At 41.3% G+C, this 57,671-nt stretch carries 56 protein-coding genes (2 of these 56 running past the window's edge); 34 read left to right on the plus strand and 22 right to left on the minus strand.

Features of this window, described 5'->3' with window-relative positions:
* The gene (locus tag LXF01_RS03690; protein WP_085940648.1) for an IS4-like element ISAba1 family transposase occupies nucleotides 1-317 on the minus strand; it reaches 774 nt to the left of the window's first position. Within the gene, nucleotides 1-317 belong to an annotated coding region that runs on past the window's edge; the region does not span the whole gene.
* A 100-nt stretch (nucleotides 318-417) separates the two neighbouring features.
* Between LXF01_RS03690 and LXF01_RS03695 the strand changes: the two genes are divergently transcribed.
* From LXF01_RS03695 to LXF01_RS03705, 3 genes are all read left to right on the plus strand, one after another.
* Nucleotides 418-864, plus strand: coding sequence for a YybH family protein (locus LXF01_RS03695; RefSeq protein WP_218948040.1), 447 nt, complete (start codon nucleotides 418-420; stop codon nucleotides 862-864).
* A gap of 138 nt (nucleotides 865-1,002) precedes the next feature.
* A complete protein-coding gene (locus LXF01_RS03700) occupies nucleotides 1,003-3,438 on the plus strand; it encodes an AI-2E family transporter (protein ID WP_233945016.1) in 2,436 nt (811 codons plus the stop codon).
* A gap of 90 nt (nucleotides 3,439-3,528) precedes the next feature.
* Complete coding sequence (locus tag LXF01_RS03705; RefSeq protein ID WP_180173138.1) at nucleotides 3,529-4,581, plus strand: DUF1176 domain-containing protein; 1,053 nt, start codon at nucleotides 3,529-3,531, stop codon at nucleotides 4,579-4,581.
* A gap of 79 nt (nucleotides 4,582-4,660) precedes the next feature.
* Here the strand turns inward: LXF01_RS03705 and LXF01_RS03710 are convergent, their stop codons facing one another.
* Nucleotides 4,661-5,428: a hydroxymethylpyrimidine/phosphomethylpyrimidine kinase gene (locus tag LXF01_RS03710; RefSeq protein WP_078192312.1), complete on the minus strand. Its 768-nt coding sequence runs from the start codon at nucleotides 5,426-5,428 to the stop codon at nucleotides 4,661-4,663.
* A 98-nt stretch (nucleotides 5,429-5,526) separates the two neighbouring features.
* On the opposite strand from LXF01_RS03710, the gene LXF01_RS03715 reads away from it, so the two are divergent.
* Nucleotides 5,527-6,198: an HAD-IA family hydrolase gene (locus tag LXF01_RS03715; RefSeq protein ID WP_180094442.1), complete on the plus strand. Its 672-nt coding sequence runs from the start codon at nucleotides 5,527-5,529 to the stop codon at nucleotides 6,196-6,198.
* A gap of 28 nt (nucleotides 6,199-6,226) precedes the next feature.
* Here the strand turns inward: LXF01_RS03715 and LXF01_RS03720 are convergent, their stop codons facing one another.
* On the minus strand, nucleotides 6,227-6,679 hold the full coding sequence (locus LXF01_RS03720; RefSeq protein ID WP_233945017.1) for a hypothetical protein: 453 nt from the start codon (nucleotides 6,677-6,679) through the stop codon (nucleotides 6,227-6,229).
* Nucleotides 6,680-6,974: 295 nt separating this feature from the next.
* Between LXF01_RS03720 and LXF01_RS03725 the strand changes: the two genes are divergently transcribed.
* The gene (locus LXF01_RS03725) at nucleotides 6,975-8,141 is read left to right on the plus strand and encodes a low temperature requirement protein A (RefSeq protein WP_180173136.1); all 1,167 of its coding nucleotides are present in this window, start codon (nucleotides 6,975-6,977) and stop codon (nucleotides 8,139-8,141) included.
* A 37-nt stretch (nucleotides 8,142-8,178) separates the two neighbouring features.
* Here the strand turns inward: LXF01_RS03725 and LXF01_RS03730 are convergent, their stop codons facing one another.
* The 4 genes from LXF01_RS03730 to LXF01_RS03745 all read right to left on the minus strand — a co-directional run bounded on the left by LXF01_RS03730 (nucleotide 8,179) and on the right by LXF01_RS03745 (nucleotide 14,884).
* Entirely contained in the window at nucleotides 8,179-9,261 is a 1,083-nt protein-coding gene (locus LXF01_RS03730; protein ID WP_180173135.1) for a DUF262 domain-containing protein, read from the minus strand.
* Nucleotides 9,248-9,994, minus strand: a complete 747-nt coding sequence (locus tag LXF01_RS03735) for an FRG domain-containing protein (protein ID WP_180173134.1) — start codon at nucleotides 9,992-9,994, stop codon at nucleotides 9,248-9,250. Before LXF01_RS03735 ends, LXF01_RS03730 begins: the two co-directional genes overlap by 14 nt.
* A 64-nt stretch (nucleotides 9,995-10,058) precedes the next feature.
* Nucleotides 10,059-11,342: a ribonucleotide-diphosphate reductase subunit beta gene (locus LXF01_RS03740; RefSeq protein WP_078191110.1), complete on the minus strand. Its 1,284-nt coding sequence runs from the start codon at nucleotides 11,340-11,342 to the stop codon at nucleotides 10,059-10,061.
* A gap of 710 nt (nucleotides 11,343-12,052) precedes the next feature.
* On the minus strand, nucleotides 12,053-14,884 hold the full coding sequence (locus LXF01_RS03745; protein WP_180173133.1) for a ribonucleoside-diphosphate reductase subunit alpha: 2,832 nt from the start codon (nucleotides 14,882-14,884) through the stop codon (nucleotides 12,053-12,055).
* A gap of 588 nt (nucleotides 14,885-15,472) precedes the next feature.
* On the opposite strand from LXF01_RS03745, the gene bfmR reads away from it, so the two are divergent.
* Nucleotides 15,473-16,189 (plus strand): response regulator transcription factor BfmR, encoded by a 717-nt coding sequence (gene bfmR, locus LXF01_RS03750; RefSeq protein WP_067764711.1) that lies wholly within the window; start codon nucleotides 15,473-15,475, stop codon nucleotides 16,187-16,189.
* 44 nt (nucleotides 16,190-16,233) lie between these two features.
* Nucleotides 16,234-17,895 (plus strand): sensor histidine kinase BfmS, encoded by a 1,662-nt coding sequence (bfmS, locus tag LXF01_RS03755; RefSeq protein ID WP_180173132.1) that lies wholly within the window; start codon nucleotides 16,234-16,236, stop codon nucleotides 17,893-17,895.
* Nucleotides 17,896-17,986: 91 nt separating this feature from the next.
* Here the strand turns inward: bfmS and LXF01_RS03760 are convergent, their stop codons facing one another.
* Nucleotides 17,987-18,343, minus strand: a complete 357-nt coding sequence (locus LXF01_RS03760; protein WP_078192296.1) for a hypothetical protein — start codon at nucleotides 18,341-18,343, stop codon at nucleotides 17,987-17,989.
* A 557-nt stretch (nucleotides 18,344-18,900) separates the two neighbouring features.
* Between LXF01_RS03760 and ndhC the strand changes: the two genes are divergently transcribed.
* The 16 genes from ndhC to LXF01_RS03840 all read left to right on the plus strand — a co-directional run bounded on the left by ndhC (nucleotide 18,901) and on the right by LXF01_RS03840 (nucleotide 36,011).
* Entirely contained in the window at nucleotides 18,901-19,449 is a 549-nt protein-coding gene (gene ndhC, locus LXF01_RS03765; protein WP_078192295.1) for an NADH-quinone oxidoreductase subunit A, read from the plus strand.
* 6 nt (nucleotides 19,450-19,455) lie between these two features.
* Nucleotides 19,456-20,133, plus strand: coding sequence for a NuoB/complex I 20 kDa subunit family protein (locus LXF01_RS03770; protein WP_078191105.1), 678 nt, complete (start codon nucleotides 19,456-19,458; stop codon nucleotides 20,131-20,133).
* Between the two features lie 87 nt (nucleotides 20,134-20,220).
* Nucleotides 20,221-22,008 (plus strand): NADH-quinone oxidoreductase subunit C/D, encoded by a 1,788-nt coding sequence (nuoC, locus tag LXF01_RS03775; protein ID WP_078192294.1) that lies wholly within the window; start codon nucleotides 20,221-20,223, stop codon nucleotides 22,006-22,008.
* 14 nt (nucleotides 22,009-22,022) lie between these two features.
* Nucleotides 22,023-22,532 (plus strand): NADH-quinone oxidoreductase subunit NuoE, encoded by a 510-nt coding sequence (gene nuoE, locus LXF01_RS03780; protein WP_078191103.1) that lies wholly within the window; start codon nucleotides 22,023-22,025, stop codon nucleotides 22,530-22,532.
* Entirely contained in the window at nucleotides 22,529-23,860 is a 1,332-nt protein-coding gene (gene nuoF / locus LXF01_RS03785; protein WP_111884890.1) for an NADH-quinone oxidoreductase subunit NuoF, read from the plus strand. The genes nuoE and nuoF overlap by 4 nt, the downstream gene beginning before the upstream one ends.
* Before the next feature lie 11 nt (nucleotides 23,861-23,871).
* A complete protein-coding gene (gene nuoG / locus LXF01_RS03790; RefSeq protein ID WP_233945018.1) occupies nucleotides 23,872-26,550 on the plus strand; it encodes an NADH-quinone oxidoreductase subunit NuoG in 2,679 nt (892 codons plus the stop codon).
* 3 nt (nucleotides 26,551-26,553) lie between these two features.
* Nucleotides 26,554-27,570: an NADH-quinone oxidoreductase subunit NuoH gene (gene nuoH / locus LXF01_RS03795; RefSeq protein WP_078191100.1), complete on the plus strand. Its 1,017-nt coding sequence runs from the start codon at nucleotides 26,554-26,556 to the stop codon at nucleotides 27,568-27,570.
* Between the two features lie 18 nt (nucleotides 27,571-27,588).
* Nucleotides 27,589-28,131 carry an NADH-quinone oxidoreductase subunit NuoI gene (gene nuoI, locus LXF01_RS03800; protein WP_078191099.1) on the plus strand — a complete coding sequence of 181 codons (543 nt, stop codon included), beginning with the start codon at nucleotides 27,589-27,591 and terminating at the stop codon, nucleotides 28,129-28,131.
* Complete coding sequence (nuoJ, locus tag LXF01_RS03805; RefSeq protein WP_171262661.1) at nucleotides 28,131-28,649, plus strand: NADH-quinone oxidoreductase subunit J; 519 nt, start codon at nucleotides 28,131-28,133, stop codon at nucleotides 28,647-28,649. The genes nuoI and nuoJ overlap by 1 nt, the downstream gene beginning before the upstream one ends.
* A complete protein-coding gene (nuoK, locus tag LXF01_RS03810) occupies nucleotides 28,649-28,957 on the plus strand; it encodes an NADH-quinone oxidoreductase subunit NuoK (protein WP_067665227.1) in 309 nt (102 codons plus the stop codon). Before nuoJ ends, nuoK begins: the two co-directional genes overlap by 1 nt.
* Nucleotides 28,954-30,843 carry an NADH-quinone oxidoreductase subunit L gene (gene nuoL / locus LXF01_RS03815; protein ID WP_180059312.1) on the plus strand — a complete coding sequence of 630 codons (1,890 nt, stop codon included), beginning with the start codon at nucleotides 28,954-28,956 and terminating at the stop codon, nucleotides 30,841-30,843. The genes nuoK and nuoL overlap by 4 nt, the downstream gene beginning before the upstream one ends.
* Before the next feature lies 1 nt (nucleotide 30,844).
* Nucleotides 30,845-32,458: an NADH-quinone oxidoreductase subunit M gene (gene nuoM, locus LXF01_RS03820; protein WP_233945019.1), complete on the plus strand. Its 1,614-nt coding sequence runs from the start codon at nucleotides 30,845-30,847 to the stop codon at nucleotides 32,456-32,458.
* A gap of 3 nt (nucleotides 32,459-32,461) precedes the next feature.
* Nucleotides 32,462-34,006 (plus strand): NADH-quinone oxidoreductase subunit NuoN, encoded by a 1,545-nt coding sequence (nuoN, locus tag LXF01_RS03825; RefSeq protein ID WP_078192290.1) that lies wholly within the window; start codon nucleotides 32,462-32,464, stop codon nucleotides 34,004-34,006.
* 126 nt (nucleotides 34,007-34,132) lie between these two features.
* A complete protein-coding gene (gene upp, locus LXF01_RS03830) occupies nucleotides 34,133-34,768 on the plus strand; it encodes a uracil phosphoribosyltransferase (protein ID WP_078192289.1) in 636 nt (211 codons plus the stop codon).
* An 85-nt stretch (nucleotides 34,769-34,853) separates the two neighbouring features.
* A complete protein-coding gene (locus LXF01_RS03835; RefSeq protein ID WP_078192288.1) occupies nucleotides 34,854-35,147 on the plus strand; it encodes a cold shock domain-containing protein in 294 nt (97 codons plus the stop codon).
* 108 nt (nucleotides 35,148-35,255) lie between these two features.
* A complete protein-coding gene (locus tag LXF01_RS03840; RefSeq protein WP_233945020.1) occupies nucleotides 35,256-36,011 on the plus strand; it encodes a cold shock domain-containing protein in 756 nt (251 codons plus the stop codon).
* A 23-nt stretch (nucleotides 36,012-36,034) separates the two neighbouring features.
* Here LXF01_RS03840 and gigC read toward each other — a convergent pair whose 3' ends face one another.
* Nucleotides 36,035-36,913, minus strand: a complete 879-nt coding sequence (gigC, locus tag LXF01_RS03845; RefSeq protein ID WP_111884894.1) for a LysR family transcriptional regulator GigC — start codon at nucleotides 36,911-36,913, stop codon at nucleotides 36,035-36,037.
* Nucleotides 36,914-36,998: 85 nt separating this feature from the next.
* On the opposite strand from gigC, the gene LXF01_RS03850 reads away from it, so the two are divergent.
* A complete protein-coding gene (locus LXF01_RS03850) occupies nucleotides 36,999-37,760 on the plus strand; it encodes a ferredoxin--NADP reductase (protein WP_180021330.1) in 762 nt (253 codons plus the stop codon).
* Nucleotides 37,761-38,190: 430 nt separating this feature from the next.
* On the opposite strand, the gene LXF01_RS03855 is transcribed toward LXF01_RS03850, so the two are convergent.
* The 5 genes from LXF01_RS03855 to LXF01_RS03875 form a co-directional block, all read right to left on the minus strand.
* Complete coding sequence (locus LXF01_RS03855) at nucleotides 38,191-38,934, minus strand: amino acid ABC transporter ATP-binding protein (protein ID WP_442781349.1); 744 nt, start codon at nucleotides 38,932-38,934, stop codon at nucleotides 38,191-38,193.
* Entirely contained in the window at nucleotides 38,931-39,614 is a 684-nt protein-coding gene (locus LXF01_RS03860) for an ABC transporter permease subunit (RefSeq protein ID WP_180083550.1), read from the minus strand. The genes LXF01_RS03855 and LXF01_RS03860 overlap by 4 nt, the downstream gene beginning before the upstream one ends.
* Nucleotides 39,614-40,357 carry an amino acid ABC transporter permease gene (locus LXF01_RS03865; protein WP_111884897.1) on the minus strand — a complete coding sequence of 248 codons (744 nt, stop codon included), beginning with the start codon at nucleotides 40,355-40,357 and terminating at the stop codon, nucleotides 39,614-39,616. The genes LXF01_RS03860 and LXF01_RS03865 overlap by 1 nt, the downstream gene beginning before the upstream one ends.
* A 70-nt stretch (nucleotides 40,358-40,427) precedes the next feature.
* A complete protein-coding gene (locus LXF01_RS03870) occupies nucleotides 40,428-41,375 on the minus strand; it encodes a transporter substrate-binding domain-containing protein (protein ID WP_233945021.1) in 948 nt (315 codons plus the stop codon).
* Nucleotides 41,376-41,712: 337 nt separating this feature from the next.
* On the minus strand, nucleotides 41,713-42,135 hold the full coding sequence (locus LXF01_RS03875; RefSeq protein WP_078191199.1) for a hypothetical protein: 423 nt from the start codon (nucleotides 42,133-42,135) through the stop codon (nucleotides 41,713-41,715).
* Between the two features lie 360 nt (nucleotides 42,136-42,495).
* Here LXF01_RS03875 and LXF01_RS03880 point away from each other — a divergent pair, with 360 nt between their 5' ends.
* From LXF01_RS03880 to LXF01_RS03895, 4 genes are all read left to right on the plus strand, one after another.
* The gene (locus LXF01_RS03880; protein WP_078192282.1) at nucleotides 42,496-42,774 is read left to right on the plus strand and encodes a hypothetical protein; all 279 of its coding nucleotides are present in this window, start codon (nucleotides 42,496-42,498) and stop codon (nucleotides 42,772-42,774) included.
* Nucleotides 42,775-43,055: 281 nt separating this feature from the next.
* Nucleotides 43,056-44,834: a mechanosensitive ion channel gene (locus tag LXF01_RS03885; RefSeq protein WP_233945022.1), complete on the plus strand. Its 1,779-nt coding sequence runs from the start codon at nucleotides 43,056-43,058 to the stop codon at nucleotides 44,832-44,834.
* 68 nt (nucleotides 44,835-44,902) lie between these two features.
* Nucleotides 44,903-45,085 carry a hypothetical protein gene (locus LXF01_RS03890; RefSeq protein ID WP_233945023.1) on the plus strand — a complete coding sequence of 61 codons (183 nt, stop codon included), beginning with the start codon at nucleotides 44,903-44,905 and terminating at the stop codon, nucleotides 45,083-45,085.
* A 124-nt stretch (nucleotides 45,086-45,209) separates the two neighbouring features.
* Nucleotides 45,210-45,371, plus strand: a complete 162-nt coding sequence (locus LXF01_RS03895) for a hypothetical protein (RefSeq protein ID WP_162689753.1) — start codon at nucleotides 45,210-45,212, stop codon at nucleotides 45,369-45,371.
* Nucleotides 45,372-45,462: 91 nt separating this feature from the next.
* Here LXF01_RS03895 and LXF01_RS03900 read toward each other — a convergent pair whose 3' ends face one another.
* The 5 genes from LXF01_RS03900 to LXF01_RS03920 all read right to left on the minus strand — a co-directional run bounded on the left by LXF01_RS03900 (nucleotide 45,463) and on the right by LXF01_RS03920 (nucleotide 51,102).
* Nucleotides 45,463-46,662, minus strand: coding sequence for an NAD(P)/FAD-dependent oxidoreductase (locus tag LXF01_RS03900; protein WP_233945024.1), 1,200 nt, complete (start codon nucleotides 46,660-46,662; stop codon nucleotides 45,463-45,465).
* 33 nt (nucleotides 46,663-46,695) lie between these two features.
* Nucleotides 46,696-47,586 (minus strand): 1-aminocyclopropane-1-carboxylate deaminase/D-cysteine desulfhydrase, encoded by an 891-nt coding sequence (locus LXF01_RS03905; RefSeq protein ID WP_233945025.1) that lies wholly within the window; start codon nucleotides 47,584-47,586, stop codon nucleotides 46,696-46,698.
* A 130-nt stretch (nucleotides 47,587-47,716) separates the two neighbouring features.
* On the minus strand, nucleotides 47,717-48,835 hold the full coding sequence (locus LXF01_RS03910) for an HlyD family secretion protein (protein ID WP_233945026.1): 1,119 nt from the start codon (nucleotides 48,833-48,835) through the stop codon (nucleotides 47,717-47,719).
* Between the two features lie 134 nt (nucleotides 48,836-48,969).
* Nucleotides 48,970-50,547: an MFS transporter gene (locus tag LXF01_RS03915; protein ID WP_233945027.1), complete on the minus strand. Its 1,578-nt coding sequence runs from the start codon at nucleotides 50,545-50,547 to the stop codon at nucleotides 48,970-48,972.
* Between the two features lie 6 nt (nucleotides 50,548-50,553).
* Entirely contained in the window at nucleotides 50,554-51,102 is a 549-nt protein-coding gene (locus LXF01_RS03920; RefSeq protein WP_233945028.1) for a TetR/AcrR family transcriptional regulator, read from the minus strand.
* Nucleotides 51,103-51,408: 306 nt separating this feature from the next.
* Here LXF01_RS03920 and LXF01_RS03925 point away from each other — a divergent pair, with 306 nt between their 5' ends.
* Nucleotides 51,409-51,612 (plus strand): NF038215 family lipoprotein, encoded by a 204-nt coding sequence (locus LXF01_RS03925; RefSeq protein WP_180107328.1) that lies wholly within the window; start codon nucleotides 51,409-51,411, stop codon nucleotides 51,610-51,612.
* Nucleotides 51,613-51,850: 238 nt separating this feature from the next.
* Here LXF01_RS03925 and LXF01_RS03930 read toward each other — a convergent pair whose 3' ends face one another.
* Nucleotides 51,851-52,309: a DIP1984 family protein gene (locus tag LXF01_RS03930; protein ID WP_233945029.1), complete on the minus strand. Its 459-nt coding sequence runs from the start codon at nucleotides 52,307-52,309 to the stop codon at nucleotides 51,851-51,853.
* A 171-nt stretch (nucleotides 52,310-52,480) separates the two neighbouring features.
* Here LXF01_RS03930 and LXF01_RS03935 point away from each other — a divergent pair, with 171 nt between their 5' ends.
* Nucleotides 52,481-53,104 carry a LysE family translocator gene (locus tag LXF01_RS03935; RefSeq protein ID WP_078192408.1) on the plus strand — a complete coding sequence of 208 codons (624 nt, stop codon included), beginning with the start codon at nucleotides 52,481-52,483 and terminating at the stop codon, nucleotides 53,102-53,104.
* Between the two features lie 47 nt (nucleotides 53,105-53,151).
* Here LXF01_RS03935 and LXF01_RS03940 read toward each other — a convergent pair whose 3' ends face one another.
* Nucleotides 53,152-53,508 (minus strand): hypothetical protein, encoded by a 357-nt coding sequence (locus tag LXF01_RS03940; protein ID WP_067764607.1) that lies wholly within the window; start codon nucleotides 53,506-53,508, stop codon nucleotides 53,152-53,154.
* 334 nt (nucleotides 53,509-53,842) lie between these two features.
* On the opposite strand from LXF01_RS03940, the gene LXF01_RS03945 reads away from it, so the two are divergent.
* From LXF01_RS03945 to LXF01_RS03960, 4 genes are all read left to right on the plus strand, one after another.
* Complete coding sequence (locus LXF01_RS03945) at nucleotides 53,843-54,079, plus strand: restriction endonuclease (protein WP_233945030.1); 237 nt, start codon at nucleotides 53,843-53,845, stop codon at nucleotides 54,077-54,079.
* 71 nt (nucleotides 54,080-54,150) lie between these two features.
* Nucleotides 54,151-54,546 (plus strand): transposase family protein, encoded by a 396-nt coding sequence (locus LXF01_RS03950; protein WP_067764127.1) that lies wholly within the window; start codon nucleotides 54,151-54,153, stop codon nucleotides 54,544-54,546.
* The gene (locus LXF01_RS03955; protein ID WP_233945031.1) at nucleotides 54,494-54,964 is read left to right on the plus strand and encodes a transposase family protein; all 471 of its coding nucleotides are present in this window, start codon (nucleotides 54,494-54,496) and stop codon (nucleotides 54,962-54,964) included. Before LXF01_RS03950 ends, LXF01_RS03955 begins: the two co-directional genes overlap by 53 nt.
* Before the next feature lie 301 nt (nucleotides 54,965-55,265).
* Nucleotides 55,266-55,544 carry a hypothetical protein gene (locus tag LXF01_RS03960; RefSeq protein WP_233945032.1) on the plus strand — a complete coding sequence of 93 codons (279 nt, stop codon included), beginning with the start codon at nucleotides 55,266-55,268 and terminating at the stop codon, nucleotides 55,542-55,544.
* Between the two features lie 118 nt (nucleotides 55,545-55,662).
* Here LXF01_RS03960 and metG read toward each other — a convergent pair whose 3' ends face one another.
* Nucleotides 55,663-57,671, minus strand: the 3' portion of a protein-coding gene (gene metG / locus LXF01_RS03965; protein ID WP_233945033.1) for a methionine--tRNA ligase. Its footprint extends 49 nt past the window's final position; 2,009 of the gene's 2,058 nt are visible here — the last part of the coding sequence; its start codon lies beyond the right edge, outside the window; it ends in the stop codon at nucleotides 55,663-55,665.

The raw sequence follows: 57,671 nt of genomic DNA on the forward strand, positions 1-57,671 counted from the left end.
AGGATATTAATATTTCGTTTTCCCCATTTCCAATTGGTTCTATCTAAAGTCAGTTGCACTTGGTCGAATGAAAACATATTGAAAATCAACTGAGAAATTTGACGATAATCAAAATACTGACCTGCAAAGAAGCGCTGCATACGTCGATAAAATGATTGTGGTAAACACTTGATGGGCAAGGCTTTAGATGCAGAAGAAAGATTACATGTTTGCTTTAAAATAATCACAAGCATGATGAGCGCAAAGCACTTTAAATGTGACTTGTTCCATTTTAGAGATTTGTTTAAGATAAGATATAACTCATTGAGATGTGTCATAGTATTCGTCGTTAGAAAACAATTATTGTGACATTATTTCAATGAGTTATCTATTTTTGTCGTGTACAGAGATAAAAAATAAAAGAAATAGGTGCCAGAGATGCAAGATAAAATCAAAATAGTCGGTGACCAACAGGCCGCTGACGAAATTCTGCAATTTTTAGCCAATTGGGATGAGGTTATCTGCCAATTGAAAATTGAGAATATTGCTGAATCCTGCGCAGCAGATGTGAACTTTTTTGATGCCAGTTGTGAAATGCGCGGCTTAATGGCATATCAAAAAATGTGGGAATTTTATCGGGAGTATTTTCGTGAAGGTTTAAAGGTGTTTAGGCGGGAACTGGTCATCCATGCAGAACCTGATATTGCCTTTCTGCACTGTTATTCCAAAATTGATGATAAGAGTGGGATACCAACGCCAGGGATCTCGTGGTGTCGTAACACCATTGGGATGAAAAAAACGCAGTCTCTATGGAAGATCGTTCATCAACATATTTCTGTTCCAGTGGATATTGTGACTCATCAAAGTAAAGTAATTATCTTTTAATTCATCTCAAAACACAGTATGAAAACAGAGCCATGTCGCTCTGTTTTTTTTCTTTGCAAATCATTACATGAAATGCGTATGCAGTTCTAAAACTTCAGCCTAAATTAAAAAATAATGACCATCGTTCAGGATAAGAAAATGGATCATAAAAATAATAAATTAGCGCAAGATTTTGAATCATCACCATCAGGTCAAAAGCAAGGCTTACAAGACCTGAACGCCTCGAAGCAAATGCCCCCTACAGATTTACATAAAGTGATTCGAATCACGGCAGGATTCATCATCGGCAGTTTGCTGATTGCGGCCTTATATCTTGGTAAAGATATTTTTATTCCATTGGCACTCGCAATCTTATTGGCATTTTTAGTTGACCCTTTGGTGATGAAACTCCGAGGTTGGGGACTACCACAGATGCCATCGATATTTATTGTGGTCGGTTTGGCTTTGGCGATTTTGTCCGGCGCGGCTTCATATTTGGGGTATCAACTGGGGCAATTAAGCCAAGAGTTACCGCAATATCACGGTACGATTCAAAAGAAAATGGATTCAATTCGTCAATTTGCACGCGGCCCGAGTGTTTGGGATGGCGCAAAAACCACCATAGATACTGTTGAAAACTCGATAGATGATGTGGTGCCTGAAGAGAAAAATCCTAAAGTGCAGCAAGTGGAAGTGGTGGGACAACAACAAACCACGGCTGAAGCGGTCATGGCTTGGAGTGAGCGGGTGCTCAATCCCTTGGCAACCGCAGGTATTGTATTTTTATTTGTGATTCTGATTTTGGTCAATCGGAAAGATTTGCATGACCGTTTCCTTAAGCTGCTGGGCGGCAATTTAAATATCGGAACAGACGCACTCGATGAAGCCGCCAATCGTATCGGTAAATATTTACGTATGCAGCTGATGGTCAATGTGACCTACGGTATTCCGATGGCCTTGGGGCTTTGGTTTATTGGGGTGCCGGCAGCAATTATGTGGGGAATGGTGGCGATAGTGATGCGCTTTGTTCCCTATGTCGGCCCAATGATTTCTGCGATTTTCCCCATTGCATTGGCTTTTGCGGTAGATCCCACATGGAATATGGTGCTATGGACAGTGGGTTTAATTTTGCTCTTGGAGTTGGTCAGTAATAATATTATTGAGCCTTGGTTATATGGGGAAAGTACCGGACTTTCAACCTTAGCCATTATTATTGCTGCCATGTTTTGGACGGCTATGTGGGGGCCGATTGGTTTGATTTTATCGACGCCTTTAACCGCGTGTTTATTGGTGCTTTCGAGCTATGTACCATCCTTAGGTTTTATTAAAACCCTGATCGGTAGTACGCCTGCATTGGCACCGCATGAGCGCTTCTATCAAAGATTAGTCGCTGATGATGTGCAAGATGCCATGGATGTTGCACAGACTTTTATTGCTGAAAAGTTACCGAAGGATGCGACGGATGAAATCAAGGCACGTCGGGTTAATGCGTTTTATGCCAAAGTCGCGATTCCAGCCATACGGATTTTTTCGAGAGGCCACAACACCGAGGCCAGTGCTGAACATCGACTACGTTTACATCAGGGATTAAAACTGTTTAATCATAGTTTTCAACGGGCATATCCAGTGGCACAGCAGGATCAGAAAGCAGCGGTGTTATGTATCGGGGCACGTTGGGAAATTGATGTTCAAGTATCGGCTATGTTGGCGCATGGCCTAAGTTTAAGGGGTATTCCGGCTCAGGCATTTAGCGACGTATTGATTCAAAATCAGCATCAAAGTATAGATGATATCCAAGAGGATATTCAGATCGTATGTATTTCGATTTTCCATACAGCACCTGAAGCTCAAATCCGTCTATTAAGCCATTTTTTTAAGGCACAGTTTCCAGATAAAAAACTGATTTTTGCACTGTGGAGCTGTGATGAGATATCCCAATTAGATGCGATCAAAGAAAATTTCACTGTCGATGCTGTAGTCAATAATATGAATGATTTGATATTAACCATTGAAGCTTTTCAATTGACGCATGGTGAGTCTTGGTTGGATGAGCCTGATCCTAGCGTTGAAGCACAACGCTTAAAAGCATTAGAAGAACTGAATGTTTTGGATGATCGGAATTTACCGATTTATGAACAATATATTGACGAAGCCCGACAAGCCTTCGATGTGAAATATGCACAAATTTCTTGGGTCAAGCAAGACTGGGTCTATACACCAGGTAGCCCTTTGGCTAAGGCTACCGAGCAACCGATGCAGGTGCGCCAGTCGAAACAAGACTCAATCTGCAGCCATTTGGTATATCAAAATGAACGCTTGATTATTGAAGACTTACAACGTGACCCACGCTTTGCGCATTTACCTGAATTGATGCATAACCGCATTCGCTTTTATGCAGGTGTTGCACTTAGAGACCGTAATGGGGTGGCATTGGGAAGTTTCTGTGTTTTAGATCGGCAGCCGAATCAAATGACCGATGATGATATGAGTCTTTTAAAAGACCTAGCGGCAGATTTGATGAATACGCTCAGTGATGAAAATGCGAAGCGAAAAAAATGTGAAGAGATACAGCAACTGAATGATTCAACTCTATAAATTTAAATTATGTAGCAGATCCATTTAAACTGGAGTTTCAATGAAAAGCATTCTAAGATGGCTCTAATATAATTATTTTGAGCCAAAGACATGAACAAAAATAATGTCATCTGGCAACTTTTATTGGGCTACGTTGCTGCATTGGCTTGTAGTGTGAGTTTTGCTCAAATTCAAGGAAATTATTTTTCACATAAGGATTGGGAAATCGCTTGTGATAATACGGGGACATGTCGCGTTGCAGGTTATCAAGCGGAGGGCAATCAGCCCGCTATTTCCTTGTTATTACAACGTGCCGCGGGCGCTCAAGCCCAAGTCAGCGCACGAGTGAAACTCGATCCTGAAACCTTCAATGCGGCAAAAAAACCACTTCAACTTTACATTTTAGGTAAAAATCAGGGAACTGTGCAGCTTGATGCCAAAACTGCGGAAGGTCAGTTAAGTGCAGCTCAAACTCAAAAACTGATTCAAGCCTTACAAGCCAACCAACCAATTGTGTGGAAAGGCAACAACAAAACATGGTTATTGTCTGTGCAGGGCGCTAGTGCGGTTTTGCTCCGTATGGATGATTTTCAAAAGCGCATAGGGACAAATTCGGCATTATTGCGTAAAGCCAATAGCAGTTCGGCCAATGTACTCAAACCGAAAAGTATTCCGAAAGTGTATATTCAAAATTATAGTAAGGGCTTACAAACACGGTATGCCGTCAATGCGCCCACAGCCAAACAATTATTTGGATTGATAAAGAAAAAAACGACAGTAGAAGATTGTCCTCAACTCTTTGATGCAAATTTCTTAGAGGATGATCGAGTCGTGGTGTTTCCAATCAATGGAAAAAATGCCTTGGTCGAAGTGCCATGTTGGCGTGGGGCATATAACAGTGGTAATGGCTATTGGCTGATGGATCGTAACTTAAAGCAAATCAAACAATCCGTGACCTTTTCTGGAAGTGGGTTTAGTGAAGGACAAATTTTCTCCAACCAACGTGGACGAGGCATTGGTGATTGTCAAAGTAAAGGGGAATGGTCGTGGAACGGTCAGCGCTTTATCCAAACTTATATGGCAAAAACCACACAGTGCAAAGGATTTGCTGGCGGTGCATGGGAAATTCCAACCTTAGTATATTGGGTTCAACTCGACTCTTAATTACAAAAAGCCCTGATATACAGGGCTTTTAAATCATATAAAGTAGTTTTTATCGGCTTAACATGAATAACCAACAATACTAAAAACGTTTTGGAATTTTTTGTCCGCCCACAACAGGTGATTCAGCGATTTTCAACACACCAAATAGCCATGTTTCGGCATGATGAACAGCTGCTTTGAGCTCATCACCTAAGGCTAAACGCCCAGCAATAAAACTCGCCAATGAGCAGCCAGAACCGTGATATTCCCCATCTAGTCGTGGACAACGGGTTTCAGAGACTAATTCACCCTGAATGTACAACGAGTTTTGGATATAGTCTGGCGTATTTTCATGGCCACCTTTTACTAATACCGCTTGAGCGCCCATCGCAAAAAGTTTTGCTGTAGCTTTAGATATGTCGTCTTCACCTGTGAGTGCGCGTAATTCTACGGTATTAGGTGTAAGCACAGTGGCAAGCGGAATCAATTCCGCAAAGGCTTTGACCAAAGTTGCTTGATCGCCCAAAGAACCACCACTATTGGCAACTAAAACGGGGTCGAGAACATAATGATATTCGGGATGTTCACGTAAAAACTCAGCGAGAGCCGCGATATTTTCAGTCGTTCCTAGCATTCCTGATTTTACACAGCGAATAGGGAGGTCACCGACGACAGCATGTGCTTGGGCCAGCAATAACTCACGAGAGGTCGCTTCAAACGAATACACTTGTTGTGAGTTTTGAACGGTTAACGCTGTACACGCAATGGCAGCATGTGCACCACTTTGACCAATGGCTTCAATGTCCGCTTGCAGTCCTGCACCACCTGAAGGGTCAAGACCTGAAAAGCACAGTACAGTAGGGCGCACAATGATGTCCTTATTAAACAAAATTTGCGATAGTATAGGCAACTTTGAGCGAACACTCGATAGTATTTTTGCAGAAGTGAATGGATAAGGTAAAAGCTGTGATTAAGAATATATTGATTGATCTCGATGGAACATTAACAGATCCAAAAGTTGGCATTACCACTTCAGCACGCTATGGACTGGCGAAAATTGGACATCCCATTTCGGATGAGACCAATATCGATTGGATCATTGGACCACCTTTGAAAGCCTCTTTGGCCAAAATCCTCAATGTCGATGTGCATAATGTACTTGCAGATCAGGCTTTACTTGGTTATCGCGAGCGCTTTGCAGTGACCGGCTTATTTGAAAATAAAGTCTATCCTGCGGTTGCCGACACTCTAGCAACTTTACAACAGCAAGGTTTTCGCTTGTATGTTGCTACAGCAAAGCCGACGGTCTATGCCCGCCAAATTTTAGAACATTTTGATTTGGCACAATATTTTACTGTGATCTATGGCAGTGAACTGAACGGTGAGCGCACCAACAAAGGCGATTTAATTGAATACATTTTGCAGCAAGAACAGTTGGATGCGAAGGAATGTGTGATGGTGGGAGACCGTGAGTACGATATTTTAGGCGCACGCCGTAATGCTGTGCCGAGTATTGCTGTGAGCTATGGTTATGGTAGTGCAGAAGAAATTCAAACGGCTGCACCGGCTCTGGTGATTGATCGTTTTAACGATTTGATTTCGAGTATTGAGCAATTGCAGCAGCAGAAAGTATCGTAGTTTGATTTACCCTTGCGAATGAAGCTGATTATTTAAAGATAATCAGCAAAATGAGCAAGATCACCCCACAGAAAAACCATTTGAGCAAAGGTGACTCATCATTTTTGATGGTTTCTGCTTCGAGTGCGATACCATGTTTGTCGTAAACAAATACAAAATGCGCATTTGCGCTTAGAGCCATTTCTTGAATGGCTTGTAGTTCGAGTGCGCTGACTTCTTCACTTAAGCGTTCTTTTAACTGAATAAAAATAACCGGCTGTCCAAACTCATACCACTTGAAGTGGATCTGTTGTATGAGTTGGTTGAAGCACTGTTCTGCAACATGATAGTTTCGGACAAAACTTCCGCGTTCTATAAACGCCAGAGGGCAGTTTTGTTCAGCTACAATTTGATGATCACGCGTTAAAACTTGCATTTGATCATAATGGATCTGTACCCAAACTGCGTCAGGAAAAGACGCTAATTTTTCTTTTAACATCACTTTTCGGTTTCATTATTTTTTTAATTACTAGCAGTATGTCATTAAAATTTAGAGAAAAATATAGCTGAGATATAAAAAAACATTGATCTATCGAGTTTTTATCTTAAAACGTCTTTCGCAGTTTTGTCACTTTGAATTTTTACTTCCATAATTGAAATATCTAACGCTTAAGTAGGTTTTTAAAACCATTATCCTTTTTCTAGAAAACTGTTTCTCATCTGATTTATGTAATCGACCTTGTAACTATTTCAGGCTTTTGAAAAAATTCAGACAGAAAATAATAAAGCTGAATGCTATGTCCAAATCATTTTTATTCCCTAGTCAGTGGCTCAAACCATTGCACCCACGTGATCCACATGAGCATCATCGTGTCGCGACCTCTTTAGAATTGCTTTTTGACTTGATCTTTGTCGTGGCGATCGCCACCGCAGGGCAGCAACTGCATCATGCCATTGTTGAAAATCATTTGGCTCAGGGGTTAACACTGTACGGCATGGTGTTTTTTGCTTTGTGGTGGGCGTGGATGAACTTTAGTTGGTTTGCCTCAGCATATGATAATGATGATGCGCTCTATCGAATCTTAACTTTTGTACAGATTATTGGTTCTTTGGTCATTGCTGCTGGTATTCCAAGCGCTTTTCAAAAGCAGGATTTTGACGTAATTGTGATTGGCTATGCCATTATGCGTCTCGGCTTAGTTACGCAGTGGTTTCGCGTTGCTAAGCATGATCTGTCCCGTCGGAAAACTGCATTACGCTATGCGTTTGGAATCATACTGGTACAAGTGGGGTGGCTGTTCTTTCATTTTTCACCACTGCATTTCACCGTTTATCTTTTCATTTTGCTCGCAATTGCTGAACTGTCTGTGCCAGTTTTTGCAGAGGCTGCAAGCCGTACACCGTGGCATGCGCATCATATTGCAGAGCGATATTCACTGCTCACCATTATCGTTTTAGGCGAATCTATTGTCGGCTGTTCGATTGCGATGACTGATGCATTAACGAATCAACGTTTTAGTACTGAACTGATCTTTTTGATGGTAGGCGGCCTGATGATGATGTTCACCATGTGGTGGTCTTATTTTGATACCAGTATTGCAGAGCGTTTAAATAGCCGAAAAATGGCATTTACTTGGGGGTATGGACATTTCTTTGTCTTTATTAGTATCGCGGCGATTGGTGCTAGTTTAGCTGCCGCAGTCGATGTGGTTTCGCATGAGGCACTGATTAGTTCTGAAAAAGAAAGCTACTTTGTGGCGATCAGCCTCGTGATTTATACGACAAGTTTATATTTACTCCATGAATTGCATCATCAAAGTGGCTTTAGAAAACTTTTATATCCTTTAACCGTGGTGATTGTTTTGTGTATTCCGTTGTTTATCACTCCTGCAGGTTATGCAATATTTGCGATGGCAGTGGTATATGCATTGAGGTTGATGTTTTCGAAGTGTTATTTCTATTAAAAATTAAAAAAAATCCCGCTATTCGAGCGGGATTTTTTTATTGATACTCAATACAAAAATAATTTGAGAGTAGTCTTAGCCTTTCTCGTATATTTGATGCATCGTTAGTACCTTGTTGACTCAATCTATTGAATTCTAAAAGATCAAATGAAATTTCATTTTTATCAGTTTCTATATTATTGTAGCTTTCAGCTAAAGCTTTATTTTTCTGAAGCAGTTGTTTCCATTCAATAAATTTTAATCGCGTAACATTTTCTAATTTATTTTGATAGATTGCATTTCTAAAAATTAAGTAATATAAAACTATATTACCTTGTGCTCTTAATAGTTCATCTTTATTTAGAAATACTTGACTCATTTGATTGAGTACGTTCTCCACATCTTTTGTAATTACTACGATTAATTCAGAATTATCAGCATTTTCTTGAACAAACTTATCCAAATAGATTTTCTTTGTATCAACAAGTTTATTATTTTTATTGAGGCTAAACTCTGTAAATAATACCTTCGCAGCAATATCTTGATGCTTATATCTTAAATTTTGAAATTTAACTTTTTCACTAAAAAAATCATGACTAATTAATCGTCTTATTGATTTAGTAACTGCACCACTAAATGCATTTCTTTTTTCAGCTGCATTTAATGGTTCACCATCATTCAATCTAGAAAACATTTCTTCAATTAGGTCAATATCATCCGTTATAACTTCTATAATCGGTAAAATTATCGAATCGAAGTCAATTCTTATATCAATGAATTCGGATGCTATATCTTTATAACCTAAGCTAGCTAGTTTAATTTTGGGATCTCTTAAATATGAAAAATCTTCAGCTAATGTAAACTTTCCCTCAATGAAGTCCCAGATAGCCTCAAGTCTTTGTCTTCCATCAATTACTGAATGGCTGAAAGGCTCTTCATTTTGGTTTCTTGTGTAGCTATGAAAATAAATTTTAGGTAAATCAAAATCATTGAGTAAAGAGTCAATAAGGAGTTGTTTTTTTGCTAAATTCCATACATCTCCAGCTCTTTGATAAGGTGGGTCTAATCGAATTTTTTTTCGATTAGCGAAAATTTTCATAATAGTAGAGTTTTTTAAATCATGAGTCTCAATGTAATTCATATTTGATTGCTCCACTTACTAATTCACCGATACTTGCTAGTTCTGGAAAAAGTTGAAAACTACTGAAACCTAAGAGTTTTAAATCATCTGAAATTTTCTTTTTTGATTCTTTTGTAATATTAATTTTTGTAACATGTTGGCCGCTATATAGTTCATCTATAGGGGTTTTGTCTAACTGATGAATGGTAAATACCCCTTGTTGAGCTTGAATTCTTACATTATTGCGTGTTGCTATAGTTGCTAATGGTCTCATTTCAATGTGAGGAGCTTCTTCCATTGATTGAAAAGTAAATGTTGTAAGATATTTGTCTTCAAATGATGGAATAAAGTCTAGTTCACCATCTCTTTTTACATTTGCTAAAGCATTTAATTTGATTGGATCTAATATCCATAAAGCTCCATCAGAGTCTAATTCATTTGAAACTGCAAAATATAATGCAACTAATGGGCTTTCACTCCAATCAAGCAAACGTGTTGGAACTCCATAATGTTGCATTAGGAAAAGCCAATCAAAGTATGACGTGGGTTTGTTTCCTAATAACATTGATGCATTTTGCATAAATCGATTTACAATGGTTTTTTCTGAAGTTGTAGCTTTTCTTCTTAGCAAGTTTGGAGTTAATTTCCAATTTTTATCAGCTTGTCCTCGATACCATTTAATATCCTGATCTTTAAAATTTTCTAATACTGCAATAAGTTGCTCTATTGATTCTATTGAATATTCTTGAGGCATGTAAGATTCGCCATTAATTATAAGTGTTAAAAAAGGAGAACTAAAAAGTTCTCCAAATTTATTATTACCAGCTTAACGCACCACCAGTTTGATAGTCTGTTACGCGAGTTTCAAAGAAGTTCTTCTCTTTACGTAAGTCCATCATTTCTGACATCCACTGGAATGGGTTATTCACACCAGCAAATTGTTCAGGCAAGCCCAATTGGCTTAAACGACGGTTACAGATGAACTTCAAGTATTCTTCCATCATGCCTGCATTCATACCCAATACACCGCGTGGCATAGTGTCACGAGCATATTCGATTTCAAGCATTGTACCTTCAAGAATCATTTGAATGATTTCTTCTTGGAACTCAGCAGTCCATAGGTGAGGGTTTTCGATCTTGATTTGGTTGATCATGTCGATACCAAAGTTCAAGTGCATAGATTCATCACGTAAGATGTATTGGAATTGCTCAGCAACACCATTCATCTTGTTACGACGACCCATAGACAAGATTTGGCTGAAACCACAGTAGAAGAAGATACCTTCAAGTACGCAGTAGAACGCGATCAAGTTGCGAAGCAAGATTTGGTCGTTTTCAGGTGTACCTGTTTTGAACGTAGGATCACTTAAAGATTGTGTATATTTCAGACCCCAAGCTGCTTTACGAGCCACTGAAGGAATTTCACGGTACATATTGAAGACTTCGCCTTCGTCCATGCCTAAAGATTCGATACAGTATTGGTAAGCGTGCGTGTGAATCGCTTCTTCAAATGATTGACGTAAGATGTACTGACGGCATTCAGGGTTTGTGATGTGACGGTAGATTGCAAGAACCAAATTGTTTGCAACCAAAGAATCCGCAGTGGAGAAGAAACCTAAAGAACGCATAACAATGGTACGCTCATCTTCGGTTAAGCCATTTTCAGACTTCCAAAGTGCGATGTCATGGTTCATGTTCACTTCTTGCGGCATCCAGTGGTTTGCACAACCGTCTAGATATTTTTGCCAAGCCCATTCGTATTTGAACGGTACAAGTTGGTTTAAGTCAGCGCGGCAGTTGATCATCGCTTTATCGTCAACTTGAACACGCTGAGCACCCATTTCTAGCTCTTCTAAGCCCGGTGCAACGTCTAGATTTTCTAGAGCGTTAGATGCTCTTGCCAACGGATCGGTTGGATCTGTTGGTCGATTTGTACTGGTTCGAGCGGGTTGTGCAGCTGCCAAATTCGGCGATGAGTGCTGTGCATTAGATACCACTTGCGAATCAGTCGTTTTTTGCGGTTCGACGGGCGCAGGCTGGTGAGCTTGTGCAGCTTGTTTCGGTTCATCATCTTCGAAATCGTCCCAACTTAGGATAGACATAACAGTTCTCTCTTCGTTGCTTTATATCTTTTATAGACATCCAGCGTCGCTGAGATGTCCTACTATACGCTCAATTTGTGTAAGCAAAATTAAGTTTTGTCGATCACTGCTCTAAAAGTGTTCGGTAGAGCAAATATCCCCACTACTTATTTTGATTACGCGATTTATATGCCTTAAACCAGAAATAGGCGATCGGGACATAAAAAGTCAAAATAAAGGAAACCACCAAAGCGATAAGCCCTAACTGATAGTTATGTGTCATATGTGGCATGGTGGTGTCCTTGATTGTTAAATATTAAATCCTCCCCAAACCCCTCCTTTAATAAAGGAGGGGATTTCCGTGAATTATTTTGTTTTCACGGAAGTCCCCCTTTGGAAAAGGGGGATTTAGGGGGATTGTATTAAGCAGCTACCTGAGTAGTTGGCTTAAAATTTTAAATATTTTGCTCTTTTGGTTGGTTTGCATAAATGAATACAACCAAGGAACAGGGAAGAAGGCATTGCATACAGAATTTCTGAGTTTGCTTACGCACAATGCGAGCTTTCTTCTTAAATTTTTTCAGCTCTTTCGACATGTTCTTTTCCTCTAAGGGAATCAATCATAACGAATTAGCAATAAAGTGAGTTCTTATGCTAACCACTCATAAGAATCAACCATTGCTAATACCGCAATAATGAGAAAATCTCGGTTGATTCCTAAATGGGTTAACTTACTGACAAGCCTCACAATCAGGATTATCAATTGAACATGCTTGTGGCACTGGCGCTGCATTTGCAAAACCGTCTTCCTCTGCAGGAACTTCTGGTTTTGCTTCAGGTGCTGCGACCGCGGCAACAGGAGCTGCTACAGTTGCAGGTTTAACTGCATTTAACGCACCTGTGTTAATGGTTGATTTCTCAGCAGAAGTCGCACCCAATGCACGTAGGTAGTAAGTGGTTTTTAGACCACGTAACCATGCCATTTTGTACGTCATATCAAGTTTCTTACCGTTTGCACCAGAGATGTAAAGGTTAAGAGACTGAGCTTGGTCGATCCATTTTTGACGACGTGATGCAGCATCAACAATCCAACGTGGCTCAACTTCAAAGGCAGTGGCGAAGATTGCTTTAAGCTCTTCAGGAATACGTGCAATTTTTTGAACCGAACCTTCGAAGTGTTTCAGGTCGTTGACCATTACAGAATCCCAAAGACCGCGATCTTTTAACGCACGTACTAGGTACGGGTTGATCACTGTGAATTCACCAGAAAGGTTAGATTTCACATACAAGTTTTGGAAAGTTGGTTCGATTGACTGTGATACGCCACAAATGTTCGAAATGGTTGCAGTCGGTGCAATTGCCATCACGTTTGAGTTGCGCATACCGTCTTTTTGAACTTTAGTACGTAAAGTATCCCAGTCCAAACGTGTTGTACGGTCAACTTCGAACATACGGTCAGGACGAGCTTTTTGTACGATATCTAAAGAGTCAATTGGCAAGATACCTTGATCCCAAAGTGAACCTTTAAATGTCTCGTAAGTACCACGTTCAACTGCCAAGTCGCTAGATGTTTGAATCGCGTAGTAAGAAATCACTTCCATAGATTCATCAGCGAACTCAACCGCAGCATCAGAACCATAAGCCAATTTCATTTCGTATAAAGCATCTTGGAAGCCCATGATACCCATACCCACTGGACGGTGTTTCAAGTTCGAGTTGCGTGCTTGAGGAACAGCGTAGTAGTTGATGTCAATCACGTTATCGAGCATTCGAACAGCAGTTTTAACTGTACGAGCAAGCTTTTCACGATCTAACACACCGCCTTGCACGTGTTGTACAAGGTTGATTGAACCTAAGTTACATACTGCGATTTCATCTTCGTTCGTGTTCAGCGTAATTTCTGTACACAAGTTAGAAGAGTGAACTACACCAACGTGTTGTTGTGGTGAACGTAAGTTACATACGTCTTTGAATGTGATCCAAGGGTGACCAGTTTCAAACAACATAGACAACATTTTGCGCCATAAGTCTTTCGCACGGACTTTCTTATGTAGCATGTTGGTTTCTTTCGCAATGCCTTCATAGTAAGCATAGCGTTCAGCAAATTCTGCACCTGTTAGGTCATGCAAATCAGGTGTTTCAGATGGTGTGAACAGAGTCCATTCAGCATCTTCGAATACACGTTGCATAAACAAATCAGGAACCCAGTTCGCTGTGTTCATGTCGTGTGTACGACGACGGTCATCACCCGTGTTCTTACGAAGCTCTAGGAATTCTTCGATGTCCAAGTGCCAAGTTTCAAGGTATGCACATACTGCACCTTTACGTTTACCACCTTGGTTGACTGCAACAGCAGTATCGTTGGCAACTTTAAGGAACGGTACAACACCTTGTGACTTACCATTTGTACCTTTGATGTACGAGTTAAGCGCACGAACTGGTGTCCAGTCATTACCTAAACCACCTGCCCATTTAGACAACATTGCGTTATCACGCATTGCGCCATAAATGTTGTAAAGGTCATCTGAAATCGTTGTTAAGTAACAGCTAGATAACTGTGGACGTAAAGTACCAGAGTTAAATAGAGTAGGCGTAGACGCCATGTAATCGAAGCTAGACAATAAGTTATAGAATTCGATTGCACGTTCTTCACGGTTTGCTTCGTTCAATGAAAGACCCATTGAAACACGCATGAAGAATAATTGTGGTAATTCGAAACGTACGCCATCTGAGTGGATGAAGTAACGGTCAAATAAGGTTTGTAGACCTAAATAAGTAAATTGGTTTGAGCGTTCTGGTTGAATCGCAGCAGCCAATTTTGCAAGGTCAAAGTTAAGTAGTTCTGGAGAAAGAAGATCAAGCTCGATACCTTTCTTCAAGAAAGTTTCTAAAGCGTCGCCTTCATTCGTGTCACTATCTAAACCTAAGAACTCTAACCCTGTAGCAACAAGGTCGTTACGCAATAAACGCGCAGTCACGTATGTATAGTTTGGTTCTTGTTCGATACGTGTACGAGTTGCCATCATCATGGTCGTTGAGATGTCTGACTCTTTTACGCCGTTATAAAGGTTTTTTACAGTCTCATCGATAATCGCTCGAACATCGATGCCTTCTAAACCTTCAGCTGCTTTAACAATATTTGCCTCAAGTGCGCCAAGATCAAGCGGTTTAAGCTGACCGTTTGAACCTGTCACTTGTAAAGTAGGGTGGTGGTGAGCACCAGTTTGTTTACGAGCTTCGGCACGTTGTTCGCGGTAAATCACGTAAGAGCGAGCAACTTTTTGCTCACCTGTACGCATAAGCGCAAGTTCAACCTGATCCTGAATTTCTTCAATATGAATGGTACCGCCAGAAGGTAAACGACGGTTAAAGGTATTCAATACCATCTCAGTTAATTGAGAGATACGGTCATGAATACGGCTGGAGTCAGCGCTTTGCTGGCCTTCAACGGCCAAGAACGCTTTACCAATCGCCACAGAGATTTTTTCTGCATCAAAAGGTGCAACGTCACCGGTGCGTTTAATCACCTGAATTTGACCAGGGGTTGAATTCGTTACGCTCATGCTAGCATAGCTCCATTTGTCATCTATTTTTATGTTAGGACCGTTTGAACTGGGCAATTTTTATGCCACAGTGTTTGAGGTTTAAACACAAGACCTAGTGGTTTAAAAATTTATTGAACACAAGATACGGGAAAATTCAGGGTATATCAATATTGACATTTTACTAAATGCTTTGAACTTTTCTGGCAGAAATCCATCTCAAAAAATCCCTATTTTTTATCTTTGTTATATATGCCTTATCCGACAAGGGCATAGCATAGCAAAGTCGAAAAAGAGTGCTTATAGATAACATTGTGGATAACTTCAGAAAGCCTAAAAAGTTGTGAATTAATCAGTCAGTTTTTATTCGATGAAAATGTATCCAAATTTATAATTGTTGGTATTGTGAGCAATAGGGCATGGAAATGATTGGTAAATACGGCTGCAAAAATGTAGCAGGTTAAATTTTATTACAAAATACGATATTGATGTATCAGTTTGGTGAATGCCATCTTGTTTACAATGTAAACGTGTGTATATTGCAAACTATGTTTAAGCGTATCTATCGGATTTCAAATAGGATACGCCCAATCAAATAAGGGGCAATCAATGAGCCAAGAAGAAAAGTTACCTAAAATTTTAATTGTTGAAGATGATGAGCGTCTTGCTCGTTTAACTCAAGAATACTTAATCCGTAACGGACTTGAAGTTGGGGTAGAACCAGACGGTAATCGTGCGATTCGCCGTATTATCGCTGAACAACCAGATATGGTATTACTCGACGTGATGCTTCCGGGTGCAGATGGTTTAACCATTTGTCGTGAAGTTCGTCCACACTACCATCAACCAATTTTAATGTTGACTGCACGTACCGAAGACATGGACCAAGTGTTGGGTCTAGAAATGGGTGCAGATGATTATGTTGCAAAACCTGTTCAACCTCGCGTTTTACTTGCGCGTATTCGTGCATTATTACGTCGTACAGACAAAGCACCAGAAGATGAGGTTGCACAGCGCATCGAATTTGATGATCTTGTAATTGATAATGGTGGTCGTTCTGTCACACTCAATAATGAGTTGGTTGACTTTACCAGTGCAGAATATGACCTTTTATGGTTGTTGGCATCTAATGCGGGTCGCATTCTTTCTCGTGAAGATATTTTTGAGCGTCTGCGTGGTATTGAATACGATGGTCAAGATCGTTCAATTGACGTGCGTATCTCGCGTATTCGTCCAAAAATTGGCGATGATCCAGAAAATCCGAAACGTATTAAGACCGTACGTAGTAAAGGTTATTTATTCGTAAAAGAAACCAACGGCATTTAATGTAAAATACCGTCCCTTAGTTTGGAAAAGTAGGACACTTTTACGTGTTTAAACACAGTATATTTTTGCGCGTTTATGCGGGGCTACTGATTTTAGTCTTTTTAGTCGCTACATTTGGCTATTTGCTGGTGCAAATCATTAACTACCAGCGCGCGCAAGAATATCGTGAATCGCTTACTGACGGTTTGGCTTTCATTATAAGTGAAGGTATTGCACGTCAGCCAAATGAACAACAAAAGTCAGATTGGGTGTCAGATGCATCCGATCTACTTGAGTTGCCTATTTATTATGTAAAAGCTAATCAGGTTGATTTAACCCGAGCGGAAACAAAACGTATAGAAGAGCGTAAAGCTGTAGTGCGTTGGGACGCACAAACCACAGCAGCTTATATTATTATTGGCTTAAAAGATGACCCTGCACATCTACTGTATATAAAAGCCGATAATATTTCAGAACGCCAAATGAAAGCATTGCCTGTATTTATACTGGATTATTTGGTGTATTACCCAGGTCAAGAAAAACAATATCTTGAAAAAATCCAACATCATTTTTCTTATCCAATTTCAATTCAAAATGTTCAAAGTTTGCCTTTAGACTCTGAGCAAATCGGTCGACTACGCTTAGATCACAGTATTATTTTGTATCGTGATAGTGCAACAGAGCGCGGCACAACTATTTCGATCGTATCACCAATTCCAAGCTCAACTTCAGAAGTCTTGGTCATGGGGCCGGTACCATTATTTAATTGGATGCCTTTCCAGTTGGCAGCGGGTATTACGCTACTGAGCTTGTTTGTCTTGAGCTTGGGTGTTTATGGTCTATTGGTGCCGATGCAACGTAAGCTGCGTGCTGTAAATTATGCGTTAAATAAAATGAAGGGCGGGGACTTATCTGTACGTCTGCCTGTCGAAAGCACGGATGAGTTTGGTACTTTAGCATCGAGCTATAACTCCATGTCAGATCATATTGAGCGTTTAATTGAAGCACAGCGTGAGTTGATGCGCGCGGTATCGCATGAACTGCGGACACCCGTGGCACGTATTCGCTTTGGTGTAGAAATGATGGCGGATGAAGATGATTATGATTACCGGCAGCAACAAGTTGAACAGATTGATAAAGATATTGAGGCTCTAAATACTTTAATTGATGAAATCATGACTTATGCCAAACTCGAACAGGGCATGCCATCTTTAGAATTTGAAGATGTTAGCTTGTTTGAAGTTTTAGATCAGGTCCTGATTGAAACTGAAGCCTTAAAGACTGGGAAAACCTTGGAATTGCAAGCACCACCAATTGGAGTGGTTGTGGAAACCGAGCGTCGCTATTTACACCGTGTTGTACAAAACTTGGTGGGGAATGCAGTGCGATATTGTGACGATAAAGTGCTGATTAGTGGTGGTGTGAATGATGAAGGTATGGCTTATATCTGTGTTGAAGATGATGGCCCCGGCATTCCAGAAGAAGATCGTAAACGTATCTTTGATGCTTTTGCACGTTTAGATGATAGTCGCACTCGTGCCTCAGGGGGCTATGGTTTAGGCTTATCGATTGTTAGTCGCATTGCATATTGGTTTGGCGGGACTATTGATATTGATGAAAGTCCAATATTAGGTGGAGCGCGTTTCACCATGACATGGCCTGCAACTCGTTTTAAGAAAAATAAACCGAAGTTAGATATTAAAGAGTCGAGTACCAATGAAAATTAAGTAAGCTTAGATATGTAGCTGAGCTGATTTTAGTGAATGATAAGTATAAAAGCCATTCAATTTGAATGGCTTTTTGATATCAGTTTTCTACTTATTCCGTAATTGTTGCATCGGGTTCAATAATAGGTTTGCCATTTTTTAATGCGGCAAGAGCATCTGCATTAAAATCGATGAGTAAGGAGTTGTTTTTAGCATCGATAGAATAATTGCTAATAAGTTTTTGATCACCGTTTAAAGTTTCAAGTTTATATTCATCTGCAATATTCATAATTCCGTTAAGGTTGGTTGTTGCAGAAGCTAAATCTTGTCGTAACAACTCATAGATATCACGTAAATCAAAAATGGCATTTTGAGCATCAGGATGCTTATCTAAGTAGCTTTTAATATGGTGAATCACCAATTGTGCAGATAGAAAATAATCAGGTTTATGCGTAAATTCTAAAGTCATTATTGTCTCTCCGTTGTGATTGCTTTTTGTGTTTTAACTACAAATATCACACTCTTTGTGGGTCGTGTCAAAGAATTGCAAAAAAGTCACAAGAAGCTAAAAAAAGACTTTTTTCTTTGTGCTAATTCAACTTGTTTTTCATTTTAGGGGTAAGATCAAAGCTAATAGATGGAATCAAACAGGCAAACAATTTGAAACAAGATGGAATTTATTTAATAAATGATATGGCCATGAAAATTTAATACATGAGCTAAAAGTTGAAGGATTTGTTCATGAAACTGAACAGTCATAATTTTCTGTTAAAATCGCATAAATGTAATAATTAATAAAAAAATAAGATCTAATCTAATTAAACGATTAATCCTAAATTTAAGGGAGTAAACCCAATTTAAATGCTGAAATGATTAAAAAATCATCCTAAAGACGAATATCGATAAGCTAGCAAGAAGCCTCCTCAATCAGGTACAATTGGCGGGATTAATTTTGTGTTTGGTGTATTTGAAGGCCAATACATACATTCTTTGTTAATAAATAGGCCTGCCAGGAGTTATCCCCGCATGAGTGCCATTACTCCATACGATTGGGCAATTATTGCCTTCGTGATCGGCGTTACATTCCTTTGCGTCTTTATGCTGACCGTCCCTTTACTCCTTGGGGGTAAATCATGGGGTCGTGCTAAGCAAGAGCAGTTTGAGTCAGGTGTAGTAGGTGCTGGTGGTGCACGTATTCGCTTGTCTGCGAAATTCTATTTAGTTGCGATCTTCTTCGTGGTGTTCGATATCGAAGCACTTTACCTTTATGCATGGGCATCTTCTGTTCGTGAAACTGGGTGGGTTGGTTTTGCAGCTGCAGCAGTCTTTATTTTAGTTTTACTTGCTGGTTTGGTTTATGAATTGTCTTCTGGTGGTTTGAATTGGTCACCTTCTGACAAGCGTAAAGCGGCGGGAATTAAACCTAAAATTGGTTCGCCAAATATGGATATCGCAGAAATCACACGCTTTAACTCTATTGAAGAGTTGGTTATGGACCCTACAGGTCAAATTCCAGCGCAATCATCTGGTCGTGTGAAATCTAAGTCACCGACTGCATCATCTGACAAGGAGTAAGACGGGATGAAATATACATTAACCCGTGCGAATCCGGATGCTGATCAATATCCACTTCAAGAGCGTCAAATCGTCACCGATCCGCTTGAAGAAGAAGTGAATAAAAATGTGTTCATGACTCGTTTAGAGGATGTTGCACATACAGCAGTAAACTGGGGTCGTAAAAACTCAGTTTGGCCGTTCAACTTTGGTACATCTTGCTGCTACGTAGAGTATGCAACGACTTTAACAGGCGTGCATGACTTGTCACGTTTCGGTGCCGAGGTTATTCGTGCTTCACCACGTCAGGCTGACTTGATGATTGTTGCAGGTACATGCTTCATGAAAATGGCGCCTGTAATTCAACGTTTGTACGAGCAAATGCTTGAGCCTAAATGGGTAATCTCAATGGGCGCATGTGCAAACTCTGGTGGTATGTACGACATTTATTCAGTTGTACAAGGTGTGGATAAAATCATCCCTGTCGATGTGTATATCCCGGGTTGCCCACCACGTCCTGAAGCTTTAATTCAGGCATTGATGTTATTGCAAGACCAGATTCAACTTGAGCGCCGTCCTTTATCGGCCGTGATTGGTGATGATCTTAAGCCAGTGTATAAGCCAAAGATGATGCCAGAACGTGACCGTAAGAACGCACAGCGTATTGCAGTGAAAAACTTACGCTCAATGGATGAAATTAAATAATCACTACGACGAAATATTGATACACCCGGACTGGGTGTAATTGTCGTTTTGATTGACTGAATTTGTATTAAATAGGAAGCCAAGCCAATGGCTGAAACTGACATTGCTATGCCAGAATCAACTCCAGTTGATTCCCGCCCTGCATTTGCAATTGTAGAAGAGCTCAAAACCAAATTTGGTGAGAACTTCTACGTGCAAACGACTTTTGAAGACTTTCCAACAGTCTGGGTTGAGCGCGCACGTGTACAAGAAGTTTTAATGTTCTTGCGTACGGTGTCACGTCCATACGTGATGCTGTTTGACTTGTCTGCGGTTGATGAGCGTTTACGTACACACCGCGATGGTCTGCCTGCATCTGACTTCACTGTGTTCTATCATCTGTTATCGCTTGAGCGTAACAGTGATATTCGTATTAAAGTTGCATTGAATGAGTCAGATTTGAACATTCCAACGGCAACCAACATTTGGCCAAATGCCAACTGGTACGAACGTGAAGCTTACGACATGTTTGGTATCAACTTCGAAGGGCATCCAATGCTCCGTCGTATCTTGTTGCCAACATATTGGGAAGGTCACCCGTTACGTAAAGAATATTCTGCACGTGCGACTGAATACACGCCTTATCGCCAAAACCAAGCGAAACAGGATTACGAACAAGAACATCTTCGTTTCGTACCTGAAGATTGGGGTATGAAGCGTGGGAACGATGATGAAGACTTCATGTTCCTAAACTTGGGTCCTAACCATCCATCTGCGCACGGTGCATTCCGTGTGATCTTGCAGTTGGACGGCGAAGAAGTGAAAGACTGTGTTCCTGACATCGGCTATCACCACCGTGGCGTGGAAAAAATGGCTGAGCGTCAAACATGGCACTCATTCATCCCGTATACAGACCGTGTTGACTACTTAGGTGGTTGTGCGCAAAACATGCCTTACGTTCTTGGCGTAGAGCAAATGGCAGGGATTACCGTTCCTGATCGTGCACAATGTATCCGTGTCATGATGTCTGAATTGTTCCGTATCAATAACCACTTATTGTTCATTGGTACTGCGATTCAGGATGCCGGCGGTATGACCCCAGTATTCTATATGTTCGCTGACCGTCAAAAAATCTATGACGCGATCGAAGCGATCACGGGTTACCGTATGCACCCAGCATGGTTCCGCATCGGTGGTACAGCGCACGACTTGCCAAACAACTGGCAGCACCTCATTCGCGAAATCCTAGATTGGATGCCGAAGCGTATGAACGAGTACTACACTGCAGCACTTAAAAACTCAGTGTTTATCGGTCGTACCCGTAATGTTGCTCAGTATGATGCTAAATCTGCATTGGCTTGGGGTGTAACGGGTACTGGTCTACGTGCTACAGGTATTGATTTCGACGTTCGTAAATACCGTCCTTATAGCGGCTACGAAAACTACGACTTTGATGTGCCTTTAGAGTACGAAGGCGATGCTTATGCACGTGTTCTTGTTCACTTCCGTGAAATTGAAGAATCGCTGAAAATCATCAAGCAATGTTTAGACAACATGCCTTCTGGTGCATACAAAGCAGACCATCCACTGGCTGTTCCACCACCAAAAGATAAAACTTTACAAGACATCGAAACATTGATTACGCACTTCTTGAGCGTGTCATGGGGTCCTGTAATGCCAGCAGGCGAAAGCTCTGTAATGGCGGAAGTGGTAAAAGGTGCGTCGAACTACTACTTGACTTCAGACAAGTCAACGATGAGTTACCGTACACGTATCCGTACACCAACCTTCACGCACTTACAGCAAATGCCTTCTGTGATTAACGGCAGCTTAATGTCTGACTTAATCATTTATTTAGCGACAATTGACGTCGTAATGGCTGACGTGGATCGCTAAGGGGTAATCGCATTATGATGATTTTGACTGACAAAAAACCACGTGTGAATGTTGAAGGGATTTTAACTGCGGAAGAAATCCACGATATCGAACATCACATTGGTCACTATCCGTACCCACGCGCAGCATGTCTTGATGCTTTGAAGTGTGTACAACGCCGTAATGGCTGGGTAGATGATGCACAGATGAATGCTATTGCGCAATTGCTTAGCATGAGCCTTGCAGACCTAGAAGGTGTTGCAACTTTCTATAACCGTATTTACCGTCAACCAGTTGGTCGCCACGTAATTTTATTATGTGACTCGATTGCTTGTTTCTTGATGGGTGCGGAAACACTTGCTGAAGCATTCCAGCGTGAATTAGGCATTTCATTTGGTCAAACGACTGCAGATGGTCGCTTTACTTTATTGCCAATTTGCTGCCTAGGTAACTGTGACAAAGGTCCGACGTTAATGATTGACGAAGACACTCACGGTCTAGTTGAAGTGACTTCAATTAAACAGTTATTGGAGAAGTATGTATGAATACTGAACCAAAACCAATTTATGGCGACGGTAACCCAGAAACTCACCCATTAACTTGGCGTTTGAGCAAACAGGAACACGTTCGCAGTGCAGATGATTACGAAGCACTTGAAGGGTATGCAGGCTTTAAGAAAGCTGTTGGCATGCAACCGAAAGAAGTGCTTGAAGTGATTAAAGCTGCGACTGTAAAAGGTCGTGGTGGTGCGGGCTTCCCTGCAGGGATCAAATGGTCGCTTATGGCGCCAAATGATAACTCAGGCCCTCGTTACCTCATCTGTAATGCCGATGAAATGGAACCTGGTACCTTCAAAGACCGTCTGTTGATGGAAAAACTTCCTCATCAGTTGATCGAAGGTATGTTGATTGCTGCTTATACATTAGAAGCAACACAGGGTTATATCTTCATCCGTGGTGAATACATCGAAGCGGCTCAATACTTAAATGAAGCATTGGACCAAATTCGTGCCAAAGGTTACTTGGGTGAAAACATCTTAGGTACAGGTTGGAACTTCGAGTTACACGTGCATACCGGTGCGGGTCGTTATATCTGTGGTGAAGAAACTGCATTGATTAACTCGCTTGAAGGTCGCCGTGCGAACCCTCGTACTAAACCGCCATTCCCACAAGTTGCAGGTGCTTGGGGTCGTCCTACGATTGTTAACAACGTAGAGACTTACAACAACTTACCCGCAATTATGCTTCGTGGTCCTGAATGGTATATCGGTTTATCTGAAGGTAAGTCGAAAGATCCAGGTACTAAAATTTATGGCGCTTCAGGCAAAGTAAAATTCCCAGGTCTTTGGGAGCTTCCATTTGGTACAACTGCGCGTGAAGTGATTGAAGATCATGCTGGTGGTATGCGTGATGGTTTAAAACTCAAAGCATGGTTACCGGGTGGTGCTTCTACAGACTTCCTTGCTGCTGAACATATTGACCTTCCTATGGATGCTGAAAGCATCATGAAAGCAGGTTCACGTTTAGGTACGTGTTTGCTCATGGTAGTCGATGAAACTCAATGTATGGTTTCAGCAACCCGTAACCTAGAAGAATTCTTTGCGCGTGAGTCTTGCGGTTGGTGTACACCTTGCCGTGATGGTTTACCTTGGGCGGTTAAAGCGCTTAAAGCACTGGAAGACGGTACAGGTAAGAAAGAAGATATCGATCACTTACAAGAACTTACTCGTAAGCTTTGGATTGGTAAGACTTTCTGTGCCCACGCACCAGGTGCGATGGAACCGTTAATGGGCGCACTCAAACATTTCCGTGGCGAATTTGAAGCTAAAGTCGTAAATGCGGCAGCTCAAACTAGCAACGTAGAACAAGCTTAAGGAATTCGACTATGGCTACAATTCATGTCGATGGAAAATCGTATGAAGTCAACGGCTCAGAGAACTTGCTACAAGCATGTCTTAGCCTTGGCATCGACATCCCATACTTTTGTTGGCATCCATCCTTAGGTTCTGTCGGTTCTTGCCGTCAATGTGCTGTGACTCAATACGCGAATCCTGAAGATACTCGCGGTCGTTTAGTTATGTCATGTATGACGCCTGCATCTGACAATACCTACATCTCGATTGAAGATGACGAAGCAAAAAATTTCCGTGCTTCTGTTGTTGAATTCTTGATGACCAACCACCCACACGACTGTCCAGTCTGTGAAGAGGGTGGTCACTGTCATTTACAAGATATGACTGTAATGACTCAGCATGACCGTCGTCGTTACCGCTTCACAAAACGTACGCATTACAACCAAGAGCTAGGCTCTTTCATTTCTCATGAAATGAACCGTTGTATCGCGTGCTACCGTTGTGTGCGTTACTACAAAGATTATGCAGGTGGTACGGACTTTGGTGTGTATGCAAACGCTTCGCGTGTTTACTTTGGTCGTCCAGAATCAGGTACTTTAGAATCTGAATTCTCTGGTAACTTGACTGAAGTTTGCCCAACAGGTGTATTCACAGATAAAACTCACTCTGAACGCTATAACCGTAAATGGGACATGCAGTATGCGCCAAGCGTATGCCAAGGCTGTTCTTCAGGTTGTAACATCTCTCCAGGTGAACGTTATGGCGAACTACGTCGTGTAGAAAACCGCTTTAACGGTGACGTGAACCAATACTTCCTTTGCGATAAAGGTCGTTTCGGTACAGGTTATGTGAACCGTGAAGATCGTCCACGTCAACCACAATTCCGCTCTGGTGCAAATGTGACTACAGTTTCTGTAGACCAAGCATTGGATACCGTAATTGAAAATATCCAAGGCAAAAAAGTATTGGGTATCGGTTCACCACGTGCGTCACTTGAATCTAACTTCGCGCTTCGCGAACTTGTAGGTCAAGACAACTTCTCAACCGGTATGGCTCAAAAAGAGCAAAAACTTGTTGAACTTGCAGCTTCTATTATGCAAACCGAAGGTGTTTATAACCCTGGTATGCGTGAAATCGAAAGCTACGATGCTGTGTTGATTTTGGGTGAAGACTTAACTCAAACTGCACCACGTATGGCTCTATCTGTTCGCCAAGCTGCGAAAAATAAAGCGAAAGAAATGGCTGCAGAGCGCCGTACGCAAGAGTGGTTGGCTGAGCCTGTACAACGTATTGCTCAAGATGCGAAATCTCCGATTTACATCCTTGCTGCAACTCAAACACGTTTAGCTGATGTTGCAACAGGTGAAGTTGTTGCATCACCTAACGACATTGCACGTTTAGGTTTTGCGGTCGCTGCTGCTGTCAAAGGTGAAGTGATCTTAGGTTTGGATGACGATGCAAAAGCATTTGCACAAACTATTGCTGACACTTTAAAAGCTGCGAAAAAACCATTAATCATCTCTGGTACAAGCTTGCAAGACGCATCAATCATGGAAGCTGCTGCACAAGTTGCACAGAACCTTGGTAATGCGGGCTTAACATTGACTGTTCCTGAAGTGAACTCAATGGGCTTAGCGATCTTTGGTGGTCAAAGTTTAGAACAAGCATTCGCACAAGATTACGATACCGTGATCGTGGTGGAAAATGACCTTTATCGTCGTTTACCAGCCGCGCAGGTGAATGCTGCACTGGCAGGTAAAGAAGTGATCGTACTTGATCATTCTGAAACTGAAACTGTGAAAAAAGCCAACATCGTACTTTCTGCTGCTTCATTTGCTGAAGGCGATGGTACTGTTGTCTCTCAGGAAGGCCGTGCACAACGTTTCTACCAAGTGTATGACCCAAGCTACTACAAACCAGAACTTGCGATCAAAGAATCTTGGCGCTGGTTACATGCCATTGAAACTGGCGTGAAAGGCAAAGCGATTTCTTGGACAGTTCTTGATGACGTGATTGAGTCAGTAGCGAAAAACGTTCCTGCACTTGAAGCAATTCAAGATGTAGCACCAGATGCTGGCTTCCGTGTACATGGTCTGAAAGTGGCACGTGAACCACGTCGTTACTCAGGTCGTACTGCGATGCGCGCACCACTTTCTATTCATGAACCAAAACAACCAGTCGATAAAGACTCTGCGTTGACGTTCTCTATGGAAGGTTATGTAGGTAACCAAACTCCAGCTTCACTTGTACCATTTGCTTGGTCTGCAGGTTGGAACTCTCCACAAGCTTGGAACAAATTCCAAGACAACGTGGGTGGTCACTTAAAAGGTGGCGATGCAGGCGTTCGTTTATTCGATCGTTTAGCGAAACGTCCAGCACGTACATTTGTTGCACCTGCACCTGTTGCGGTTAATGGTGAGAGCTTCCGTCTTGTGCCGATGCATCACATCTTCGCTTCTGGTGAATTTACAGTGAAAACACCTGCGATGGAATCGCGTATTCCTGAAGCAATGTTTGCTGTGGGTGAACAAGATGCAGCACGCTTAAATGTTCAAGATGGTCAACGTATCGCTGTGAAAGCAGGGGATGCTGAAATCGTCCTTCCAGTTCAAGTGATTGAATACTTACCTACAGGTTATATCGGTTACCCAGTGGGTCTAGCACCTACAGTATCGCTTGCAGAACCTGTTTCAGTCGCGGTAGGAGTGTAATTCATGGAACAAGAATTAATCCGTCAAACGCCGCTGTGGGCTGAAAACTGGCCAATCGCCTATTCAGTTCTTCAAGCAATTGTGATCTTACTTGTTGTGGTATTGATTGCTGCGTTGATGTCTTTTATTGAACGTCGTTTACTCGGCTTGTGGCAAGACCGTTACGGTCCGAACCGTGTAGGTCCGGGCGGTATGTTCCAGATTGTTGCCGACATGCTGAAAATCATGTTTAAGGAAGACTGGACACCAAAATTTGCTGACAAATTGACTTTCCGTATGGCTCCAGCAGTTGCGATGGCAACTGCGGTGCTATCATTCATGGTTATTCCTGTTTCACCTTATCTAGGTGTTTCAGACATGAGCATCGGTCTATTGTTCTTTATGGCAATGGCTGGTATTGCGGTATACGCAGTATTGTTCGGTGGTTGGTCATCAAATAACAAATACGCATTACTTGGTGGTTTACGTTCTGCTGCTCAAACCATTTCTTATGAAGTGTTCTTGGGTATTTCACTGATGGGTGTGGTTGCGATTGCAGGCTCATTCAACATGCGTGAAATTGTTGAAGCGCAACGTGATGTTTGGTTTGTTATTCCTCAGTTCTTAGGTTTCTTGATCTTCGTGGTTGCGGGTGTTGCGGTAACTCACCGTCATCCATTTGACCAACCAGAAGCAGAACAAGAATTGGCGGAAGGTTACCATGTCGAATACGGCGGTATGAAATGGGGTATGTTCTTCGTTGCGGAATACGTCAACGTCGTACTGATCTCGGCATTAATCGTGACTTTATTCTTCGGTGGTTGGTTAGCGCCTTTCAACCTAGATATTCCATTCATTCCAGCTGCGTTCTGGTTCATTATTAAAACAGCATTCTTTGTAATGATGTTTGTCTTGGCTCGTGGCTCTTTAATGCGTCCACGTTATGACCAAGTCATGAACTTTGGTTGGAAAATTTGCTTGCCATTGGCGTTGGTTAACCTTCTGGTAACTGGTGCTGTGATTCTGATGAATCAGGCCTAAGACAGCAGGGAGAATAAAATGTTTAAATTTCTAGCTGGATTTGGGTCAATTGTACGTTCGTTGTGGATGGTATTCTCACACGCGACACGTAAACGTGACACTATTTTATATCCAGAGGTTAAAGCGGAAGACATCGTACCACCACGTTTCCGTGGTCGTATCGTGTTAACGCGTGACCCTGATGGTGAAGAGCGCTGCGTTGCATGTAACCTTTGTGCGGTTGCATGTCCAGTCGGCTGTATTTCACTACAAAAAGCTGAAAAAGAAGATGGTCGTTGGTATCCGGAATTTTTCCGTATCAACTTCTCACGTTGTATTTTCTGCGGTATGTGTGAAGAAGCATGTCCTACGACTGCGATTCAAATGACACCTGACTTTGAGTTAGGTGAGTATGTTCGTCAGGACTTAGTATATGAGAAAGAAAACCTTCTTATCTCAGGTCCTGGTAAATACCCAGACTATAACTTCTACCGCGTAACAGGTATGGCTGTTGCTGGTAAAGATAAAGGTCAGGCTCAACGCGAAAGCACACCAGTTGATGTACGGAGTCTATTACCATGATGTGGCCATTTTATTTGATGGCGCTTGTGGCCATCGTCTCTACCGTTCGTGTTGTAACTAACACGAACCCAGTACACGCTTTATTAAGCTTGATTATCTCTTTACTTGCAGTTGCAGGTATCTTCATGATCGTGGGTGCGCCGTTTGCCGGTGCCCTCGAAATTATCGTTTACGCTGGCGCAATCATGGTGCTATTCGTATTCGTCGTGATGATGCTGAATCTTGGTCAAAATACAGTTGAACAAGAAAGCAAATGGCTGACTTCTTCAGCGTGGGCATATCCTGCGTTGATGAGCTTCTTAATGGGTCTAATCCTTGTTTGGATGTTGAAGTCAGACTACACAACTGCTGGCACTGTCATGGGTGCTCAAGTTGTCGGTCCGAAAGAAGTGGGTACTTCACTCTTTACTCAGTACTTATTGCTGGTTGAAGTTGCTGCGATGTTATTGCTTGGCGCACTTGTCGCTGCATTCCATCTTGGCAAACGTGAGCCAGGTGCAGAAGAGGACAAAGAATAATGGGCAACATCCCTTTAGAACATGGTTTGATCGTTGCAACCATTCTTTTTGCACTGGGTTTTTACGGTGTGATGGTTCGACGCAACCTACTATTTATTTTAATGAGCCTTGAAATCATGATGAACGCAGCTGCTTTAGCGTTCGTTTTGGCAGGAAGCGCATGGGCACAGCCAGATGGTCAAGTGATGTTTATCTTGATCTTAACGCTTGCTGCAGCAGAGGCTTGTATCGGTCTTGCGATCGTCCTTCAGTTCTATCATCGCTTCCATCATCTGGATGTGGATGCTGCTAGTGAGATGCGCGGATGAGTTATTTATATTTAACAGTACTATTCCCGCTAATTGGTTTTATCCTGTTGGCGGCAGGTCGTAAAAATCTTCCTGAATCAGTTGCTGCAATTATTGGTGCAGGTTCAGTTGGTCTTTCAGCTTTATTTGCATTAATTGCCGGTATCGACTTTGTTAATAATGGTTCAGTTGCAACAACTCAGCATCTTTGGACTTGGTTCAGTGCAGGTAACTTAGCACCGGGCTTCACGCTTCATTTAGATGGCTTATCATTATTGATGATGGGCATGATCACAGGTGTGGGTTTCTTAATTCACATCTTTGCAACATGGTACATGCGTGGCGAAGAAGACTTTGCACGTTTCTTCTCATACTTCAACCTATTCGTAGCAAGCATGCTGCTTTTAGTGTTGGGTGACAACTTAGCGTTGTTATTCTTGGGTTGGGAAGGTGTAGGTCTATGTTCATACCTATTGATTGGTTACTACTACCAAACACCTGCAAACGGTTTTGCTGCAATTAAAGCATTCACCGTGACACGTGTGGGTGACGTATTCTTACTGATCGCATTGTTCTTGATCTACCAACAATTCGGCACTTTAAACATTGCAGAAGTTGTAGCTGCTGCGCCAACAGTTTTGGCTCAGAGTTCTTCAATTGCGATTTGGACTGCATTGATGTTGTTCTTGGGGGCTGCAGGTAAATCTGCTCAGATCCCATTACAAACATGGTTGGCAGATGCGATGGCTGGTCCTACACCAGTATCTGCATTGATCCACGCAGCAACAATGGTAACAGCGGGTGTTTACCTATGTAGCCGTATGTTCAGCGTGTTTGAACAAGCGCCAGAAGTGATGATGTTCATCTCAATCACGGGTGCAGTGACATTGTTGGTAGCAGGCTTTGCTGCATTGGTACAAACAGACATCAAACGTATTCTTGCTTACTCAACTATGAGTCAGTTGGGTTATATGTTTATGGCTGTAGGTGCTGAAGCTTACCAAGCTGGTCTATTCCACATGCTGACTCACGCATTCTTCAAGGCATTATTATTCTTGTCTTCTGGTGCAGTGATTTTGGCTTACCATCATGAACAAAACATCTTCAAGATGGGTGGTCTATTCCACAAAAACAAATTCTTGTTTGCTTGTTTCGCGATTGGTGGCGGTGCATTGGCTGCGATTCCATTCATCACGATCGGCTTCTTCTCGAAAGATGCGATTCTTGGTGCGGTATGGGTGAAAGGTCAAGCAATAGCAGTTTATGACTGCTTGTACTGGACTGGTGTAGCAGGTGCGTTCTTAACTTCAATTTATACATTCCGTCTTATTTGGGTTGTATTCTTTGGTAAAGAAAACACGCCTTACCATGAAATCAAAGGTGTTACTTACTGGGGGCCATTGGCGATTCTTGCAGTGCTTTCAACTGGTTTAGCTTATGTATTAAAAGCACCAGTAACGAATATTTTAAATGCTGCACAAATCCCAGCGTTTAATATTCCAGAAGCGCTAGAACATGGTATGCATAGCGCTGAATACACAGCTGTTGGTATTGCACTTGCAGGTCTTGTAGTCGGTGTTGTTTTATTTGCATTTGCTTATGGTGCAGTGAAATCGTTCGCGAAAACTTCACTGGGCGCGGGTCTTGCAAATATCTGTCGTAATGCACTTGGTTTCGATGCTTTGTATAACATTGTTTTCGTTAAGCCTTATTTGCTACTGGCTAAAATCTTTGGTCGTGATCCAATTGACGGCTTATGGCTTGTATTGCCTGCACTTGTTAAAGGCGGTAATAGCTTTACAAGTTCACGTCAAACAGGTTCATTGCGTGAATACGCATCTAGTATGGCATTCGGTACGTTTGCATTACTATTGATCCTGGTCGTGATTCAGGTCGTGGGGAAATAAAATGGAAACTCCAAACAATTTAATTCTACCCGCTCTGATCCTTATTCCGTTCATTGCAGGTTTTGTATGCTGGATTGTCGATAAACTCGACAAGCACTTACCACGCTATATTGCCTTAATTGGTATGCTATTAACGTTGGTGTTAACCGTCGTTTTATGGCAAAGCGGTACTTATAACTACGAGTTGGGTACACAAGCTCCACAGTGGGCCGCTCAATTTAACCTACCGTGGATTACCACTTTAGGGATTAACATTCACCTTGCGGTGGATGGTCTTTCACTGCTTATGGTAGGTTTAACTGCATTACTGGGTGTACTTGCGGTCGGCTGTTCATGGGGTGAGATTCAAAAGAACGTTGGTTTCTTCCACTTAAACCTACTGTGGTCTTTAGGTGGTGTGATCGGTGTATTCTTAGCGATTGACATGTTCCTATTCTTCTTCTTCTGGGAGATGATGTTGGTACCAATCTACTTCTTGATCGCACTTTGGGGTCATAAAGGGGCAGAAGGTAAGTCACGCGTTTACGCTGCAACTAAATTCTTTATCTATACTCAGGTTGCGGGTCTGATCATGTTGATCGGTATCTTGGGTCTAGTGGTTGTTGGCTTCCAACTTCACGGTCAAATCAGCTTTAACTATGACTTCTTGATGAGTGTTGCACACACTGTTGAGGCGAAAGCTCCAGCACTTGCCTATGCATTCATGATCTGTATGTTCATTGGTTTTGCGGTAAAACTTCCAGTTTTCCCATTACACGGCTGGTTACCAGATGCACATGCGCAAGCACCTACAGCGGGTTCTGTCGACCTTGCAGGTATCTTGATTAAAACTGCGGCTTATGGTCTTTTACGTTTCGTAATACCATTCTTCCCAGTAGCATCTGCTCAGTTTGCTGACATCGCGATCATTCTTGGTCTAATCGGTATTTTCTACGGTGCATGGTGTGCATTCCAACAAACAGACATGAAACGTCTGCTTGCGTACACATCTATTTCGCACATGGGCTTCGTACTTCTTGCCTTGTATGCAGGTAACATCCTGACATTCCAAGGCTTGATGATTATGATGCTGGCTCACGGTCTATCTTCTGCTGCATTGTTCATTATGTGTGGTCAGGTTTACGAACGTCTGCATACACGTGACATGCGTTTGATGGGCGGTATTCGTGGTCAGTTCCAATACCTTTCATTCTTCTTAATGTTCTTTGTTGCGGCACTTGTAGGTATTCCGGGTCTAGGTAACTTCATCGGTGAATTCCTGATCTTGATGGGTTCTTATGACAAGTTCCCTGTGTATACAATCCTTGCTGCAGTAAGCTTAGTATTTGCCGGTCTTTACGGTTTAATCCTGATCCACAAAGCGTTGTTTGGTACACCAAACGAAGAACAAAAACAGCATTACGCAAATCCGTTGAAAGACTTAAATGCGCGTGAAGTTGTGATTCTTTTAATCTGTGCTCTTGGTCTAGTATGGCTTGGTCTATTCCCACAAAGCTTCCTTGATATTTCAAATTCAAGCATGGCGTGGATTGCAAATAGCTATATCCCAGTTCAAGAAGTCGTTGATGTTGTGCAGCAGATTGCTGTACAACCTGAAAATGTGGAGATGCAATAAGCCATGGACTTCACAATGTCATTTTCTGAGCTTATGCCATTAGCTCCTGTGATGATCGTGGCTTTAACTGCGATCGTCGTGATGTTGCTAATTGCAATCAAGCGTAACCACAATTTAGTTGCAACGACTTCCGTTATCGGTCTGAACCTTGCAGCCTTTTATATTATTTTTGTTTTCGTTGCAGGGCAGTATGCACCTGCAAACGTAATGAATTTGTTCATCGTAGATCCATTTACGATGTTGTACCAATTCGTGATTTTGATTGCAGCACTTGCTTGCTGCACATTGTCACATGCGTATATCGAAACCTATAAAGATAACCGTGAAGAACTTTATATCTTGATGCTGTGCTCTGTAACAGGTGCATTGTTAATGGTTGCAAGTTCTCACTATGCGTCATTCTTTATCAGCCTTGAGTTAATGTCGATTCCTGTATACGGCCTATTGGCTTATACACACCAACGTTCACAGTCGCTTGAAGCGGGTGTGAAATACTTGGTGCTTTCAGCAACCGCTTCTGCGATGTTGTTGATGGGTATGGCTTATGTATATGCGTATACAGGTACAATGGCATTCGTTGCTGAACCAGGCAAAATGTTCACAACATTCAGCCAACCGGGTGTAGTCCTTGGTCTTGCACTGATTGTATTTGCTGTTGCATTTAAATTGTCTCTTGCGCCATTCCACAAATGGACACCAGACGTGTATGCAGGTGCGCCAGCGCCAATCGCGACATTCTTAGCGACTGTGGCTAAAGTGGCAATGATCGGTCTATTCGTTCGTTACTTCTTGGCTTCTGGCTTAATCCTTTCTGACAGCTTCATCACGATCGTGACCATCATTGCAGTATTGTCTATCCTTGCGGGTAACTTACTAGCAGTACGTCAAGTGAACTTGAAACGTATCCTTGCATACTCTTCAATCGCTCACTTTGGTTACTTACTTGTTGCGATTGTCAGTGCACGTAATACTGACTTTGTTCAAGTACAAGGCTTTGCAACATTCAGCAGCGTCAACGTTTATGTGATTACTTATGTATTAACAACGATTGGTGCGTTCGGTGTTGTGACACTGATGTCTAGCCCTTACAACAACAAAGACGAAGCAGGTAGTCTTGCTGAGTACCGTGGTTTGTTCTGGCGTCGTCCAGTGTTGACTGCAACACTCACTGTCATGATGTTATCTCTTGCAGGTATCCCATTAACAGCGGGCTTTATTGGTAAGTTCCTTGTGATCAAAACAGCAGTTGCTGGTGGTTCATGGTTCTTAGCTGCAATGGTGATCCTTGGTTCAGGTATCGGTTTGTACTACTACCTACGTGTGATGGTTGTGATGTACATGACTCCACCGGAAAACCCACGTATCGACGCTGTCGATCATTGGGGTCAAAAAGTGGGTGGTATTATGGTGCTTGGTGCAGCTGCTCTTGTGTTGTTGATCGGTGTATATCCAGATCCAATCATTGCAGTTTCTCAAGTGGCATACTTTGCGATCTCACCTGAATTACAACAGTTCATTTTTAGCTTAATTCAAAGTGGTTTTAACTAATGAATTAAGCAATTAATTTGCTTATTACAAAAAAGCCTCCTGTAAAGGGGGCTTTTTTATTTTTATCATTTGTTAAATAGCTTTATAATGGTTGAAATTTTATCTTAACCTTTTAGGTGTTCTCCCGTGGCTATCCATGAAATCCGTCATCCGCTTATTCGACATAAACTCGGCTTACTTCGTCGTGCAGATATTAGTACTAAAAACTTCCGTGAGCTTGCTCAAGAAGTGACTATGCTTCTGACTTATGAAGCAACGAAAGATTTACCGATGGTCGATCATGAAATTGATGGTTGGAATGGTAAAGTAACTGTAGATCGTATTGCCGGTAAAAAAATAACAGTCGTACCGATTTTACGTGCAGGTATTGGTATGTTGGATGGTTTCTTAAACCTGATTCCAAGTGCGAAAGTATCTGTATTGGGTTTAGAGCGTGATGAAGAAACTTTAGAAGCGCGTACTTACTACAAAAAATTAGTACCAGACGTACAAAACCGTTTAGCGATGATTATTGACCCAATGCTTGCAACAGGTTCATCGCTCGTTGCTGCTATTGACGTTCTAAAAGCCAGTGGTTGTAAAGATATTCGTGTCATGGTGCTTGTTGCCGCTCCAGAAGGCATTAAACGTGTAAATGAAGCTCACCCAGATGTGATCATTTACACAGCATCTGTAGACCAAGGTTTAAATGAAAACGGTTATATCGTTCCTGGTCTTGGCGATGCAGGCGATAAAATTTTCGGTTCAGTTCAAAAAGACTAATTTTTGCATCATGAACAGAAAAGGGGCTTTTATAGCCTCTTTTTTATATACTAAAGACATTGGAATAAATGGAATAGGGTACTTTATGAAGTCCGAACAATATAAAGGTAAAGTGAAGCAGTACAATCCTGAAAAGGGCTTTGGCTTTCTTTCATGTGAAGAAGGTGATGTATTTTTCCATATCTCTGACTTTCCCGCAGATGGTGTCGAGCCAAAACGTAATGATCGTGTGAAATTTAATGTGGTGAAAAATGGTGATCGTTATAAAGCCATAAACATTGAGCGTGAAGAAGACAAATCTGCAAAAGCTAAAAAATCTAAAGTAGTGGCAAATAACCAGTCAATTACTTCAGCTTTGCTTTCGAATTTGCGTAAATAATGTGATTGTAAGATTTCATGGAAATCTTTGAAATTGAAAAATAGGTCTATAGGGCCTCTTTTTTTATTATCATAAGAGTATTAAAAGAAAAGATGAGAGACAATTTTTATGTTTAAAGAGGGGAAAATCAAAAGCTATAACGTTGAGCGCGGCTTTGGATTTATACAACAAGATCAAGCACAGGATTTATTTTTTCATATTAGTGATTTTCCTAGCCGACACATCGAACCACGTGTTGGAGAAAATCTCAAATACAGGATTGAAGCAGATCGAGGTAAATTTAAAGCGGTAAATATCATCCGTTTAGATTTGAAAAAAGAGCAGTCCACTCATGAACAGATAAATCCGTCATTTGAATCAAGGTCGGATCGAGTGAATGACCAAGCTACTCCTCACGATACAGCCAAAGGCACAGTTTGGGGCAGTAAAATCTTCAGCATGATTGGACTCATTGTAATTCTAGTATTAGCTGTGGCTGTTTATGGGAAATATCAGCAGTACCAAGAACAGAAGCAGCTACATTTACAACAGCTCATGCAAGAAAATGAAAACATTGTAAAAGAACAACGTAAAGCTCAGGGGGATTTACCCGATCGGGTGCTGACTGAGCAAGGTGAAAAAAATCTATACGGCACAGCTTCAACGCAAGCTCAGTCTGTTGTTCAATACACTGCGCAGGCACCTTCTTCAAGTGATACGCCAAGGGTAGTAGAGAAAGCACAGTTTAGTTGTGATGGGCGTACGCATTGTAGTCAGATGCGTTCATACGAAGAAGCAGTGTTCTTTAATAATAATTGTCCAAATACGAAAATGGACGGCAATAATGATGGCGAACCATGTGAACGCCAATTTAAAAATAGATAAAAAAGCGCCTTAAGGCGCTTTTTTTATTTTTCACAAAATTGCATAAAGGCTTTGAGACCCGGTCCTTGGTATTTCTGACGATGTACCAACATAAATAATGGACGGGCAAGTTGCCAAAACGGCGTATCTAAAACCACCAATTGCCCTTTTTCACGTAAAGGCTCAATTGCCAGTTTAGAAATACATGACATACCAAGACCACCTGCCACGATTTTTAAAATGGCTTCGTTATGACCCAAGGTTAAACGTATATTGGCATCTGGCAGGTCTTTTAAAATTGCGTTGTCAAATACTTCACGTGTGCCTGAACCTTCTTCACGTAAGATCCATTCTACGTTATCAAAGTCAGCTGCAGTGAGTGCACGATCCAACTTCGCTAAAGGGTGCTCTGGTGAACAGCACACGGCAAGTTCATCGTCACGCCAGTGAATACATTGCAACTGTGGCAGATGGCATGAACCTTCAATTAAGGCCAAATCCAACTGAAATTGGTTCACCGCTTCAATCATTTGGCGGGTATTGCCGACTTGAAGTTGTAAATGTGCTTGAGGCTGAATTTGTAAGAAATCTGCCATGAGGTCTGGCATCAAGTAGTCACTGATGGTTAGGGTCGCACCTAAACGCAGATCAATGCTTTGTAGTTCGCCTTTGGCTGCTTGTTCAAAAGCTTCGCAGCGCCCTAAAATTTCCAAAGCTTGTGGCAATAAAAAACGACCCAAGTCATTCAATTGCAAGCGTTTACCAAGTCGGTCAAACAGTGGAGCACCGAGACCATCTTCGAGGTCTGCCAATGCCATACTTGCTGCACTTTGAGTAAGTTTGACAGCATCACTGGCTTTGGTAACGGTACCTTCTTGAGCGACTGCTACAAAAACAGCCAACTGGCGTAAAGTCATGCGCATGAATCAGGCCTTAACATTTAAAAAATATTAATAAATTATGCTGTCATGCTAACATGAGCACAGTCTGTCACGCCACGTTCAAATCATGTCAATTGAAAAATTTAGCTTAGAAAAGGTTTTATCTGTACACCGTTGGACCAATACTTTGTTCAGTTTTACCATGACACGCCCTGCGCATTTTAAATTTACCGCTGGTCAGTTCGCACGAATCGGCTTGAAAGTGGGCGATGAATTGGTGGTTCGTGCCTATTCTGTGGTGTCGTCCCCTTTTGATGAAACTTTAGAGTTTTTTTCTATCGTTGTTCCAGATGGTGCGTTTACTTCAAATTTGCAGCATCTACAAGTGGGCGATGAGCTGTATTTAGAAAAAGTCCCTTATGGATTCCTCACCTTGGCGCGTTATCAGTTGCCATTGCCCAAGGACTTATGGCTGTTGGGGACAGGAACGGGTCTTGCACCGTTTTTATCAATGTTACAAGACTTTGAAACGTGGTCTAAATACGAAAAAATTAATCTAGTCTACAGTGTGCGCACCGTATCAGAACTGGCTTATGTAGAGCGGATTCAAGAAATCGCTGAGACCTTTGGTGAAGGGCATACGGGCTTTAAATTTATTCCTATTGTGACACGTGATCCAAATGCACCATTGCATGACCGTCTACCAGTTTTAATTGAAAATGGCGAGTTGGAACAGGCGGCAGGCTTAGCATTTAATGTGGAAACGACGCATGTCATGCTGTGTGGTAATCCACAAATGGTTGATGACACCAAGGCAGCATTAAAGGCGCGTGGTTTGACCATGAACCGCCGAGGTGAAGGCAATATTGCAGTAGAAAACTATTGGTAATCTGCCATGAAAAAAAGCTCATCTATGGATGAGCTTTTTTATTTTCGGAAATTAAATAACTGATGTTATGCATGCAAAAGTAATTTTGCATTTTTAAAATGATTTTTAAGCCAATTCGACGGAGTCTTACATCAAGAGAATGAATAAAGGGATTAGCCTTCGGCTGGAGGTACTCTTACGAAGCACGCTTCTCATTAGGCAAAATGAGAAGCGAAGCTTCGCAAGGAAACCATCTTGCGGAGCAGTGCTCCTCACCGCAAAACTCGTTTACTAGTGTCTAATTATCAAAAGTATCGCAAAAATATTTTTGATTAGAAGAAGTCCTATCTCAAACACTTGCAGATAATGTTACCTCGTATCGTACTTTTATTTGAATCAAATTATGCTTCTGATGTTACTGCGTAACATCAGTTAAATAAACGTTTTGATTTTAATGCAGAATTTTATTTAAGAACTGCTGCGCTCGTTCACCACGAGGGGCATTAAAGAAATCATCTTTACTGCAGTCTTCCACAATTTTTCCTTGATCCATAAAGATCACACGGTCCGCAACCTGACGCGCGAAGCCCATCTCATGGGTTACACACATCATGGTCATACCTTCTTTGGCAAGACCCACCATCACATCAAGCACTTCGTTAATCATCTCTGGATCAAGTGCCGAAGTCGGTTCATCAAACAGCATGGCAATCGGGTCCATACTGAGCGCACGTGCAATCGCAACACGTTGTTGTTGTCCACCTGATAACTGTGCAGGGAATTTAGCGGCATGCGCACTTAAACCCACACGGTCTAAATAAGCCAAACCTTTTTTCTTGGCTTCGGCTTCTGATCGACCCAAGACTTTAACCTGCGCAATGGTCAGGTTTTCGGTAATGGATAAATGTGGAAACAATTCAAAGTGCTGGAACACCATACCGACACGACTACGCAATTTATTTAAATCGGTTGTTGGGTCATTAATGGAAATACCGTCGACTAAAATCGTACCGGCCTGAAAAGGCTCAAGTCCATTAACGGTTTTAATGAGCGTTGATTTACCTGAACCCGAAGGTCCACACACCACAACCACTTCACCTTGTTTAATTTGAGTCGTGCAATCGGTAAGCACTTGAAAATCTTTATACCATTTACTGACATTTTGGAGGTCAATCATCGTTTTTTGATCGGTCATACACTTAACCTCCGTTGTAATTTTTTAACTGCATAGGTAGCGATCATACTAATAGTGAAATACACCAAACCAGCAAACAGAATGTATTGAGTTAACAATGACATAAGGTCGCCTCGAACATAGTTGGTGCGGAAAAAGTCTAACAGTCCGATGGCATAAACCATGGTTGAATCTTGGAACAGAATGATGGTTTGCTGTAAAAGCAGTGGCGTCATTTTGCGAAAAGATTGCGGCAAAATAATTAAGCGCATCGCTTGGCTATAGCTCATACCGAGAGCATAAGCTGCAGAAGTTTGACCTTTAGGAATCGATTGAATCCCGGCACGGACAATCTCTGAAAAGTAAGCCGCTTCAAATAGCATGAAGGCCACGATACTGGACACAAGGGCAGTATCAATCGTTAGATAGTTACCGGTGATCCCTGTGTAAATAAAGGGTACGGCAAAGTAGAACCACATCAACACCAAGAGCAAAGGAATAGAACGAAAGAGGTTCACATAGCCTTTAGCAAAAATATTTAAAGCCTTAATCGAGGACAGGCGCATCAACGCCAATAAAGTCCCAATAAAGACACCACCAATGGTTGCCGTGATCACCACTTTGAGTGTGATGCTGAAACCATGCCATAGCGCAGGGCCAGACGCTTGGAGGTCTTGAATAAAAGAACTGAGCCATTCCATTATTTATCTCCTGCAATTAAGCCAGGAACGCGTAGGCGTTTTTCCAGAAAATTCATGAAACCAATTAAACAGATGTTGATCACGATGAAAATAATGGTGACGTAGGTATAAATTTCGATGGTGTTTTGCGTGTATTCACTGATGGTTTTCATCTGTGAAATGATTTCTGCAACACCAACCAAAGACGCGACTGAGGTGTTTTTGACACAGTTGGTCAACTCAGAGCTGAGAGGTGGCAAAATCGTGCGGAATGACTGCGGTAAGATCACATAGCGGTATAGTTGAGCCGTGCTAAATCCCATGGCATAACCTGCATTGGTTTGCCCCAAAGGAAGCGCTTCAATACCAGTCCTGACTTGCTCACAGACCCGTGCAGCTGTAAAAAGACCCAAGCCGACACTTGCGGAAATTAAGGCGGTCGTATTTGCCCCAAGGTCATTCATCCACCAGCTTTTAATCGCAGCAGGGAGGAAGTTGGGTACAACATAGAACCATATAAACAGTTGAATCAATAAGGGTACATTTCGGAAAATAGTCACGTAGGCCGTACCAATACTTCGTGCTACAGGACTCGGTAGGGTACGCATAATACCCAAGATGCTGCCAAGCACCATCGCAATGCTCCATGCCACCAAAGCGATGACAAACAGCCAGCCGATCCCAATTAAAATCCAATTCAGGTAGGTTGAATCACCTACACCTGTAGATTGGAACAGCACACCCCAATTCCAGCTATAATTCATAGGAACTCCCTATAATGAGCTTAAGCCAAAATCCGTTTGGCTTAAGCATCTTTAGAATGTTTAGGGAAAGTTATTCGTCACGGTCATGTGGATTGCTAATCAATGCTTTTAATTGATCAGACATCGGGAAATTCAAATTGATATTTTTTGGTGGAATTGGCGTTTGGAACCATTTTTTATACATGTCATTGATTTCACCAGAGCTATAGGTCGCTTTGATTGCATCATCAACCACTTGTTTAAAGCCAGTATCGCCTTTACGCAGCATACAACCATAGATTTCATGAATCGGCGCTGTACCCACGATTTCCCATTTATTTGGATCTTTGGCTTTCGATTTTTCACCCGCCAGCAAAATATCATCCATCATAAATGCCGCTGCACGACCATTTTGTAGCATGAGGAAAGACTCAGCATGGTCTTTGGCAGAAATGACTTCACCAATACCTAATTCTTTTTCATGTTGACGAATATAACGCTCAGATGTCGTTCCTGCCGTGGTGACTAACTTTTTGCCTTTTAGGTCAGCAAAATCTTTAATCCCAGAGTCTTTTGCTGTAAGTAAGCGTGAACCGACCTCAAAGAAACCTGTTGAGAAATCTACTTGTTGTTGGCGTTCTTTATTGTTTGTGGTTGAACCACACTCTAAGTCGACTGTGCCATTAGAAACCAATGGAATACGGTTTTGGCTGGTCACTAAGTTATAACGGACTTTTAAATCGGGAAGATTTAATTGCTTTTTAACCGCCTCAACTACTTTTAATTGAAGATCGTGTGCATAACCTACAGGTTGGTTTGGATTATCTGCAATATATGAAAATGGAATCGATGAATCGCGATAGCCTAATACAATCGTGCCGGATTTTTTGATCTTATCTAAAGTCCCCGAGTCAGAAACAGCAGCTTCACTTCCTGCAGGTTTATCCGTTGTAGGTGCTTTATTGTCACTACATGCGCTAAGACCTAAAGTGAGCGCACTTGCACAGAACAAAGTTGCTAAATGTTTTTTTGACGTCATCGTTAAAACTCCTTTTACCCTGATTTAATATCCACTTTTTATGATCTTGTTTCTCGTTAGATTTTATTGCTTTGTTTTTAAGAATGTTTCAACAATAAAAAAGAGATCATTTTCTACATCTTAGGTGATATATCGAGCAAGGCTCAAGCAAAATTTATTGCCGAATTGTTACTAAGAAATGGGATAAGTTATGAACATTTTTTATAAAAAGGTTTGCTATAAGTCATTAAATATAAAATAATTTAATTTTATTGTGAAATAAATAATTAAAATAAAAGGGCATAAAAAAACCTCCAGATGGAGGTTTTCGGGATTAAACTTTAGTTTAATCTCCGTGTTAATGCACAAACATATCCATAAATTCACGAATTTCTTGAATCGCTGTGTCTACGTCGGAAGTCAACCAAGTCGGTTCAAAAAAGCCAGCATAATGCTCCAGTCGATCTTGGGGAACAACTAAGCGAATCGGACATTCTTCTTCGAGCAAGCGCCAAGGAATAATAGGCACTTCATTATCTAAAAAAGCCGCAATATTTCGAATATCAATCACCATCGCATTGATGCATTCAGGGAATGGCATCACTGAAAACTCTTCAGTACGTCGGCGAAAATATTCCAAATCACCCCATTTCAACACATAACTTGGCTTACTAAATTCAATAATGCCAATAAGATGTTGATCGCGAGTGTAATGAAGGGAACATTGATGAGTGACGTCAGTGTCAAGATCAAGCGTTACACCTTGTTGATGGTACGCCATAGATTTGATAACAGGTGAAAAATAAGGTGCATGATTATAGCTCATTTCATTCATCAAAAGCAGATAATTCCACCGGGCTCAAAAAAGCATTTATTTTGTAAGAGGTCATACAATAAAAAATGCTTTAGATTTAAATATTGCACTTAAATCTTTGCCCGATATTTGCGCCCTTATATATTGATTTATATTTGAAAATAACTCATCTAGCTCCAAAGGAAAGTATATTTATTAAACTTATCATTCGAGATTTATCATTCAAGTTACACGTTTTCACTGATTGTAATTGTTCTTCACACAATACAGGATATTGTATTGGTAGTATAAAAATTCAACTATGAACAACAAAATAGCGAGGGGAATATGACACACGATTTTAATAAACCACCCCATACCACCAGTACGGAAGAAACAACACAAAAAAAACGTATCCCTGTGTACATACTGATTTTAGTGGGTATCTTTTTAATCGCATTATTATTTTATATGTTTGCAGATATGAAACCTTCTGCTTCGGATGCACCGCCTGATCATCCTGCACCCAATGCACAAACTGCAACAGCCAATGATACGACTAGCGGTACACCGGGGGATGAAGCTGTTGCTAATGATTCAAATACTGCAACTGCGACAGATCGTTGATAATAATTGATGATAAACATGAGTCAGAGTTACATGAGTGCAAGATCTGAACCTTAAGTATCTCTTCAGAGTGACATAAATAAAGCCTTGGTTGTCCCAAGGCTTTTTTACATTCAATTGTGAGCTTTTGTTGGAGTTATGCATACTTTGGTTGATTAAAAAATACACAAAAACTAAGGTGGAAAAGAAAGCTTAAGTTCAAAGCACTAATGCTGTGTGATACGCGGCATACGTAAAAATGCACATAACAACAGATCATGTATAACAATGAGGGCGAACGTATGAATGATTATCTGGGTGGTCCGCGTGGCCGTTTTGATGCCATGTATTATTGGGAACAGTTTCACCCCATTTTAAGTGCAGTAGCAATTCTCCTGATAGGTTGGGTCATTGCTTTATTGGTTTCTGCTGGCGTCAAAAAAGTTCTGCAAAAATTAGGTACAAATCAAAAACTTTCAAATGCAACTGGGCACCGTTCCAATGTTGAAAATATAGTCTCCAGAGTTGTGTTCTGGATTATTTTGATCATTGCCGTCATTGGTGCACTCAATGTGCTGAATTTGACCAGTGTCAGCGGCCCATTCAGTAATATGATTCAGCAGTTCTTGTTATTTATTCCACAGCTCTTGGCTGCAGTAGCTGTAGGTTTTATTGGCTGGATCGTGGCGAGTTTGGTCAAAGTCGGTTCAAAGAAACTGCTTGATAAAACCCAACTCGATGAAAAACTCAGTTCTGAGGTTGGCGTCAGCCCAATCAGTCAAAATATCAGTGAAATAGTGTATTGGCTAATCTTGTTACTTTTCCTACCGATTGTTTTATCGATCTTGGGTTTGAACGGTCTCTTGTTCCCAATCCAAAATATGGTTACTGAAGTTGTTTCTTATCTTCCCAATATCTTTATTGCTGGTGTCATCGTCTTTGTGGGTTATATCTTGGCGAAGATTGTGCGAGGCATTGTGGAAGGCTTGGTGAACAGTTTAAGTCTGCAGCAGCAAGTCGAAAAAGTGGGCATGTTTAAAAACGCAAAACTTGCTCAAGTTTTGGGTAATTTTGTCTTTGCTATAGTTATTATCACGGCTTTAATTGTGGCTTTCGAAGCACTTGGTATCGAGGCGATTTCTCAGCCTGCAACAGCCATGTTACATGAGATCATGTATGCGATACCGAATATTATTGCCGCAGGTTTAATCTTAATCTTGGCCTATGTGGTGTCACGCTTTGTAGCGCGTCTAGTTGTGGATGTGATCTCGGGTACTGGTGTCGATGCTGTGCCAGAAAAATTAGACATTCAACGCTTTTTGGGCAAAACCAAAGTGTCGGATGTGGTCGGTTGCCTCATTGTATTTTTCACCATGTTATTTGCGGTATCTGAAGCTGCTAACCGTTTAGGCTTTGAGCAAATCAGTGCCTTAATTGCTATGTTTATCCAGTTCGGTGCAAGTATTTTACTTGGTGCTGTAATCTTGGTGGTGGGTTTCTGGCTTGCCAATATTGTGGCAAATGTGGTGCAACGAGGGGAATATAACAGTTCACGTTGGTTAGGTAATTTGGTCCGTGTGCTGATTATGGGCTTGGTTGTAGCCATGGGCTTGCGGGCCATGGGTATTGCTGACTCGATCGTGAATTTGGCCTTTGGTTTAACTCTCGGTGCGGTTGCAGTTGCTTTCGCTTTGGCCTTTGGTTTAGGTGGTCGCAATCCGGCGGAACGATTGTTATCAGATCTTATCGATAAAGCGAAACGTGAAGCCAACGAACCGAATCCAGTACAGGAACAGGCGAAGGCAAAAACCACCTTTAATACGCCTACATCGTCTGTAGCGAGTCCAACGCCATCAACATCTGTGATGACTTCTGAAGTGAAAACCGATGATGGCTATCCAAACATTCAACAGGCTGCTCCTGGCGTCAGTGAAAAAGAAACTGCGACGCCAGATCAGTTGGATGTAAACCCAAGTGATCAACCACAAAATAATCCATTTGGATCGACAGGCGAGGCTGAAAAACAGGTCGATGCACCTTCGGCACCTTTAACCCCGCCAAAACCAGATGATCCAAATTAAACTATTCTGTCTTAAAAAAATCGGCCACGCTTAAGTGGTCGATTTTAATGCTTTATAAGGAATATTGTATGGCAAAAACACCGAATAAATTTTTAGCCCCAGTGATTATTGCTGGGATCACAGTTGGTTTTTTGGCGAGCGCACGACGCTTTATTTTTGCAAAATCAAAACGCACTGATTTTGAGCAGACAGAACAATCACCGCTAAACAGTGAAAATAATAATACCAATCAGTCTAAAAAAAATGATTGAAATTTACTCGAAAATTGGTATTTTAAGTAATAGTGATATATGGAATATTACTTAAAATATAAAAACTTAGGATTCATATTGCTGTCATGAATGACACTTATGATCCGTGCAAAGGAATGGCAAAATGGGGGTAATTTCAATGCTCAATACTTTAGTATCGACACTCAAGCAAACCGCAAGCGTGCAACCACAACATATTTCAGTTGCCGTTGAAAAAATGGATTTGACGATTCAACGAACTTCGACGTCGTCGGTATCATTATTTAAAACTGACTATCTTGAATAAATCAGATCGGATAAGAAAAAGGGCTGAATGAATCAGCCCTTTTTTATGCAGAGATCATCTGCAGGTTATGTTTAATTAATTCTTGTCGAGATCAGACGTATTCGGAAGCTGCATGCGCAGAAGCCCATGCCCATTGGAAGTTGTATCCACCTAAATGACCTGTTACATCAAGTACTTCGCCAATAAAGTACAAACCTTTCTGTTTTTTACTTTCCATGGTTTTTGATGAGACTTCAGTGGTATCCACACCACCGAGTGTAACCTCAGCAGTACGGTAACCTTCAGTGCCTGATGGCTTAACTTCAAAGCTTTCTAAACGGCTTGCAATGAGTTCTAGTTTTTCATCGCTGATATTGCCAATGGCTAATTCAGCTTGTTCAGGCCAAATCAGATTTTGTAATTCTATAACTACACTTTTCGGTAAGTGTTCATTGAACAATGTGCGCAGTAACACTTTTGGTTGATTGGATTTTTTAGATTTGAGGAAATCTAAAACATCTAAAGCTGGCAGGAAATTGATATTAAAACGTTGACCGACATCCCAGTAGTTTGAAAGTTGTAAAGAGCTTGGACCACTTAAACCACGGTGAGTAAAGAGTAAAGCCTCAGTAAAACTATTTAACTCATTCGATAACGTGGCTTCAACAGCATTGCCACTCAAGCGTGTGGTGACTTCTTTAAAACTATCTGAGAAAGTGAAGGGTACTAAGCCTGCGCGAGTGGGGTAGACGGAATGTCCGAATTGTTTGGCAATTTCATAGCCAATTCCTGAACCACCTAACGTTGGAATGGACAGACCACCACTGGCAATAACCACCGATTCTGCTTCAAAATAGCCTAGATTGGTTGCCACTTGAAAGCCTTGTTCAGGCAAGGCATTGACTGCTTTTACTTCACAGTTGGTTTTAATATCCACCAAGCCTGTTTTGTCACATTCTGCCAATAGCATGGCGAGAATTTCTTTTGCACCATTTTGGGTAAATAACTGCCCATGTTTGCGCTCTTCGTACTCAATGCCATATTCGCAGACCATACCAATGAAGTCCCAGTTGGTATAGCGAGTTAATGCCGAAATAACAAAGTGCGGATTATGTGAAATATAATTTTCTGGTTCGACATACAAATTGGTGAAATTGCATTTACCACCGCCAGACATCAGGATCTTTTTGCCAACTTTATTGGCTTTTTCAACCACCAAAACTTTGCGTCCACGCTGCGCCGCTTTATATGCCGTCATTAAGCCTGATGCACCAGCACCTAAAACAAGGACATCATATTGATTTTGCGACATGGTAAGTTTCCGCGTGGAAGAAAGGACGCAGGATTATACGCTTTTTAGCGCTTCGGTTGAACCTTTCAGGCGACCTTGTAGGCCACCAGTATGAATCACTAAAACACGTTGATGGCTTGTAATTTGACCCCGCTCAATCATGCAGAAAATACCTCGCAGCATTTTAGCCGTATAAACTTGTTCTAATGGGATCGCATAGCGTTGTTCAAAGTCATGCATAAACTGTAATAGTTCCGGCGTTATTTTGGCATAGCCGCCACAGCAAAATTCATCACTGATGTTCCAATTGGTTTTCTGCGTCAACTGAGCAACATCGTCGCAAAGAAAATTGCCTTTGAGCGCTGAAAAACCAAGTACATGTTGATGTTCCGCACTGGCTTCGATCAAGCCCGTTATGGTTCCACCTGTACCGACGGCACAGCAGATGAGATCAAAATTTTGTTGATTTTCATGGCTTAAGATTTCCGTACAGCCACGGATAGCCAAGGCATTGGTTCCACCTTCAGGAATGACATAATGTTCGGGATATTGCTGTTGTAATTGCGCTAAAGCGTCAACTTGTTTCATTTCCCGATACTGTTGGCGTGTGACAAAACTGAGCTGCATACCAAACTGTTGGGCGGTGGCTAAAGTAGGATTTCGGGCTTGATGTTGTAATTCCTCCCCACGGATGATGCCTAAACTGCCGAATCCGAATAAATGTGCAGCATATGCAGTGGCTGCAATGTGATTTGAATAAGCACCGCCAAAGCTAAGCACCTGTTTAAACCCTAATTTCTGCGCCTCAATAAAATTATATTTGAGTTTATAAAATTTATTGCCTGATATTTGTGGGTGTACCAAGTCCAAACGCTTAATACATAAATCAACCCCTTGATATTGAATAGTCTGCTGAGGAATGGCGTGGGCGATAGATTCAAACATGTTGGTAATCGTTATCTTGGTCGTTAGAGTTCAAATAGGTAGGCATTGTAAAACGGGAGGTGCAGAAGATAAAATCCTTTGCATCTTGGTCAGTTCAACTCTGCTTATAGCACTTTACTGCCGATATCTGCTAACTAGCAACATCAACGGAGGTGACGACAGACATACCGGGTCTTAAGTTTTCTAAACCTTGTTGATTAGGATCAATCGCAATTTTTACGGCAATGCGTTGCACGACTTTGGTGAAATTTCCTGTGGCATTGTCAGGTTTCAATACACTAAATTCAGAACCAGCCGCAGGGGAAATTTGCTCAACTTTGCCGTAAAATTTTTGATGTTTCATCCCATCGACGCTGAACCACGCTTTTTGACCAATATGCATATCTGCAATTTGCGTTTCTTTAAAATTGGCAGTCACCCAGCGCTGCTGTGGGATCAAATACATCAGTTGAGTGCCTGCCGCAACATATTGACCAATCCGTGGGCTGACTTCGCCAAGTTGACCATCCATAGGTGCCACAATCGTGCTGTAGTCTTTAGTGGTCACTGCCTGATCAAATTGTGCTTTGGCACTATTCACTTGCGCTTTAAGCCCTGTCGCTGCAACTTGTGCGGTTTTGAATGATTCTTTGGCAACTAGTAAATTGGCTTCTGCTTGATGAAGTTGGGCCAAACTATTTTTAGCGTCTGCAGTGGCTTTATCTTGTTCTGATTTCGATGCAGCGCCAGTATTGCCGAGTTGTTGGTAGCGCGTCATTTGTGCAAGAGCTAATTCATAGGCCGCACGTGATTGGTCCACTTTCGCTTCGGCTGCCGTAATATCTGCTCTGCGTTGTTCAATGGCCTGGCTTTGATTGGCAAGTGAGTTCTGTGCTTGTTCCACCCCAGATTCAGCCTGTGTGACTTTTTGATCATAGGTCGTTGCATCGATATGCATAAGCACTTGACCTTTTTTCACATGATCGAAATCTGTCACCAAAACATCTTTCACATAACCATTAATTTGTGATGAAAGCACCGTGGTTTTGCCTTTGACATAGCTATTTTCAGTCGACTCGATACTGTTATGAAATGGACCAATCCGCCACGCCCATAAGATCAGCGCAATTCCCAACAAGAGGATGATCAACATGAAAATCAAGGTACGCTGCGGCGTAGAAATAAGCTTGCTCGATGGTGTAGGCATAGTAGCTTCTGTTTGTGGTTGCTGCGGTGCTGCTTGCTCAGTGGGTTTATGGTCTTCGGTCATGGTGTTCTCAATATCAATTAGGTCATTTGGCTGTTGCTTATGTTGTGTAAGTCGGGAAAATTTTAGCTACTATCCGTGCGTTGCTGTTGGCGTAATTGATATTTATTTTTGCCAATCAGAAACAAGCCCCAAAGCTACAATATAACGGCGAATATGCCATTTAAAAAAATCACATCGTTATAGGCTCGAACTTGGGCTTCTCGAGTGATGGTTTGATTAAGGCTACGTATGGCTTGTTGTTGATCTAAATTAGGGTCTAAAGAATATTGATGCGCACTTTGCGCCAATTGTTGTAGGCGCTGTTCCACTATAGGTGAGGTTTGCGATAAATCATTATAAATCTGTGCCTGATAGGTTTGGGTACGCATTTGCTGGTAGGTCGAAAAGAACGATGAGCCGACGAGACCACCAAAAGTTTGCGTTGCAGAAAATAGTACGATAAACGTCACCATGTGCGATGGGCCTTTTTGCAAAGCACTGACAATGCCTGTAAGCAAAAGTGGGCCAATAAACATGCCACTGGCAAAGCCCACCAAAAACTGACTCCAATAAAAATCATGCGGTCGAACATCACTGGTCAGGTGATAATCCAGTGCACAGGCAAAGAGCACGAGACCTGCTGCACCGAGCAGATGAAGCACAATTTTTTCTTTGGAAAAGGTCAGGGCACTAAACACTGTTCCTAAGACAATCCCGATCAGCACGACGGTATAAAAGGAAACAAATTGGTCGGGTCCCATGCCCATGGTTTTCAAAAAATTCACGGCTGCATAGCTTTGTTCTGACATGAGGAAGCGAATGGCAAAGGCACCGATAATAAAACTCACGGTAGACGATGTTCCGAGCCAGCGTGTGACAATCAGGGGATTGACCCGAAAATGTTCATAGGTCAGGCCGACAACTAAAAGAATCAAAGCGGCGATGAGTAAATAGGCCAACCATTCAGCCTCAAACCACCAAAGAATCGGGCCTTGAGTTAGCACGATACATAGCAAAGCAAAGCCGGGTGCTAATAATGCAAAGGTGAATAAATCTTGCTTTTCAAACACTTCGATACGTAGGCTTCGTGGCAGTTTTAGAGAGACCACCATCGCCAAACAACATAAGGCTAAACCTAATTCAAAGGTATAGAAAATAGACCAATCATTTACATCGACCAGATAGGGCGACATGATCCATGCCAGCGGTATCCCCAACTGCTGAAAGCCTAAAGCTAGATAAAGCCCACGACCAAAATGAGCACGTTTAAAGGCTTGCATGATGTAATACATCCCAAGCGAACTGAGTGGAGCTGCAAGTAAGCCGCTAATCACCCGTGCAAAAATTGCCATTTCATAGGTATGGACGAATAAATGCAGCACCATCACCGCGATAAATAAAACCAAACCAATTTCTGAAAATAGCCTAAGTCCATATTGTTGACGGGCTTTAAATAAGATCAGGTTAGAGCTGACATTGGCCATAACAAATGCCGCAGGAATCCATGCCGCTTCTGAAGGCGTTAAGCCATATTCACCTTGTAGAAGGGGAAGATTTGCCGTGATAAATCCATTACTTAAACTCCCCGAGATCGCAACAAATAAACCGATAAAGAAGTATAAAAAACGCTTATAGGTGGGATGTGCAATGGCAGCGGGAGATCCGGGCAAAGTCGGTTTTTCTTCGGGTGTCCAATCCGGAGCAGGTTCTAATAAACGCGGTGATTTGGACATGACGTGTTACCCGCAAATACCATGTAGTAAAAATTCCACGGCACGTTTGGCGAGTTTTTCCTGATCTGCTTCGGTATGGCCTTGTAAAGCTGCACGTAAAATGGAAGTGACCATGGCATAGTCTGCCGGTTTAAAGTCTGCTCGGCAGCGACCATTTTGAATGGCCTGATCAATCATCGGTTGCAAAATGGCATCACGTCGTTGGTATATTTTAACCATGGCGGGATCATCCCGATCGATCACACGCCAATATTCCATTAGGGCTGTGAGATAGGGAATATAATAAATATGGTCTTGAATGAGGCGAATAAATCCATCATCGAACTGTGCATAATTAAGCGCACGTTGTTCAAGTCGGTTTAAGGCAGCTTGCATTAAGGCGAGTACCAACTCACGACGGTCATTAAAATTACGATAAAACGTCGCACGTCCAACTTGAGCTTGATCCATGATGAGTTGTAAAGGCGCATTGATTCCGTGAATACGGAAAACCTCAATCGCAGCTTCTAAAAGGATTTCTCGGTTTTGTGCAGCGAGTTGTTGACGTGTGGACATTATTCTTTGGCATCATCATTTTAAATTTATCTAGATATTAAACGGACAAAAGTGTCCGAAGTAAAATCGTATTCGATAGCAGTTTTGTAACTTGTCTTCTATGTAGTTAAATAAAATGAATCAATTATTTATTTTTAAAAGGAAATATTTTTCTATCGGCATCAGTTTGCATCCGCATTGGAAAGACCGTCGAGACATAATTCCTGACAATTGACCCTAAATCGGCAGATAAATAAGGTGAATATCTGCACAAAAATGCTATGCTGAATTTATAAACAAGATAATTATAAAAATGGAGGGCATCCAATGAGCAAATTAAGTCGGGCTGTGCTGCCTATGCTGTGCCTGTGCAGTTTTTGGATGGTGGGTTGTGATACGACTGACGAATTGCATCGTCCTCAAAATGAACATCGCACCATGATCATTGGTGGTGTCCCTGTAAATGACCTTGATTATAAATTACCGCGTGAAGATGTTGCACTCAATGAAGCCGCTGCAGATGACGATTAGCAGATGGATCCGTAAAAAAAATAGGGTGGACATACTGTCAGTACACGGTAGTGAGACGTGACATGTAAAGAGTCACAGATGCAGTGTGCTACGTCAGATGTGTGAACATTTTGAAGTAGACGTCTTACTTCTGCAGTGTAGTTTGTTGGATTAAAGCCTTACAAACATTTAAAAAGGCTCTGTACTCGCCCAGTATGCCCGAACTGGAATGAACCGTGGTCCAAATGCTTAAATCAGGTCAATCTATCAGGTCTATTTGCCAATTGGATGCCTGAATTTCTAAGTTATTTTGTCTAAGTTGCTGACTAATGCTATCGGCCTGTTTCTGTAAATCTGCCACTGCAATGGTTTTAATCCAACGGATTTCACTCGAGCTATAACGACCATTTTCACGGCGTGAGCTGTCGATTGCTTGTTGCAAGATTCGATGCTGCTGGGTCAATAAATCACGTTCATTGAGCACTGAAAGCATGCAGCGTCCAGAACGGGTTTTAGCCTGTGCGTTGGTGGTGTGAATCTTTTCAATTAAGCCATAAAGTTCTGTATTTACGGTAAATGCTTCTTGAATTAAAGCATTCGGTTCTTCGCTGGGTGCATCACCTTCTTGAATGAGCACGTTGTTATTGATTCGTTGTTGCAGCGAGGCCAATTTAGTTTGTAAGTCACTGCGTAAAAGTAGGGCTTCGGCTAATTTCATTGTCTTGATATTAATTTGTACTTTTAGCGATCATGCGATGGATTAATGCAGTATTCAAGTTATTTATAGTGAAAAATTTGGTCAATTAAAATAAACACTGCAAATTATAGGGAGAAATTCAGAGATTCTATCTGTAAAATTGCCACGAATTTAAGTGAAAACGGTGTGATAGTGGAATCATTTTGGATATTAGGCTCGATTGCGGCAGCACTATTACTTGGTGCAATGAGCCCAGGGCCAACGTCAATTTATGTGGCGAAGAATTCCATTGCAATTTCACGTAAACACGGTTTATTTACCGCACTTGGTACAGGTTTGGGCGCTGCAATATTTGGGCTATTAGCGGTATTGGGTTTGCAGGCATTTTTATTGGCTGTACCTTCTGCATATTTGGCTTTAAAAATTTGTGGTGGTTTATATCTGCTTTGGATGGCATTTAAAATTATAAAACATGCCAAAGAACCGATTGAAGCAGGTGATGCCAGCAGCTCGCAAATGTCACTCCGTCGTGCCTTTACCACTGGTTTAATTACCCAGTTGTCGAATCCGAAAATTGCAATTGTGTTAGCCAGTATTTTTACGGCACTTTTACCGAAAGACATTCCGACTTATTTCTACTTTGTATTGCCAGTTTTGTGTTTCTTTATCGATGCAGGCTGGTGCTCATTGGTCGCTGTGGCTTTGTCAGCAGAAAAACCCCGCAAAGTGTATTTGAAGTTTAAAGCGGGTTTTGATCGGGCTGCAGGGGCAGTGATGACAGTGCTTGGGTTAAAGCTGATTTTTGGTATGAAGTGATTGAACGAAAAAAAAGCCTCTACGAATAGAAGCTTTTTTATGCAATTTTATTTGTTGCATTCTGGTTGTGAACGGTCAATAACTTGTGTACCTTCAACGCGATAGCCAATTTGACCAACAAGGAATGCTTGGTTTAGTTGAGTGATAACAACGTCTGAAAGTGCAACTGCACAGCGGTCTTTTTCGATAGCACGGTCAATTGCTGTTTTGAAATTTGGAATACCTAGTGGGAATAACACAACTGGTACTTTATCTTCACCAGTAACGCGCTGACCTTTTACGAATTGATTTGAGTTTAAATTATAGTTTTTTGTAGAAGCTACAGTCATATCCGCCATACGGATTGAACAGCCAGTGAAAGCCACTGTCGAAACTGCTAGTGCTGCAACCAATAATTTTTTCATGTTGTACCCCTAAGATTAATAAATTATAAAAAGCGAGCACATTTTATATAAAGATAGTGAAATATCAATAAATTAAATTTACTTTAATTTAAATAAGTAGTTTTTTCACAGAGTGATTTATCCATATTTTAGTTTTAGCTCTTTTTTAGCATAGTGAATGCTTAAAGCTTTATAGTAGTTTGGAATGAATGGTTTCATTGGGGTCACAATGAATTTTCCCTCTCCTTTTAGGAGAGGGTTAGGGAGAGGTATATATTTGAAAGAGTTAAAATTTGTATGCGGGTTTGATTAAAAAATATAATCTATAGTAGTACATATTTAATAAATTGAAAAAATGGCGAAAGATTGGTTTGATTTTCAGGAAAAAATAGCACAGCATTTTCGTAGTCTAGGAGTAAAGGCTGTTACCAATGAGACTATTACTGGTGTTCGAACCGAACATGATATTGATATTTATGTTACTTCTAAATATTTAGGTACAAATATCAAATGGGTGATAGAAGCAAAATATTGGAAAACAAAAGTTCCAAAAGAAAAAGTTTTAGCCCTACGCACTAAGCCTCTTTCATAAATCAAAAAACGAACAGTCTCTTGCTGATTATTTGTACCGAAGAATTTTAAATATTCATGCATAATCTGCGGATGAAATATATCGATTCAAAGAAGCTTTCTGAAACACAATTTAAGCGATACACCGGCATATCATGGTCAACCTTTGATTTAATGGTTGAACAACTGAAAATGCATGTTCCTGCTAAAGGTAGACCAACTAAATTGAGCATAGAAGATCAAATCCTTCTGTGCTTAAGTTATTGGCGCGAATACCGAACCTTGTTCCATGTTGCAACAAGTTATGGTGTGTCAGAGCCGACTGCTTCAAGAATTGTCCGTCATGTAGAGGACTGCCTGATCAAGTCCAATTTATTTAATTTACCGAAGCATTTGCCTGAGGGCGAAGGCATCGACTGGAACGTGGTGATTGTTGATGCCACAGAAATTCCAATACAAAGACCTAAAAAAACAGAAGAAAAGCTATAGTGGCAAAAAGAAGGCACATACTTTCAAAGTTCAGGCCATCATTCATTATAGAACTCAGCAAATTATGAGTTTATGCACTGATCGTGGTGCTGTACATGATTTCGAACTCTTCAAACGAAACTTACATCAGATTCCGGCAAGTGCCTTTATCCTTGCAGATAAAGGCTATCAAGGGATTTACGCAGTGTATCCAAATAGCTTGTTGCCATTAAAAGCAAAAAAGCGCTGTAAATTGGATCCTGAACTAAAAATCTATAATCAAGAAATCAACAAAAGAAGAATTGGGGTTGAGCATGTATTTGGTAGTTTAAAAACTTTCAAAATCCTTGCCGAGCGATATCGTAATCGAGGAAAAAGACTGGGCTTAAGATTCAATTTAATTGCGGGAATCTATAATTTAGAGCTGAGCAAAAAATGAATTATGAAAGAAGTCTACTATAGTCGATGATATTGGAGCAGATAAGGGTTTTATTATCTCACAAATTGGTTTCCAATCTGGTGCAATAGAGGCTACTAAAAATACAAATATTGAACTCTACACTTTAGATGAATTAATTTTTAAAACTAAAAGTTATATTCAAAATGAAATTTTAGAAACATATATTCAAAGAGCAAGGCTACTTGAAATAAGGTATTTTTCACATGAAAAATCTATACGAAAAGAATATGGATTAAGAGAAGAAATTTATGACACTCCAAAGTTCTCAGTTGCTTGGTTATTGTTAACAATATTTGACGTATTAACAAAAGCTAAAAATAATTTGTATCCAATTGACTTAAGAACACATTTAATTGAAAAGGTTGGACATGATTTAGCAGAAGATTTTATTGAATTAGTTCAATGGTTAAACTTGAATCTTAATTGGTTGGATCAAAAGCTATTAAATGCTGAATATCAAATGATAATGGATGGTGTTTTTAAGCCATCTTTAGTTGAACCTAAAGCAGATCAAGAAGCTATATATGAATTAATTCAAAATATTAGAACTAATGAATAAAATCATCTCAAATTTATAAGAAGACCTCTCCCTAACCCTCTCCTAAAAGGAGAGGGAACTTTTAGGCATAAAAAAAGCCCCTACAACGTAGAGGCTTTTTCTTATCTTAATCTAAAAATTAAGACACTTTATCACCAGCTTTAGCACCAGTTTCAGGTGAAATCACCCAAACACCTTCGCCATTACCCGCAGCTAAAACCATACCGTTTGAAATACCAAAACGCATCTTACGTGGAGCAAGGTTCGCCACCATCACCACTAGTTTACCTTTAAGGTCTTCAGGTTGGTAGAACTCACGAATACCGCTAAACACGTTACGTGGCTCAGCTTCGCCGACATTTAAAGTCAATTGAAGCAGTTTGTCTGAACCTTCAACATGAGCTGCTTCTAAAACTTCCGCTACACGTAAGTCAACTTTCATAAAGTCTTCAATGCCGATGATTTCAGCTTCGCCAACTTTAGGTTCAGGTTTCTTCTCTTTGGCTTTCTCTTTTTTCTTTTCCGCTTTTGGTGCTTCCGCAGGAGCAGCTAAAGAATCTTTAGACGCATCAACCATAGCAGCAACAGCTTTTGGATCTACACGCTGCATCAATGGTTGGAATTGAGCAATTTCATGATTCACCAAAATCGTTTTGCCTGAAGCAAAGTCGAAAGACTCGAGCTTCAAGAAGTCTTGAACTTGAGCAGCCAAAGTTGGAAGAACTGGAGCAAGGTAAACTGCCAATTGACGGAATAGGTTAATACCTACTGAACACACGTCATGTACTTGTTGTTCTTCACCTTCAATTTTCGCAAGTGCCCAAGGCTTTTTCTCGTCGATATATTGGTTGGCTTTGTCAGCAAGCGCCATGATTTCACGGATTGCAGCAGAGAATTCACGTGCTTCATATTGAGCAGCGATTGAAGCGCCTGCATCAATAAAGCTTTGTACCAATTCAGGTTCAGCACACGTTGCAGAAAGGTTGTTATCAAACTTGGTGTTTATGAACTTGGCACAACGGCTTGCGATATTGACCACTTTACCAACAAGGTCGGAGTTTACTTTCTGAACGAAATCATCAAGATTTAAGTCAGAATCTTCAACTTTGTCAGAAAGCTTCGACGCGAAGTAGTAACGTAAGTATTCAGGGTTTAAATGCTCAAGATACGTTTCCGCTTTAATGAAGGTACCGCGAGATTTAGACATCTTCTGACCGTTTACAGTCAAGAAACCGTTGACGAATAAGCTTGTTGGGGTGCGGTAGTTTGCACCTTCAAGCATTGCAGGCCAGAACAACGCGTGGAAGTAAACGATGTCTTTACCAATGAAGTGATAGACTTCATTTTTCGAATCTTTTTTCCAGTAATCGTCAAAGCTTAAATCTGGACGTTTAGTCTTGATGTAGTTTTCAAAGCTCGACATATAGCCGATTGGCGCATCTACCCAAACGTAGAAATATTTGTTTGGCGCATCTGGAATTTCAAAACCAAAGTAAGGTGCATCACGAGAAATATCCCAATCCGATAAACCTGCTTCAAACCATTCATCAAGTTTATTGGCAATTGACACAGGCAGACGGCCTTCGTCTCTTGTCCATTTTTGCAGGTATTCACCAAAGTTTGGCAGTTTAAAGAAGTAGTGATCTGAAGATTTTTCTACAGGTGTCGCACCGCTCAAAGTCGATTTTGGATTGAGTAACTCAGTTGCGTTGTAGGTTGTACCGCACACTTCACATGAGTCGCCGTATTGGTCTTCCGCTTTACATTTCGGGCATGTACCTTTAATGAAACGGTCAGACAAGAACATTGTTTTTTCAGGGTCAAACAATTGCGTCACAGGGCGTACTGCAATGTTGCCCGCTTCACGGTTTTTGATATAAATCTCAGAAGCACGTGCTTGGTTTTCAGGGCTATTAGTTGAGTCGTAATGGTCAAAGTCAACTCTAAAGCCAGCAAAGTCACGTTCATGTTCTTTTTGCACATTGGCAATTTGCTGTTCAGGCGAAATACCATTGGCTTCCGCACGTAGCATAATCGCTGTGCCGTGAGCATCATCCGCACATACATAAGTCACGTTATGACCCATTGCACGCATGGCACGAACCCAAATATCAGCTTGGATATAACCGAGTAAATGACCCATATGAA

Source organism: Acinetobacter sp. SH20PTE14 (genome assembly GCF_021391555.1).
Lineage (GTDB): Bacteria > Pseudomonadota > Gammaproteobacteria > Pseudomonadales > Moraxellaceae > Acinetobacter > Acinetobacter amyesii.

Excerpts from the sequence above, each read along its gene's own strand:
- LXF01_RS03925 (WP_180107328.1), top strand. The coding sequence starts at position 51,409 with ATGAGCAAATTAAGTCGGGCTGTGCTGCCTATGCTGTGCCTGTGCAGT.
- LXF01_RS03860 (WP_180083550.1), bottom strand. The coding sequence starts at position 39,614 with ATGGAATGGCTCAGTTCTTTTATTCAAGACCTCCAAGCGTCTGGCCCT.
- LXF01_RS03855 (WP_442781349.1), bottom strand. The coding sequence starts at position 38,934 with ATGACCGATCAAAAAACGATGATTGACCTCCAAAATGTCAGTAAATGG.
- gigC (WP_111884894.1), bottom strand. The coding sequence starts at position 36,913 with ATGCGCATGACTTTACGCCAGTTGGCTGTTTTTGTAGCAGTCGCTCAA.
- LXF01_RS03760 (WP_078192296.1), bottom strand. The coding sequence starts at position 18,343 with ATGACTTTAGAATTTACGCATAAACCTGATTATTTTCTATCTGCACAA.
- LXF01_RS03910 (WP_233945026.1), bottom strand. The coding sequence starts at position 48,835 with ATGACCGAAGACCATAAACCCACTGAGCAAGCAGCACCGCAGCAACCA.
- LXF01_RS03930 (WP_233945029.1), bottom strand. The coding sequence starts at position 52,309 with ATGAAATTAGCCGAAGCCCTACTTTTACGCAGTGACTTACAAACTAAA.
- LXF01_RS03915 (WP_233945027.1), bottom strand. The coding sequence starts at position 50,547 with ATGTCCAAATCACCGCGTTTATTAGAACCTGCTCCGGATTGGACACCC.
- LXF01_RS03950 (WP_067764127.1), top strand. The coding sequence starts at position 54,151 with ATGAAATATATCGATTCAAAGAAGCTTTCTGAAACACAATTTAAGCGA.
- LXF01_RS03920 (WP_233945028.1), bottom strand. The coding sequence starts at position 51,102 with ATGTCCACACGTCAACAACTCGCTGCACAAAACCGAGAAATCCTTTTA.
- LXF01_RS03940 (WP_067764607.1), bottom strand. The coding sequence starts at position 53,508 with ATGAAAAAATTATTGGTTGCAGCACTAGCAGTTTCGACAGTGGCTTTC.
- nuoH (WP_078191100.1), top strand. The coding sequence starts at position 26,554 with ATGGAACAAGAATTAATCCGTCAAACGCCGCTGTGGGCTGAAAACTGG.
- LXF01_RS03955 (WP_233945031.1), top strand. The coding sequence starts at position 54,494 with ATGCCACAGAAATTCCAATACAAAGACCTAAAAAAACAGAAGAAAAGC.
- LXF01_RS03890 (WP_233945023.1), top strand. The coding sequence starts at position 44,903 with ATGGCAAAAACACCGAATAAATTTTTAGCCCCAGTGATTATTGCTGGG.
- bfmR (WP_067764711.1), top strand. The coding sequence starts at position 15,473 with ATGAGCCAAGAAGAAAAGTTACCTAAAATTTTAATTGTTGAAGATGAT.
- LXF01_RS03770 (WP_078191105.1), top strand. The coding sequence starts at position 19,456 with ATGAAATATACATTAACCCGTGCGAATCCGGATGCTGATCAATATCCA.
- LXF01_RS03850 (WP_180021330.1), top strand. The coding sequence starts at position 36,999 with ATGTCAATTGAAAAATTTAGCTTAGAAAAGGTTTTATCTGTACACCGT.
- LXF01_RS03885 (WP_233945022.1), top strand. The coding sequence starts at position 43,056 with ATGAATGATTATCTGGGTGGTCCGCGTGGCCGTTTTGATGCCATGTAT.
- nuoG (WP_233945018.1), top strand. The coding sequence starts at position 23,872 with ATGGCTACAATTCATGTCGATGGAAAATCGTATGAAGTCAACGGCTCA.
- LXF01_RS03705 (WP_180173138.1), top strand. The coding sequence starts at position 3,529 with ATGAACAAAAATAATGTCATCTGGCAACTTTTATTGGGCTACGTTGCT.
- ndhC (WP_078192295.1), top strand. The coding sequence starts at position 18,901 with ATGAGTGCCATTACTCCATACGATTGGGCAATTATTGCCTTCGTGATC.
- nuoM (WP_233945019.1), top strand. The coding sequence starts at position 30,845 with ATGGAAACTCCAAACAATTTAATTCTACCCGCTCTGATCCTTATTCCG.
- LXF01_RS03905 (WP_233945025.1), bottom strand. The coding sequence starts at position 47,586 with ATGTTTGAATCTATCGCCCACGCCATTCCTCAGCAGACTATTCAATAT.
- LXF01_RS03840 (WP_233945020.1), top strand. The coding sequence starts at position 35,256 with ATGTTTAAAGAGGGGAAAATCAAAAGCTATAACGTTGAGCGCGGCTTT.
- LXF01_RS03900 (WP_233945024.1), bottom strand. The coding sequence starts at position 46,662 with ATGTCGCAAAATCAATATGATGTCCTTGTTTTAGGTGCTGGTGCATCA.
- LXF01_RS03730 (WP_180173135.1), bottom strand. The coding sequence starts at position 9,261 with ATGAATTACATTGAGACTCATGATTTAAAAAACTCTACTATTATGAAA.
- nuoK (WP_067665227.1), top strand. The coding sequence starts at position 28,649 with ATGGGCAACATCCCTTTAGAACATGGTTTGATCGTTGCAACCATTCTT.
- LXF01_RS03945 (WP_233945030.1), top strand. The coding sequence starts at position 53,843 with ATGGCGAAAGATTGGTTTGATTTTCAGGAAAAAATAGCACAGCATTTT.
- LXF01_RS03875 (WP_078191199.1), bottom strand. The coding sequence starts at position 42,135 with ATGGCGTACCATCAACAAGGTGTAACGCTTGATCTTGACACTGACGTC.
- LXF01_RS03740 (WP_078191110.1), bottom strand. The coding sequence starts at position 11,342 with ATGTCTATCCTAAGTTGGGACGATTTCGAAGATGATGAACCGAAACAA.
- LXF01_RS03865 (WP_111884897.1), bottom strand. The coding sequence starts at position 40,357 with ATGAATTATAGCTGGAATTGGGGTGTGCTGTTCCAATCTACAGGTGTA.
- LXF01_RS03700 (WP_233945016.1), top strand. The coding sequence starts at position 1,003 with ATGGATCATAAAAATAATAAATTAGCGCAAGATTTTGAATCATCACCA.
- nuoE (WP_078191103.1), top strand. The coding sequence starts at position 22,023 with ATGATGATTTTGACTGACAAAAAACCACGTGTGAATGTTGAAGGGATT.
- LXF01_RS03745 (WP_180173133.1), bottom strand. The coding sequence starts at position 14,884 with ATGAGCGTAACGAATTCAACCCCTGGTCAAATTCAGGTGATTAAACGC.
- nuoC (WP_078192294.1), top strand. The coding sequence starts at position 20,221 with ATGGCTGAAACTGACATTGCTATGCCAGAATCAACTCCAGTTGATTCC.
- LXF01_RS03735 (WP_180173134.1), bottom strand. The coding sequence starts at position 9,994 with ATGCCTCAAGAATATTCAATAGAATCAATAGAGCAACTTATTGCAGTA.
- LXF01_RS03725 (WP_180173136.1), top strand. The coding sequence starts at position 6,975 with ATGTCCAAATCATTTTTATTCCCTAGTCAGTGGCTCAAACCATTGCAC.
- LXF01_RS03695 (WP_218948040.1), top strand. The coding sequence starts at position 418 with ATGCAAGATAAAATCAAAATAGTCGGTGACCAACAGGCCGCTGACGAA.
- nuoI (WP_078191099.1), top strand. The coding sequence starts at position 27,589 with ATGTTTAAATTTCTAGCTGGATTTGGGTCAATTGTACGTTCGTTGTGG.
- nuoF (WP_111884890.1), top strand. The coding sequence starts at position 22,529 with ATGAATACTGAACCAAAACCAATTTATGGCGACGGTAACCCAGAAACT.
- LXF01_RS03895 (WP_162689753.1), top strand. The coding sequence starts at position 45,210 with ATGGGGGTAATTTCAATGCTCAATACTTTAGTATCGACACTCAAGCAA.
- nuoJ (WP_171262661.1), top strand. The coding sequence starts at position 28,131 with ATGTGGCCATTTTATTTGATGGCGCTTGTGGCCATCGTCTCTACCGTT.
- LXF01_RS03835 (WP_078192288.1), top strand. The coding sequence starts at position 34,854 with ATGAAGTCCGAACAATATAAAGGTAAAGTGAAGCAGTACAATCCTGAA.
- nuoL (WP_180059312.1), top strand. The coding sequence starts at position 28,954 with ATGAGTTATTTATATTTAACAGTACTATTCCCGCTAATTGGTTTTATC.
- LXF01_RS03870 (WP_233945021.1), bottom strand. The coding sequence starts at position 41,375 with ATGACGTCAAAAAAACATTTAGCAACTTTGTTCTGTGCAAGTGCGCTC.
- nuoN (WP_078192290.1), top strand. The coding sequence starts at position 32,462 with ATGGACTTCACAATGTCATTTTCTGAGCTTATGCCATTAGCTCCTGTG.
- LXF01_RS03880 (WP_078192282.1), top strand. The coding sequence starts at position 42,496 with ATGACACACGATTTTAATAAACCACCCCATACCACCAGTACGGAAGAA.